The organism is Corynebacterium sp. UMB2355A (assembly GCF_033877495.1).
In the GTDB taxonomy this organism is placed as follows: Bacteria; Actinomycetota; Actinomycetes; order Mycobacteriales; family Mycobacteriaceae; genus Corynebacterium; species Corynebacterium pseudogenitalium.
Genome location: NZ_CP138855.1, coordinates 345271 through 402480, shown reverse-complemented (window position 1 = coordinate 402480; position 57210 = coordinate 345271). Strand labels below are relative to the sequence as shown.

53 protein-coding genes and 1 pseudogene (2 of these 54 cut by a window edge) are annotated in these 57210 nt (G+C 59.7%); 39 read left to right on the top strand and 15 right to left on the bottom strand.

Features of this window, described 5'->3' with window-relative positions; translation table 11 throughout:
• Positions 1–1537, top strand: partial view of a chromosome segregation protein SMC gene (smc, locus tag R0V12_RS01985; RefSeq protein ID WP_320072718.1) — the 3' portion only. It extends 1928 nt beyond the left edge of the window; the window shows 1537 of its 3465 coding nt (coding positions 1929–3465); its start codon lies beyond the left edge, outside the window; its stop codon occupies positions 1535–1537.
• 15 nt (positions 1538–1552) lie between these two features.
• On the opposite strand, the gene R0V12_RS01980 is transcribed toward smc, so the two are convergent.
• Positions 1553–2077, bottom strand: a complete 525-nt coding sequence (locus R0V12_RS01980) for an META domain-containing protein (RefSeq protein ID WP_070362267.1) — start codon at positions 2075–2077, stop codon at positions 1553–1555.
• A gap of 78 nt (positions 2078–2155) precedes the next feature.
• Here R0V12_RS01980 and ftsY point away from each other — a divergent pair, with 78 nt between their 5' ends.
• Both ftsY and ffh read left to right on the top strand, forming a co-directional pair.
• The gene (ftsY, locus tag R0V12_RS01975) at positions 2156–3739 is read left to right on the top strand and encodes a signal recognition particle-docking protein FtsY (RefSeq protein WP_320072717.1); all 1584 of its coding nucleotides are present in this window, start codon (positions 2156–2158) and stop codon (positions 3737–3739) included.
• A gap of 95 nt (positions 3740–3834) precedes the next feature.
• Positions 3835–5436: a signal recognition particle protein gene (gene ffh, locus R0V12_RS01970; RefSeq protein ID WP_256059558.1), complete on the top strand. Its 1602-nt coding sequence runs from the start codon at positions 3835–3837 to the stop codon at positions 5434–5436.
• A 64-nt stretch (positions 5437–5500) separates the two neighbouring features.
• Here the strand turns inward: ffh and R0V12_RS01965 are convergent, their stop codons facing one another.
• The gene (locus tag R0V12_RS01965; protein ID WP_256041678.1) at positions 5501–7666 is read right to left on the bottom strand and encodes an acyltransferase family protein; all 2166 of its coding nucleotides are present in this window, start codon (positions 7664–7666) and stop codon (positions 5501–5503) included.
• A 358-nt stretch (positions 7667–8024) separates the two neighbouring features.
• On the opposite strand from R0V12_RS01965, the gene rpsP reads away from it, so the two are divergent.
• The 12 genes from rpsP (at position 8025) to R0V12_RS01905 (ending at position 19036) form a co-directional block, all read left to right on the top strand.
• A complete protein-coding gene (gene rpsP / locus R0V12_RS01960) occupies positions 8025–8519 on the top strand; it encodes a 30S ribosomal protein S16 (protein WP_070362270.1) in 495 nt (164 codons plus the stop codon).
• Positions 8520–8609: 90 nt separating this feature from the next.
• Positions 8610–9122, top strand: coding sequence for a ribosome maturation factor RimM (gene rimM / locus R0V12_RS01955; protein ID WP_320072716.1), 513 nt, complete (start codon positions 8610–8612; stop codon positions 9120–9122).
• The gene (trmD, locus tag R0V12_RS01950; protein ID WP_320072715.1) at positions 9115–10302 is read left to right on the top strand and encodes a tRNA (guanosine(37)-N1)-methyltransferase TrmD; all 1188 of its coding nucleotides are present in this window, start codon (positions 9115–9117) and stop codon (positions 10300–10302) included. The genes rimM and trmD overlap by 8 nt, the downstream gene beginning before the upstream one ends.
• 17 nt (positions 10303–10319) lie before the next feature.
• Positions 10320–12620 carry a Tex family protein gene (locus R0V12_RS01945; protein ID WP_070976646.1) on the top strand — a complete coding sequence of 767 codons (2301 nt, stop codon included), beginning with the start codon at positions 10320–10322 and terminating at the stop codon, positions 12618–12620.
• Between the two features lie 114 nt (positions 12621–12734).
• A complete protein-coding gene (rplS, locus tag R0V12_RS01940) occupies positions 12735–13082 on the top strand; it encodes a 50S ribosomal protein L19 (protein WP_070362274.1) in 348 nt (115 codons plus the stop codon).
• 119 nt (positions 13083–13201) lie between these two features.
• The gene (gene lepB / locus R0V12_RS01935) at positions 13202–13891 is read left to right on the top strand and encodes a signal peptidase I (RefSeq protein WP_256000340.1); all 690 of its coding nucleotides are present in this window, start codon (positions 13202–13204) and stop codon (positions 13889–13891) included.
• 25 nt (positions 13892–13916) lie between these two features.
• The gene (locus R0V12_RS01930; RefSeq protein ID WP_070363483.1) at positions 13917–14561 is read left to right on the top strand and encodes a ribonuclease HII; all 645 of its coding nucleotides are present in this window, start codon (positions 13917–13919) and stop codon (positions 14559–14561) included.
• The gene (locus R0V12_RS01925; RefSeq protein ID WP_070362276.1) at positions 14558–14866 is read left to right on the top strand and encodes a DUF2469 domain-containing protein; all 309 of its coding nucleotides are present in this window, start codon (positions 14558–14560) and stop codon (positions 14864–14866) included. The genes R0V12_RS01930 and R0V12_RS01925 overlap by 4 nt, the downstream gene beginning before the upstream one ends.
• 144 nt (positions 14867–15010) lie before the next feature.
• A complete protein-coding gene (locus R0V12_RS01920) occupies positions 15011–15385 on the top strand; it encodes a YraN family protein (RefSeq protein ID WP_083329535.1) in 375 nt (124 codons plus the stop codon).
• Positions 15372–16928 carry a YifB family Mg chelatase-like AAA ATPase gene (locus R0V12_RS01915; protein WP_320072714.1) on the top strand — a complete coding sequence of 519 codons (1557 nt, stop codon included), beginning with the start codon at positions 15372–15374 and terminating at the stop codon, positions 16926–16928. Before R0V12_RS01920 ends, R0V12_RS01915 begins: the two co-directional genes overlap by 14 nt.
• Positions 16925–18109, top strand: a complete 1185-nt coding sequence (locus tag R0V12_RS01910; protein WP_320072713.1) for a DNA-processing protein DprA — start codon at positions 16925–16927, stop codon at positions 18107–18109. The genes R0V12_RS01915 and R0V12_RS01910 overlap by 4 nt, the downstream gene beginning before the upstream one ends.
• 21 nt (positions 18110–18130) lie before the next feature.
• Positions 18131–19036, top strand: coding sequence for a tyrosine recombinase XerC (locus tag R0V12_RS01905; protein WP_256059551.1), 906 nt, complete (start codon positions 18131–18133; stop codon positions 19034–19036).
• Positions 19037–19040: 4 nt separating this feature from the next.
• Here the strand turns inward: R0V12_RS01905 and R0V12_RS01900 are convergent, their stop codons facing one another.
• Positions 19041–19532, bottom strand: a complete 492-nt coding sequence (locus R0V12_RS01900) for a M23 family metallopeptidase (protein WP_256059550.1) — start codon at positions 19530–19532, stop codon at positions 19041–19043.
• 308 nt (positions 19533–19840) lie between these two features.
• On the opposite strand from R0V12_RS01900, the gene rpsB reads away from it, so the two are divergent.
• From rpsB to pyrH, 3 genes are all read left to right on the top strand, one after another.
• The gene (rpsB, locus tag R0V12_RS01895) at positions 19841–20755 is read left to right on the top strand and encodes a 30S ribosomal protein S2 (RefSeq protein ID WP_256059549.1); all 915 of its coding nucleotides are present in this window, start codon (positions 19841–19843) and stop codon (positions 20753–20755) included.
• Between the two features lie 167 nt (positions 20756–20922).
• Positions 20923–21741: a translation elongation factor Ts gene (gene tsf, locus R0V12_RS01890; RefSeq protein ID WP_070976661.1), complete on the top strand. Its 819-nt coding sequence runs from the start codon at positions 20923–20925 to the stop codon at positions 21739–21741.
• A gap of 200 nt (positions 21742–21941) precedes the next feature.
• Positions 21942–22625: a UMP kinase gene (gene pyrH / locus R0V12_RS01885; RefSeq protein ID WP_070362283.1), complete on the top strand. Its 684-nt coding sequence runs from the start codon at positions 21942–21944 to the stop codon at positions 22623–22625.
• Positions 22626–22628: 3 nt separating this feature from the next.
• Here the strand turns inward: pyrH and R0V12_RS01880 are convergent, their stop codons facing one another.
• Complete coding sequence (locus R0V12_RS01880) at positions 22629–23720, bottom strand: amidase family protein (protein ID WP_252930797.1); 1092 nt, start codon at positions 23718–23720, stop codon at positions 22629–22631.
• A 137-nt stretch (positions 23721–23857) separates the two neighbouring features.
• Between R0V12_RS01880 and frr the strand changes: the two genes are divergently transcribed.
• From frr to rlmN, 3 genes are read left to right on the top strand one after another with little or no spacing between them, the layout of a single operon-like run.
• The gene (frr, locus tag R0V12_RS01875) at positions 23858–24415 is read left to right on the top strand and encodes a ribosome recycling factor (protein ID WP_070362284.1); all 558 of its coding nucleotides are present in this window, start codon (positions 23858–23860) and stop codon (positions 24413–24415) included.
• Between the two features lie 12 nt (positions 24416–24427).
• Positions 24428–25357, top strand: a complete 930-nt coding sequence (locus tag R0V12_RS01870) for a phosphatidate cytidylyltransferase (protein WP_083433144.1) — start codon at positions 24428–24430, stop codon at positions 25355–25357.
• A 20-nt stretch (positions 25358–25377) separates the two neighbouring features.
• On the top strand, positions 25378–26475 hold the full coding sequence (gene rlmN, locus R0V12_RS01865; protein ID WP_070478868.1) for a dual-specificity RNA methyltransferase RlmN: 1098 nt from the start codon (positions 25378–25380) through the stop codon (positions 26473–26475).
• Positions 26476–26568: 93 nt separating this feature from the next.
• On the opposite strand, the gene R0V12_RS01860 is transcribed toward rlmN, so the two are convergent.
• Entirely contained in the window at positions 26569–27009 is a 441-nt protein-coding gene (locus tag R0V12_RS01860; protein WP_070362286.1) for a DUF2631 domain-containing protein, read from the bottom strand.
• 327 nt (positions 27010–27336) lie between these two features.
• Between R0V12_RS01860 and dxr the strand changes: the two genes are divergently transcribed.
• From dxr to map, 5 genes and pseudogenes are all read left to right on the top strand, one after another.
• On the top strand, positions 27337–28500 hold the full coding sequence (dxr, locus tag R0V12_RS01855; RefSeq protein ID WP_320072712.1) for a 1-deoxy-D-xylulose-5-phosphate reductoisomerase: 1164 nt from the start codon (positions 27337–27339) through the stop codon (positions 28498–28500).
• Between the two features lie 27 nt (positions 28501–28527).
• Positions 28528–29736 (top strand): M50 family metallopeptidase, encoded by a 1209-nt coding sequence (locus tag R0V12_RS01850; protein WP_320072711.1) that lies wholly within the window; start codon positions 28528–28530, stop codon positions 29734–29736.
• A 20-nt stretch (positions 29737–29756) separates the two neighbouring features.
• Positions 29757–30920, top strand: coding sequence for a flavodoxin-dependent (E)-4-hydroxy-3-methylbut-2-enyl-diphosphate synthase (gene ispG / locus R0V12_RS01845; protein ID WP_320072710.1), 1164 nt, complete (start codon positions 29757–29759; stop codon positions 30918–30920).
• Positions 30921–30983: 63 nt separating this feature from the next.
• Positions 30984–32806 (top strand): annotated as a pseudogene (locus R0V12_RS01840) (penicillin-binding transpeptidase domain-containing protein).
• A 35-nt stretch (positions 32807–32841) separates the two neighbouring features.
• Complete coding sequence (map, locus tag R0V12_RS01835; protein ID WP_256059544.1) at positions 32842–33741, top strand: type I methionyl aminopeptidase; 900 nt, start codon at positions 32842–32844, stop codon at positions 33739–33741.
• 130 nt (positions 33742–33871) lie between these two features.
• Here map and R0V12_RS01830 read toward each other — a convergent pair whose 3' ends face one another.
• The 4 genes from R0V12_RS01830 to R0V12_RS01815 form a co-directional block, all read right to left on the bottom strand.
• A complete protein-coding gene (locus tag R0V12_RS01830) occupies positions 33872–34318 on the bottom strand; it encodes a hypothetical protein (RefSeq protein ID WP_256005112.1) in 447 nt (148 codons plus the stop codon).
• A 53-nt stretch (positions 34319–34371) separates the two neighbouring features.
• Positions 34372–34761, bottom strand: a complete 390-nt coding sequence (locus R0V12_RS01825) for a hypothetical protein (RefSeq protein WP_320072709.1) — start codon at positions 34759–34761, stop codon at positions 34372–34374.
• Between the two features lie 344 nt (positions 34762–35105).
• Positions 35106–36518 (bottom strand): mycothione reductase, encoded by a 1413-nt coding sequence (gene mtr, locus R0V12_RS01820; RefSeq protein WP_320072708.1) that lies wholly within the window; start codon positions 36516–36518, stop codon positions 35106–35108.
• Between the two features lie 3 nt (positions 36519–36521).
• On the bottom strand, positions 36522–37346 hold the full coding sequence (locus R0V12_RS01815; RefSeq protein ID WP_413774861.1) for an alpha/beta hydrolase: 825 nt from the start codon (positions 37344–37346) through the stop codon (positions 36522–36524).
• A 440-nt stretch (positions 37347–37786) separates the two neighbouring features.
• On the opposite strand from R0V12_RS01815, the gene mqo reads away from it, so the two are divergent.
• A complete protein-coding gene (gene mqo / locus R0V12_RS01810) occupies positions 37787–39283 on the top strand; it encodes a malate dehydrogenase (quinone) (RefSeq protein ID WP_320072706.1) in 1497 nt (498 codons plus the stop codon).
• Positions 39284–39340: 57 nt separating this feature from the next.
• Here mqo and R0V12_RS01805 read toward each other — a convergent pair whose 3' ends face one another.
• Positions 39341–40549 (bottom strand): protein adenylyltransferase SelO family protein, encoded by a 1209-nt coding sequence (locus R0V12_RS01805; protein ID WP_320072705.1) that lies wholly within the window; start codon positions 40547–40549, stop codon positions 39341–39343.
• Positions 40550–40636: 87 nt separating this feature from the next.
• Here R0V12_RS01805 and R0V12_RS01800 point away from each other — a divergent pair, with 87 nt between their 5' ends.
• A complete protein-coding gene (locus R0V12_RS01800; RefSeq protein WP_284804549.1) occupies positions 40637–41605 on the top strand; it encodes a class I SAM-dependent methyltransferase in 969 nt (322 codons plus the stop codon).
• Here the strand turns inward: R0V12_RS01800 and R0V12_RS01795 are convergent.
• Genes R0V12_RS01795 through yaaA form a run of 3 tightly spaced genes read right to left on the bottom strand, consistent with a single transcriptional unit; the run spans position 41580 to position 43714 of the window.
• Positions 41580–42269 (bottom strand): thermonuclease family protein, encoded by a 690-nt coding sequence (locus R0V12_RS01795; protein WP_320072704.1) that lies wholly within the window; start codon positions 42267–42269, stop codon positions 41580–41582. The genes R0V12_RS01800 and R0V12_RS01795 overlap by 26 nt on opposite strands.
• On the bottom strand, positions 42266–42991 hold the full coding sequence (locus R0V12_RS01790) for a DUF1648 domain-containing protein (protein WP_256008098.1): 726 nt from the start codon (positions 42989–42991) through the stop codon (positions 42266–42268). The genes R0V12_RS01795 and R0V12_RS01790 overlap by 4 nt, the downstream gene beginning before the upstream one ends.
• Entirely contained in the window at positions 42992–43714 is a 723-nt protein-coding gene (gene yaaA / locus R0V12_RS01785) for a peroxide stress protein YaaA (RefSeq protein WP_320072703.1), read from the bottom strand.
• A 30-nt stretch (positions 43715–43744) separates the two neighbouring features.
• Here yaaA and R0V12_RS01780 point away from each other — a divergent pair, with 30 nt between their 5' ends.
• The gene (locus R0V12_RS01780; protein ID WP_256008100.1) at positions 43745–45526 is read left to right on the top strand and encodes a proline--tRNA ligase; all 1782 of its coding nucleotides are present in this window, start codon (positions 43745–43747) and stop codon (positions 45524–45526) included.
• A 20-nt stretch (positions 45527–45546) separates the two neighbouring features.
• Here R0V12_RS01780 and R0V12_RS01775 read toward each other — a convergent pair whose 3' ends face one another.
• Positions 45547–46362 carry a DUF4439 domain-containing protein gene (locus R0V12_RS01775; RefSeq protein ID WP_256008101.1) on the bottom strand — a complete coding sequence of 272 codons (816 nt, stop codon included), beginning with the start codon at positions 46360–46362 and terminating at the stop codon, positions 45547–45549.
• A 42-nt stretch (positions 46363–46404) separates the two neighbouring features.
• On the opposite strand from R0V12_RS01775, the gene rimP reads away from it, so the two are divergent.
• The 9 genes from rimP (at position 46405) to R0V12_RS01730 (ending at position 55669) form a co-directional block, all read left to right on the top strand.
• A complete protein-coding gene (gene rimP / locus R0V12_RS01770) occupies positions 46405–46956 on the top strand; it encodes a ribosome maturation factor RimP (protein WP_070362302.1) in 552 nt (183 codons plus the stop codon).
• 19 nt (positions 46957–46975) lie between these two features.
• Positions 46976–47980: a transcription termination factor NusA gene (gene nusA, locus R0V12_RS01765; protein WP_070478894.1), complete on the top strand. Its 1005-nt coding sequence runs from the start codon at positions 46976–46978 to the stop codon at positions 47978–47980.
• 155 nt (positions 47981–48135) lie between these two features.
• The gene (locus R0V12_RS01760; protein WP_320072702.1) at positions 48136–48450 is read left to right on the top strand and encodes a YlxR family protein; all 315 of its coding nucleotides are present in this window, start codon (positions 48136–48138) and stop codon (positions 48448–48450) included.
• A gap of 106 nt (positions 48451–48556) precedes the next feature.
• Entirely contained in the window at positions 48557–51316 is a 2760-nt protein-coding gene (infB, locus tag R0V12_RS01755) for a translation initiation factor IF-2 (protein ID WP_320072701.1), read from the top strand.
• A 136-nt stretch (positions 51317–51452) separates the two neighbouring features.
• A complete protein-coding gene (rbfA, locus tag R0V12_RS01750) occupies positions 51453–51887 on the top strand; it encodes a 30S ribosome-binding factor RbfA (protein WP_070362305.1) in 435 nt (144 codons plus the stop codon).
• A gap of 5 nt (positions 51888–51892) precedes the next feature.
• Positions 51893–52879, top strand: a complete 987-nt coding sequence (locus tag R0V12_RS01745; protein ID WP_070976709.1) for a DHH family phosphoesterase — start codon at positions 51893–51895, stop codon at positions 52877–52879.
• Positions 52880–52891: 12 nt separating this feature from the next.
• On the top strand, positions 52892–54205 hold the full coding sequence (locus R0V12_RS01740) for an MATE family efflux transporter (RefSeq protein ID WP_070976712.1): 1314 nt from the start codon (positions 52892–52894) through the stop codon (positions 54203–54205).
• 7 nt (positions 54206–54212) lie between these two features.
• Positions 54213–55016, top strand: a complete 804-nt coding sequence (locus R0V12_RS01735; protein WP_070478902.1) for a metallophosphoesterase family protein — start codon at positions 54213–54215, stop codon at positions 55014–55016.
• Positions 55016–55669, top strand: a complete 654-nt coding sequence (locus R0V12_RS01730) for a 4'-phosphopantetheinyl transferase family protein (protein ID WP_070362309.1) — start codon at positions 55016–55018, stop codon at positions 55667–55669. The genes R0V12_RS01735 and R0V12_RS01730 overlap by 1 nt, the downstream gene beginning before the upstream one ends.
• A gap of 31 nt (positions 55670–55700) precedes the next feature.
• Here the strand turns inward: R0V12_RS01730 and truB are convergent, their stop codons facing one another.
• On the bottom strand, positions 55701–56594 hold the full coding sequence (gene truB / locus R0V12_RS01725; protein ID WP_320072700.1) for a tRNA pseudouridine(55) synthase TruB: 894 nt from the start codon (positions 56592–56594) through the stop codon (positions 55701–55703).
• 30 nt (positions 56595–56624) lie between these two features.
• Between truB and R0V12_RS01720 the strand changes: the two genes are divergently transcribed.
• Positions 56625–57210, top strand: partial view of a bifunctional riboflavin kinase/FAD synthetase gene (locus R0V12_RS01720; RefSeq protein WP_252930810.1) — the 5' portion only. It continues 407 nt past the right edge of the window; only the first 586 of its 993 coding nucleotides appear in the window; it begins with the start codon at positions 56625–56627; the stop codon falls past the right edge of the window.

The window sequence follows — 57210 nt, the reverse complement described above, 5'->3', positions numbered from 1 at the left end:
GGTTGAAGCCGCACAGCGAGATCTACACACCGCAGAGCACGCGTTGGCGGAGCTCTCGGGCACGTTTGAGGGAGCGCAGCTCGCAGCCGAGGACGCGCGGGTGAATGTTGCGGCGGCGAAGGCAGCGCTGCGCGAGCACGACACCGAGGTTGCGTCGTGGCAGCGTGAGCATCAGCGCTTGGCTGCGCAATCGGACACGGCCGAGCAAGAGCGCGTCCGTGCCGCGCAGCAGCTTGAGGAGGCAGAGCAGCGGCTCGCTCAGCGCCGTGAGCAACTGCTGGAAACCCAGGAGCGTCTTTCTCGCATCGACGACGCTCCTGCTGCGGAAGGCCCTTCGCCCGAGGCACGCGATGCTGCATCCCAGCAACTGACGCAGGCGAAGGCGCTCGAACTGGAAGCGGTTCTCGCTGCTCGTGAGACGCAACAGCGCGCTCAGGCGATTGCGGGGAAGGGCGATGCGTTGCGTCGCCAGGCGGAAAACGAGCGCCAGGCAAAAGCGCGTCATGACGCAGCCGTTGCACGACGGCGGTCCCAAGCCCTGCTCGCCGGAGCCGTGAAGGAACACACGGAGGTACTGATCTCGCGAGTCCAGGATGCATTACAGCGAGCCACCGCGCAGCGCGATGAGCTGCAGCGCACGCTTGCTGCGCTGCAGGGCAGGATTCAACAAGAGCGATCGCAGGTCAGCGCTGCTCGTCAGCAGCTGAATCGGTTGAGTGACCGCGCGCACGCCGCAGACATTGCAAGGTCGCAGGCGAAGGTACGTCTTGAGGAAGCTCAGCAGAAGATCGTCGAGTCGCTCGGTATTTCGGTCGATGACTTGCTCGCGAACTTCGCGCCGGGAGAAGACTTTGACGAGTCCACTGAGACCCAGCGACTGCGCCAGGCCGAAAAAGACTTGCGCTCTTTGGGGAAGGTGAACCCGCTGGCTCTCGAAGAGTTTAAGGCGCTTGAGGAACGCTATACGTTCCTCTCTACCCAGCTTGCCGATGTGATTCAGGCTCGAAAGGACTTGCTCGACGTCATCGAGGATGTCGACGCCCACATTCTGCAGCTCTTCACGGATGCCTGGCACGACGTGGAGGAGGAGTTTCCACGTGTGTTCCATACGCTGTTTCCCGGTGGGGAAGCCCGCCTGATACTCACGGAACCAGATGACATGCTGCTTACCGGTATCGAGATCGAGGCGCGCCCACCGGGCAAGCGCGTCAAGCGGCTGTCACTGCTTTCAGGTGGGGAGAAGTCGCTGACTGCTCTGGCGTTTCTGGTGGCGATTTTCCGAGCGCGCCCGAGCCCGTTCTACGTGCTGGACGAGGTGGAGGCAGCGCTCGATGACGTGAATCTGCGCCGATTGATCGCGCTGCTCGAGGAGCTGCGGCAGGACTCGCAGCTCATTGTGATCACGCACCAGAAGCCGACCATGAATGTGGCGAACGTGCTCTACGGTGTCACCATGCGCGGTGATGGTGTAACGAGGGTGCTCTCACAAAGAATGCGCCCGGCGGGGTCAGCTCCTGACTCCGATCCGGACGCATAAATAGGGGTGCGGGGGTTAGTTCTTTACAACAAGCTCCAGTGTTCCCTCAGGACCAACTGCGAAGAGTTTATCCTGGCCGAGCACCTTCAGGCTCGTGGTCTGCTTCAGCAAGTCGCTGGTGGTGTTTTCCCAGATGGTGTCCTCAGACGGGCATGCCTTCCTCGTCGTCGGCGTCTTGAACGTGGAGACCGCACCAGTTGCTTCGTCAATGGTGAAGCCGACGCCGTAGCCGTTGCATGGACCGCCTACAAGCACGTAGCCCTTATCTTCCTTGACAAATTGGACAGTAGCGCCGTCATACAACGGCAGTGGTGCCCAGGTGGTGTTCAGTGCGGTGGTGAGCGCCTCACCAGTCGCTGGCACTGCCTCCTTCGGCGCGTCGGTGCCAACGCTCGGCACGTCTACCTTTGAGCTGCCAAGCTGGCCACTTGAGGCAATGATGCCAAGTCCGACGGCCAGCGAAATCAGTGTTGTGAGGACTGGCAGGATCCATTGGGCAACGTCTTGTGGCAGATTCTTCAAAAATGGGGGAGTATTCATAAACCTTATTCAACCACGTTGTTGGCATAAATGGGGTATTCCACACAGTTTTTGGGCGCCTTTGGCACTATGGAAGTCATGACTACGTACTCGTTATGGATTGCAATCGCAGCTGTGGTGCTCGTGATTCTCATTGTGGGCATCATCATTGTTGGCAATAAACGGAAATCGGCAAAGTCTGTTTCCTTTGAAAAGACCGAGGAGCCGAAAGAACTTACCCAGCAGGAGAAGTCTGGAAACTACCAGGCAAAGGGGGGTTTTAATTTCGCTCAAGCAGGAGTGAAGGAAAAGGAACCTATCCCGCGTGTCGACGCCCCCTCCGATCCGAAGCCCGCTCAGGCTGTGCCAATGCCGGAGCCTGAGCCGCTTGTAGACGAGGGGTCGACGTCTGAGCCTGCGCCTGAGCCGGAGCCAGTTGAGGAAACTCAGTCCGAAAAGCCTGAGCCGGTGGCTGTACCGGAACCGCAGGCCGACTCTGAACCTGCAGTAGAACCGAAACCTGAGGTTGAGAAGGAGCCGGAACCGACACTGGTCGCGGAAGAGCCAAAGGCGCCCGCGCCTGCAGAACCCGCCTCCGACGAAGCAGACGTCGAACACCAAGACATCGAAGAAGCACAAGAGGCAGCGGACGCAGCCGCAGCAACGGTTGACGGGGCGGAACGTGCCCTGGAAGACGGCGCCGAACCGACCGAGGACGCAATTGTCAGCGAACCAGTCTCCTCCGAGCCTGTCGAGGCAATCGCGCCAGCCGCAGGCCGGATGGGCAAGCTGCGCGGGCGCCTGTCGCGCTCGCAGAACGCGATTGGCCAAGGGCTGCTTGGCATTCTTACCGCGGGCGACCTCGACGAGGACGCGTGGGAAGAGATCGAAGACACCCTCATCATGGCGGATATCGGTGCGGATCTGACCATGCGCATTACCGATGCACTGCGTCAGAAGATTGCCGAGCGAGGCGTGACATCTGAGGCTGAAGCACGCGCAATGCTGCGAGAAACCCTGATCGAAGCCGCGAAGCCAGAGCTCGATCGTTCGATTCACGCAATGCCGAACGAAGGCAAGCCCGCTGTGATCCTGGTAGTCGGTGTCAACGGCACGGGTAAGACCACCACGACGGGCAAGCTTGCACGCGTACTCGTAGCGATGGGCCACTCGGTGGTACTTGGCGCTGCGGATACATTCCGCGCTGCTGCGGCAGACCAACTGGAGACGTGGGGGCGTCGGGTAGGCGCCTCTACGGTCCGCGGAGCAGAAGGCGCGGACCCTGCCTCTGTCGCGTTCGACGCCGTGGCGACCGGCGTGCAAGAGGGTGCGGATGTCGTGCTTGTCGACACAGCGGGCCGTCTGCACACCTCGACTGGCTTGATGGATCAGCTGGGTAAGGTGAAACGGGTCGTCGAAAAGAAATCCACCGTTGATGAGGTGCTCCTGGTACTGGATGCAACGGTTGGACAAAACGGCATTGCGCAGGCGCGAGTGTTCCGTGACGTCGTCGATATCACCGGCGTGGTGCTGACGAAGCTGGACGGTACCGCGAAGGGCGGCATTGTGTTCCAGGTGCAAGAGGAACTAGGCGTGCCGGTCAAACTTGTGGGTCTTGGCGAAGGCGCCGATGACCTCGCGCCGTTTGAAGTAGAGAGCTTTGTGGATGCTCTGCTGGGATAGCCTGGCGTGATGTGAACAGTTGGGCGGAAAGGCGCTAGGCTAGGTGCGTTCTGTCTCATTACCGAAGAATGAATTAGTTAAGGGAGCAACGCACTGTGTTCGAGTCACTGTCTGACCGCTTACAATCAGCGCTTGGAGGCTTGCGCGGCAAAGGCAAGCTCACCGAGGCTGACATTAACGCCACAGCACGTGAGATTCGGATCGCGCTGCTGGAGGCTGACGTCTCGCTGACTGTCGTACGCGCCTTCATTAAGCGCGTGAAAGAGCGCGCTTTGGGCTCCGACGTTTCAGAGGCGCTGAACCCGGCACAGCAAGTGGTCAAGATTGTTGACCAGGAGCTGACCGCCATTTTGGGCGGAGAGACTCGACGCCTCAACTTTGCAAAGACACCGCCGACCGTCATCATGCTGGCAGGTCTACAGGGTGCTGGTAAGACCACCCTGGCAGGTAAGCTGTCCCGCCACCTGGCAAAACAAGGACACACACCGCTGCTGGTGGCCTGTGACCTCCAGCGCCCGGGCGCGGTGCAGCAGCTCCAGATTGTGGGTGAGCGCGCCGAGGTTGCAACGTTCGCTCCGGATCCTGGCACGTCCATCGACTCGTTTGAGCACGAGATGGGCACTTCCCACGGCGACCCTGTCGCGGTGGCGCAGGCTGGTATTGAGCACGCGAAGCAAAACAAGCACGACGTGGTGATCATCGATACCGCGGGCCGTTTGGGTATTGACGAAACGCTGATGACGCAGGCCCGTAACATCCGTGATGCAGTCCAGCCTGATGAAGTCCTGTTTGTGATCGATGCGATGATCGGTCAGGACGCGGTCACGACTGCGCAGGCCTTCGCAGACGGCGTGGACTTTACCGGCGTTGTGCTGACGAAGCTCGACGGTGACGCCCGCGGTGGTGCAGCCCTGTCCATCCGTGAAGTCACCGGCAAGCCGATCCTATTCGCGTCCACAGGTGAGAAGCTCGATGACTTTGATGTCTTCCACCCGGAGCGCATGTCGAGTCGCATCCTCGGTATGGGCGACCTGCTCTCACTCATTGAGCACGCGGAGACCGTCTTCGACCAGAAGGAAGCTGAGGAGGCCGCGAGCCGACTCGGCACTGGGGAGCTCACGCTTGAAGACTTCCTGAACCAGATGCTGATGATCCGCCGCATGGGCCCGATCGGCAATCTGCTCAAGATGATGCCTGGCGGCAAGCAGATGAACCAGATGGCGGACATGGTTGATGAGAAGCAGCTGGACCGCATCCAGGCAATCATCCGCGGTATGACGCCTGAGGAACGCGCGAACCCGAAGATCCTCAATGCGTCGCGCAGGAAGCGCATCGCTGTTGGTTCCGGCGTGAAAGTCTCTGACGTCAACCAGCTCGTTGAACGCTTTTTCGAGGCGAAGAAGATGATGGGCGCGATGGCCAACCAGTTCGGCCTACCAGGAATGCCGGGCATGGGTGGCGGACGCTCCGCGACGAAGAAGAAGCCCAAGGGACGCAGGGGCAAGAACGGGAAGCGCAAGCCCGCGAAGCGCCGTGGTGGAGGCCCGAAGATGCCGGGCATGCCACAGATGCCGGGAATGCCTGGCATGGAGGATCTGCAGAAGATGCAGGAACAACTTCCTCCAGGTATGGAGGGGCTTGACCTCAACAATCTTGACTTCGGCGCAGCGATGAAGCGCATGGGCAAGAAGAAGTAGTCAGCAAAACGCTGAAGGGCCGGTACGGGCATCCGTACCGGCCCTTTGCTATCGTGCTCGCACGCTACTGCGTAGCGGGTGCGTCCATTTCCAAGCTCGGTGTGGGATCCGTGGCGGGCCCCGGGAGCAGGCCTAGCTCTTCGAAGATCGGCATCAGCTCAGCCCACAGAAGCGGAGCGAGCGTTGCTGCGTAGGCGTTCGAGATGTGGTTCTGGTCGCGGTAGATGTACACGTTGCCACGCTGTGGCGGGCAAAACTTGTCGTCGCAGAACCAGTCAGCGGTATCGATAGACCACTGGTGATTCTCGGGCAAGAGGTACGAGGTTGCTGGGTCCTCGGGCCCGTAGATTGTGCTGCGCAGTGCTGAGCAGTCGCGTTCGGAGGCACCAGCAACGATGCAGAGGTTCGGGTCCATAGGATCGCCTTCTGGGGTGAACATCCATGGGTTATCGCGCAAACCAACGAACGGGATGCCGTAGTAGGCGAAGTTCTGCCACAGGTTCGCGTAGGCGTCGGGGACCTTGTCCGTGGAAAACGCTGCACCGCCTGCGTGGCCCTCGGGGCGTGTGGAGTTTGAAATCACCAGGTCCGGGTTCATCTCGACGATGTTCTGGAACGCAAGCTCCGACCATTGAGCGCATACATCGCTGACGAACTCGTCTCTGTCGGCACCGCCGATGACAATCGGGCACTCCTGCCGTACGTACGGAATGACCCGGAAGTGGTGCTCTTTCCCGAGCTTGTCGAGGGGCACGACGTACGGCTCGATGTGGGACCCGCCGGTCATCACTACAGTGACGTCGGACTCGAGGTCGCCGTACTGGCAGTCGGGACGAGGCATGTCCGTTGCCGGTTGGGGGATCATGATCATGCACTCGTCTACGCCGATAGGTGGGTAGATGCCCGCAATCAGGGCCGGATCGGGCTGTGGCTTGACGTCTGGGACTTCAGCACCAGCAATGGCGAGGGCGCCCGGGTAAAGGTCCTCCGGAAGATCGCGGTCTGCGTCCTCGATGCGCTGATTCCAAAGCGGTTGGATTGCAAAAATAGTGGCAACGAGCACGGAAACCAGCACGCCGCCGCCTGCGCGGCCAATGCCGGTGCGGGTGCGCAGCGTCGAGCGGGCGTCGATAACCGGTGTATCGGTCGATTGCGGGCGCTTGCGGTGTTGACGCAGCGGGTCTTCTACCAGCAGGTGTGTGACGTGTGCGAGTCCGAGCGAAACCGCGATGACGAGGGTGCCAACCCACCACGGAGGAGTCCCGAACCCTCCAGCAAGAGTGACAATGATGAGCAACGGCCAGTGCCAAAGATAGAGGGAATAGGCGATGCTGCCTAGCCACGTCATCGGCTTCGACGCCAGAATGTTTGAGACCGAGTTCTGGTTGCCACTCATGACAATCAGCGCGGCGCCAGTGAGTGGCAGCAGCGTGACAGGGCCGGGGAACGCGAGTGAAGTGGTGACGACGATGCCGGTAATCGAAATCATCACAACGCCAAGGCCCGCAGTCCACGCGGCTGTGCGCTGTGGCAGGAAACGGCTGGTTGGCACGAAGGCAAGCAACCCACCGAGCGCGAGCTCCCACGCACGGGAGAAGGTGGAGTAGTAGTTCTGGCCCGTACCGACGAAGCCGAAGCGCGCAGCGTATGCGAACGAAGCAACGGTGATAATGGCGAGCAGCGTGATCGCGCCTCGCTTGGCAATGACAGCCGGAACTTTGCACTTCCAGATCAAGAAGGCCAGCAGCGTCCCCAACAAAATGGCGAAAACGTAGAACTGGCCCTGCACACTCATTGACCACAGGTGTTGCAGCGGCGAGGTGTCCTGGCTTGCCGCCGCATAATCCGCATCTTGGGCGATCAGCTCCCAGTTTTGGTAGTACAGCATGGAGGCGGTGAACTGCTTGGAGAGTTCCACGCCCATGAGTTCGGGGGCGAGCAGCATCACGCCAAGCATGGTTGCCAGGACAGTGAGCGCAAGTGCTGGAACGAGGCGTCGAATAGTGCGCCACAGTGGCCACCAGGGGTTGAGGCTTGGGTTTGGGCGCATTGCGTAGCGGATCTGGCCGCCGAGGAAGAAGTATCCAGACAGCAGCAAGAAGACGTCGACGCCGCCTGAGACTCGGCCGACGTAGACGTGGAACAAGACGACTAGTGCGATAGCAAAGCCTCGAAGCCCGTCAAGGTCGACGCGGTATGCGGTTGAGCGTTTCGTGCTCGGTGCAGGCATGCTGAAAAACCTCGTGTACTCTCAGATTGTTTCGCGCCCTCATTACGCTTCATGCTATTTTTCGGCGGGCAACTGAAAAGACGATACCCGCAACAGGCAGGCAAATGGTAACTATCTGCCTAGATAACAAGTCCTGTTTGGGAATTGGTTCGCTATGGGGTAACCTCTTTCAGGTTGATTATCTGTGTATGCAGGTTTTGAACAGGACCAAACTGCGTTCGCGTTGGACCCGTCACGTGCAGAGATGCGCGATGTCGCCCAACCAGTCACGCGCAGGGTAAAGAAGAAGGGTTGAACCGGCCCGCCTATCGTGTTGGCGGGTGTCTGTACTGCCCGGTGACCGTAAAGGAAGATTTTCATGGCTGTAAAGATTAAGCTGCAGCGCGTCGGTAAGATCCGTAACGCGCAGTACCGTGTTGTTATCGCTGACGCGAAGGCTCGTCGTGATGGCAAGGTTGTCGAGAACATCGGTATCTACCACCCGAAGCAGGAGCCTTCCCTCATCAAGATCGACTCCGAGCGTGCTCAGTACTGGCTCGGCGTTGGTGCGCAGCCGACCGAGCCTGTGCTCGCTCTGCTGAAGATTACCGGCGACTGGCAGAAGCACAAGGGCCTCGACGGTGCTGAGGGCACCCTCAAGGTTGCTGAGGAGAAGCCATCCAAGCTTGACCTGTTCAACAAGGCTCTCGAGGAGGCCAACAACGGCCCGACCGCTGAGGCGATCACCGAGAAGCGCAAGAAGGCAAAAGAAGAGGCTGAGGCCAAGGCTGCCGCAGAGGCTGAGGCAGCTGCAGCTGCTGAGGCTGCGGAGTCCGCTGAAGAGGAGTCCCCAGCTGAGGAGTCCGAGGACTAATCCGAACCTAGCAACGGCACGTTCCCGATCCGTGTGGTCGGAGGGCGTGCCGTTTTTTGTTTGCGAAGTGGGCGTCGAAAAGTAGGGTAATTGAGCATGGAGCTACTGATTGGTCGGGTCGTGAAGACTCACGGTATTAAGGGCGAAGTCGCGGTGGAAGTGCACACGGACCAGCCCGAGGTTCGCTTCGCGGTGGGCAGCAAGCTGCGCGGTACGCAAACGGGGAAGGAAGTTGAACTCACCGTTGCGACGGCCCGCCCGCACAAAGGACGCCTGTTGCTCAGCTTCGAAGAGGTGCCGGACCGTACCGCCGCTGAGGGGCTGCGAGGGCTGAAGTTCTTCGCGGCGCCGCTTGAACGCGGGGAGGACGCGGACCCGGATGAGTTCTACGATCACGAATTGATTGGACTGAACGTGCGTCTTGATGGGGAGGCGATCGGGCAGGTCACAGGTGTGATGCATACGCCGGGGCGCCAGATTCTGGAGGTTGAGTACGACGGCCGTGAGGTCCTCGTGCCGTTCGTGAGCGATATTGTGCCCGAAGTAGATCTGGAGAAGGGCTTCCTGTCCATCACCCCGCCAGAGGGTTTACTCGATGTCTAGGCACACCTTGAGGCTCGACATTGTCACCATTTTCCCCGAATACCTTGAGCCGCTGCGCCACGCGTTGTTGGGCAAGGCGATTGAGCAGGGGATTGTGAGCGTCCGCGTGCATGATCTTCGACAGTGGGGGCTTGGTGTACATAAGTCTGTCGACGCCCCTCCGCTCGGCGGCGGGCCTGGTATGGTGATGCGCCCGGATGTGTGGGGTGAGGCGCTTGATGCCGTGGCAGCTGGCAACGAAGGCGAAGGGTTGCGTTCCGCCGCACCGCACCGCAATGACAAGGCCCGCCACGATGAGGTCCACGCCGTCGCGCCACGGCCGTATGAAGTTAGTGATGTCCGCGAAGGCGAGTCTGCTGAGCAACCACTGCTGATTGTGCCTACTCCGGCGGGATCTCCGTTTACGCAGCAGGATGCGCAGGCGTGGTCGCGCGAGTCCCACATCGTGTTTGCTTGTGGCCGCTACGAGGGTATTGACCAGCGAGTCTTTGTTGACGCCCAGCAGCGGTACCGGGTGCGCGAGGTCTCTGTCGGCGATTACGTGCTCATCGGCGGGGAGGTGGCTACGTTGGTGATCGCGGAGGCCGTCACCCGCCTGATCCCCGGGGTGCTGGGCAATACGCAAAGCCACGAGGACGATAGTTTTTCCGATGGGTTGCTTGAGGGGCCGAGCTACACAAAGCCACGAACGTGGCGCGGGATCGACGCCCCGGACGTGCTCTTTTCGGGTGATCACGCCAAGGTGGGGCGCTACCGGCGCGATGCATCGCTGCTGCGCACCCAGCAAGTCCGCCCGGAGCTATTGGACGCCGCCGAGCTCGATGAGGATGACGAGTTTGCGCTGTACGGCCGCGACGTCGTGACGGCAATGCAGGTGCTCGTCGACGAGAAGCGCTGGCCGAAGGCGCGCAAGTCTTTGGCCCGTGCGTTGCGCAAGGCTGGTTATCGCGAGCCCAAAATCTCACTGGAGCCGATCGGACCGCACTGCGAGGATGAGTCGATTCTTGAGACCGATTACCTGTTGAAGGAGGGGCATCCGCCTCTTGAGTCTTTGTGCAGGCTCGAGGTGCGCGGCCGCACCGCGCTCGAGCTGGACGCTGCGACGCAAGCGGTGGTCGCAGGCCTGCCCAGAGGCACCTACTGGTACGGATTGACCCGCCTCGTGGATGGGAACGCATAAGCATTAGAATGTCCGGAATGACGTTCATTGCTGAGACCATTGCATCGGAACTCCAGGTAGCGCCACGCCACGTTGAGGCTGCGCTGCAACTGTTGGCAGAGGGGAATACGGTCCCATTCATTTCTCGCTACCGGAAGGAAGCTACAGGTGGCTTGGATGACACACAGCTGCGCCACATTGAGCAGCGCAATGCGTATTTGATCGAGCTTGAGGAGCGCAAGGCTTCGGTCATTGAGGCGATCGAGGAGCAGGGCAAACTCACTGATGAGCTCAAGGCGCTCATCATGGGTGCGGATACGAAGGCGCGCGTCGAGGATCTCTACCTGCCGTATAAGAAGCGCAGGAAGACCAAGGCGGATATCGCGCGTGAGGCCGGTCTCGAGCCGCTCGTTGACTCGCTTATTGACGCCCCTTCGGCCGACGCCGAGACCGAGGCAGCAAGCTATGTCTGTGAGGGGTTCGCCGACACGAAAGCGGTGCTGGACGGTGCCCGCGCGATCTTGGTTGACAGGATCGCCACCGATGCGGATCTCGTCGGCGAGGTCCGCGACAAGGTGTACGAGTCCGGAACGATGCGTTCGAGCGTCGTCGAAGGCAAGGAGAACGAGGGTGCGAAGTTCCGCGACTATTTCGACTTCAGCGAGCCATTCACCTCGTTGCCGTCGCACCGCATTTTAGCGCTGCTGCGCGGAGAGCAGGAAGGCGTGCTTTCGCTGGATTTGGACGCCGGAGATGATGCGGCGTACGAGGGGATGATCGCGAACCGTTTCGACCTTAACTGTGAAAAGAGCCCGTGGCTGGCGAAGGCCGTGCGGTGGGCATGGAAGACAAAGCTGCAGGTCTCTTCTAATTTGGATACGCGGATGCGTCTTAAGGAGCGTGCCGATGAGGCGGCTCTGGACGTCTTCAGCACGAATCTTCGCGATGTGCTGCTGGCCGCTCCTGCCGGTCAACGCGCGACCCTGGCGCTGGATCCGGGTTACAGGAACGGTGTAAAAACAGCGACCGTAGATGGCACGGGGAAGGTGCTCGCAACCGCGATCGTCTACCCACACCAACCGCAGAACCAATGGCAGCAGGCGGTGCAGGTGCTCGCGAACACCGTGGCGGAACACGGCGTGGAGCTCATCGCGATTGGTAACGGCACGGCGTCGCGGGAGACGGAGAAGCTTGCACGAGAGGTCGCGGACATGATCGCAGCAGCGGGCGGGCGCAGGCCTGTTCCGGTGGTGGTGTCGGAATCGGGTGCGTCGGTGTACTCGGCTTCTGAGATCGCGGCTCAGGAGTTTCCGGACATGGATGTGTCACTGCGTTCCGCGGTCTCGATTGGGCGGCGCCTCCAGGACCCGCTTGCGGAGCTGGTCAAGGTCGACCCGAAGTCAATTGGCGTGGGGCAGTACCAGCACGATGTGAATCAGGCGGCGCTCGCGCAGTCGTTGGACGCCGTGGTGGAGGACGCGGTGAACTCAGTCGGGGTGGACGTCAATACGGCGTCGGTACCGCTGCTGGAACGAGTCGCTGGCGTGACGCCGACGATCGCAAAGAACATCGTTGCCTACCGCGATGAACATGGTGTGTTTGCTTCGCGCAAGGAGCTGAAGAAGGTGCCGCGACTTGGGCCGAAGGCCTTCGAGCAGTCGGCCGGCTTCCTACGCATCCAAGGCGGAGAGAATCCGCTTGATGGCTCCGCTGTGCACCCGGAGGCCTACCCCGTTGTGGAGCGCATCGCTCAGCAATCTGGGGTGGACACTGCGGCACTCGTTGGTAACAGCAGAGTGCTGTCGGGTCTACGTCCGCAGGACTTTGCCGACGACACCTTCGGCGTCCCAACCATCACGGATATCTTTGCCGAGTTGGAAAAACCAGGACGGGATCCGCGTCCGGAGTTTAAGACGGCCACTTTTAAAGAAGGCGTACACAAGGTGTCTGACCTCCAGCCGGGCATGATTCTGGAAGGGACGGTCACCAACGTCGCCGCGTTCGGCGCGTTTGTGGACGTCGGCGTGCACCAGGATGGCCTCGTGCACGTGTCTGCGATGAGCCATTCTTTTGTGAAGGACCCGCACGAGGTCGTGCGCTCGGGTGAAGTGGTGAAGGTGAAGGTCCTCGAGGTGGACGTGCAGCGCCAGCGAATTAGCCTCACGCTGCGCCTGGATGATGAGCCGGGGAGCGAACAGAAGCGTGAGTCTTCACGCGGGAAGAAGCCGCAGCAGAAGCCGAGCCGTCAGGGTGGGAAGCGCCAGCGAGGTCGCGCTGGAGGTGCGCCGCAGGGCGGTTCGATGGCGGATGCACTCAAGCGTGCCGGATTTGGGAAGTGACGTGCTCGCATGTAAAATCGTGCGGGTTATTGTAAGCGACATGAACCAGCCGAGCGTCCACCTGTGGAAAAAGCCGCTAGGGTCCTCTGTCCAGAAACGTAAAGGATTGCTTCAATGAGCAACGGCATTATTGATCTTGTAGACGCAGGCCAGCTGCGCGACGATATCCCTGACTTCCGTCCGGGCGATACCCTCGACGTACACGTCAAGGTTATCGAGGGTTCGGTCACCCGTACCCAGGTCTTCACTGGCTTCGTCGTTCGTCGTCAGGGTGACGGCATCCGTGAGACGTTCACGGTCCGCAAGGTTTCCTTCGGTATCGGTGTTGAGCGTACCTTCCCGGTACATTCCCCGAACCTGGAGAAGATTGAGGTCGTCCGCAAGGGTGACGTACGTCGCGCAAAGCTGTACTACATGCGCGACCTGCGCGGCAAGGCTGCCCGCATCAAGGAGCGTCGCTAAGCGCATACCCGCTTCTTGCGCAGCACCCCGCACACTTACGCTTCGTAAGGTGCGGGGTGTTTTGTTGCGCTGCTAGAGTGTTGCGGGTGAACGAAAAGAGCGCATCTGAAGAAAAATCCATGCCGTGGTACATCGAAATCCCGATGGTCGTTGTACTCACCTTGGTGTTCATCTTCATTATTCAGACATTCATTGGCCGCCTCTATGTGATTCCTTCTGCGTCGATGGAGCCGACGTTGCATGGGCAGGACGGCAAGGGTGATCGCATCTTCGTGGAGAAGGTGTCCTACTACTTCTCTGATCCGGAGCCGGGTGACGTCGTCGTGTTTAAGGGGACTGACTCGTGGAATACCGGCTTCGTCACTAACCGCTCCGACAACCCGGCCATTGCTGGTCTGCAGGAGGTGTCCTCCTGGGTGGGGCTGGTGCCGAAGGATGAGAACACGTTGGTCAAGCGCATCATCGCGAAGGGTGGCCAGACGGTGTCCTGCCAGGAGGGGGATCCGGCGGTGATGGTGGATGGAAAGCCGATCGACCAGTCGTACACGCTGCAGCCGAACTACTACCCGGTGGATCCTCAGACTGGGTCCGACGCTTGCGGTGGTAATTATTTCGGCCCGGTAACTGTCCCTGATGGGAACTACTTCATGATGGGTGATAACCGCACGAATTCCGCTGATTCGCGCTACCACCTTGGTGATGAGTACCAGGGCACGATCCCGGAGGAGAACCTTCGCGGAAAAGTTCTTGCGATTGTGTTCCCACTCCAGCGTTTTGGTGGCGTCGACGACCCAGCGATCCAGCAGTAGCCCTACGCTTGGTGTGTGAGCTGTGGTGCGTCGTTTGAAGCAGCTTCGGACGTACGAGGTGGCGCTCGAAAAAGCAGGGCTCGGACCAGTCGTCGGGGTTGACGAGGCCGGCCGGGGCGCCTGCTTCGGGCCACTGACAGTCGCCGCGTGCGTGCTACCACCGCAGCCGATACGGCAACTTGAGGGGTTGACGGATTCCAAGCAGTTGACGGCGAAGCGTCGAGAAGCACTCTTTGACATCATCTGCCAGCACGCGCTCGCGTACTCGATCGTGCACGTGCCCGCCAGCGAGATTGATCACCGCGGGGTGCAGCATGCCAACATTGACGGGGCCCGGCGCGCAGTTGCGCAGCTAGAGACGGAGGCGCGGTACGCGCTTGTCGACGCCTTCCATATCGCGGGTTTGCCCGTACCACAACTGCCGATTATCGGCGGTGACGCGAGTGCCCGGTGCATCGCCGCCGCCAGTGTGCTAGCCAAAGTGAGCCGCGACCATCTCCTCGATGGCTACGCGGAGCAGTACCCGGGGTATGGCTTGGAGCGCCACAAGGGGTATGGCACGAAGGCGCACATGGATGCGGTGCGCCGCCACGGGGCGACGCCGCAACATCGTTATAGTTATGCCAATGTGAGAACTGCCGTTGAGATTTACGAAGGGGGCACCGCATGAGTGCTGAGGATCTGGACAATTACGAGGCCGACGTCGAGCTGTCGCTGTATCGCGAGTATCGAGACGTCGCGAGCCAGTTCTCGTTTGTTGTGGAGACGGAGCGTCGTTTCTACCTTGCGAATGCTGTCGAGTTGATCCCGCACAAAGACGGCAACGATGTGTACTACGAGGTCCGTATGTCGGATTGTTGGGTGTGGGACATGTACCGTGCGGTGCGTTTTGTGCGCTACGTCCGCGTAATTACGTACAAGGATGTCAATATCGAGGAGCTAGACAAGCCGGACATCACGTTCCCTAATTCGTAGTCTGCGTTTCGACGTCCCCTCCGCCCCTCCCGCGTGTTGCCTGTAAGGAACCGCGGGAGGGGTTTTTGCGTCTAAACACTTACGCCTCTGGTGCGCCTGGAGGTGTGTGCAAACGAACAAGGATGTGAAGAAGGGAACGAAGTTATGCAGAAACCGTGCATGGACCAGTACCAGCTTGGCCGTCTAGGGGAAGATGCCGTACTGGAGGAGTATTTAGCGTTGGGCTACACGTGCCTTGGCAGGCGGGTGCGATTACGGCATGGCGAAATTGACCTGATTATGCAGGACTCTTACGGCACCGTGGTGTTCGTAGAGGTGAAAACTCGTCGTTTACCGGGGTTTGGTTCGGTTGAGGCGGTGCACGCGAAGAAGATGATGGCAATGCGTAACGCGGCTGCTGAGTGGTTGCGCAGCACTGAGGGGTTCTACGAAGTCCGGTTCGACGTCGTGGAGGCGATGTATCACGAGGACGGCTTCGAGTTTGAGTTCATCATGGGGGTCGAAGATGCCGCTTGCTAGTACGTTGAGTGCCACGGTTGAGGGTATTCGGGCGCGCATCGTACGCGTGGAGGCCAACGTCGGGCCAGGGTTACCAGGAATGCATATTGTTGGGCTCGCCGATGCTGCCGTGAAAGAATCCCGCGAGCGAATCCGTACCGCCTGCCGTAATAGTTCACTGCCGTGGCCGAAGACGAAGGCGATGGTGTCGCTGTCGCCGGCGCACCTGCCGAAGGCTGGTTCGCAGTTTGACTTGCCGATTGCGTTGGCGGTGATGGGGAGCCTAGATCCACGCGCTCAACAGGCACTATCGCGAACATTTTTTGTAGGAGAGTTGGCGCTGGATGGCAGCTTGCGGCCTGTACCGGAAGTGCTTCCGATGCTGCTGGCGGCCCAGGAGCTGCTTGTTCAGGAGGGTGGAATTGACCGCATTGTGGTTCCGCGCGCGAACGAGCACCAGGCACAGCTCGTGTCACGCGGAGACATCGTGCTGGCGGACTCGCTGGCGCAGGTGTGGGCGTGGCTGGTCGGGGAAGAGGTGCTTGAAGTAGCTTCTGTGGGTGCGCCAAGCATTGAGCAAGGACGACAGCCGGACTTCGCAGACATCGCAGGGCAAGGCCCCGAGCGAAGGATTATGGAAGTCGCCGCGGCCGGTGCGCATCACATGCTAATGATCGGACCACCCGGCTCAGGCAAGTCCATGCTTGCAGAGCGTCTCCCATCCATCCTCCCCGCAATGGACGTCGAAGAAATGGTCACGTCCACAGCGATTCACGCAGCTGCCGGGATCGCCGGGGGAGAGCTGATTGCGCACCGCCCGTTCATCGCGCCGGACCCGTCGCTTTCCAAGGCGCAACTCATCGGGGGAGGCAGCGGGATTCCTCGCCCCGGCGCGGTCAGTCAAGCCCATAACGGTGTGCTGTTTCTCGACGAAGCCTCTGAGATCGCGTCCGCTACCCTCGATGCGTTGCGCATTCCCCTGGAGAAAGGCGAGGTGCGCCTGCGACGCAGCAACCGCGACGTCGTCTTTCCAGCCGACTTCCAGCTCATCCTCGCGATGAATCCATGCCCGTGTGGAAAACCAGCGAACCGCTGTCGGTGCTCCGGGGCGCAGCGTGCGCGGTATGCGCGAAGTATTTCGGGTCCGCTGCGGGACCGGCTGGATATTGTCTGCAGGACTTCGCTGGATAACGCCGTGCTAAACCCAAACGGGGCAGAGTCTTCCACGGCCATCGCCCAGCGTGTGTCAGAGGCACGGGACCGTGCGGCACATCGGTGGCGGACGTGCGAGGAACACACGAACGGGGCGTTGACGAATGCGCGCGTGCCGGGGCCGTGGCTGCGTCGATACTTCCCGGCGGAAGATTCCGCGATGATGTTCCTCTCCTCGATGCTTGCGCGCGGGGAGGTCAGCCAGCGCGGTATCGACCGCATCCTGAAATTGTCGTGGACCTTGGCGGATCTCACTGGCGCACAGTGCCCACACCTCGGGCACGTCGCTGAGGCCGTCGATCTTCGAGACGACCAGACCTTGCTTTCAGCACGTCAGGAGGCATCGGCATGAGCGCGCTTGAATCATGGGCCTACCTCAACCGTGTCATCGAGGGGCCGTCGACGGCGCTATGGGCACTGCGAAACGAAGGCTATACCGCTGACGAAATCGCCGAAGGCGTGCGCACACGAGCGCCCTGGCTCGGTGACCTCGCCGCCGACACCGATGCGAGGTACACCTGGGACCAGCCAGCAGAAGACCTAGCCACTGCAGCGGAGCATGGGTACACACTCATCACACCGGAATCGCCCGAGTGGCCTCGCGAACGGATCTATGACTCCTTCAATCTCGGTGCAAAGATGAGTCGGGATGGCGAAGGTGCTCCGATACGTGCAGACGGGGTTCCGCCACACGCCCTCTGGGTTCGAGGAAATACCAACCTGCCGGAGCTATTGGAAAACTCGATCGCGATCGTCGGCACACGAGCGCTGAGCGCATATGGACATTCAGCCACCCGTGACATCGTGCACGGACTGAAGCGCTGGGGATACACCATCGTCTCCGGCGGCGCGCTCGGTATTGATGCGGCAGCCCACGATGCGGCCCTCGAGGCGGGACTGCCAACTGTGGTGTTCGCCGCATGCGGGCCGGGTATCACCTACCCGAGGCGCCACAAACAGCTATTTGATCGCATCGTGGCGGCAGGGGGAGCGATCATCACCGAATACAGCCCTGGCATGGCCCCTGAGCGACACCGCTTCCTCACCCGAAACCGACTCGTCGCTGGGTTCACCCAGGCCACGCTAGTGATAGAAGCCGCCTACCGCTCCGGGGCGCTCAGCACGTTGCGCTGGGCGCAGTACTACCAACGCGGGACGCTTGCGGTACCTGGGCCGATAACCACCGCCGGATCTGTCGGCACCAATCTCGCCATCTATAAGGGGGAGGCCACGATGGTGCTCAACGCGACCTACGTCCACGAGGCGATCCGCCTCGAGAACGGACTGGATGCAGAACAAGAACTTGCGGACAACAATGTAGCTTCGCCCCTCCAGCTCCTGACCCGCACCGAGATGCGCATCTACGATGCCACGCCAAAGCATCATCGCGACGGGCTTGTAGCGGAGGAGATTGCAGGTGCCGCCGCGCTATCCCTCCAAGTCACCATCAACACGCTCATTGAGCTGCAAGGTAAGGGACTGATCCAGCGGGAAGGCCAGCTGTGGCGACGAAGCGACACAGCCAAACCCTAAGGTACCGATACAATACGGGACATGAGTAGCAGCCACGATCAGTCGTCCACCCAGTTTCTCACCGCGGTGGACGACTTCATCGATTACTGCCAACACGTCAAAAACCGCGCCGCGGCGACCTGCAAGAGCTACAAATCGGATCTCACCACACTCGCGCCGTACACACCAGATCTCAACGCATTCACCATCGACGCTCTACGCCACTGGCTCGCCGACGCAGTCCAAGCCGGCAAAGCCCGCTCCACCATCTCGCGCCGCACCGCATCCGCGCGCGCCTTCTCCACCTGGGCTTACCAACACGGCTACATCGCAAAGGACGAAGCAGCCCGCCTGCGCACCCCGAAAGAACAGCGCAAACTACCCACCGTGCTCAGCGCCCCCGCTACCGAGGAACTCATCCGCCCCCACGGCGACACACCAGAAGACATCCGCGACACCGCCATCCTCGAACTGCTCTACGCCAGCGCAATCCGCGTCGGCGAACTCGTCGCCCTCAACATCGACGACCTCGACTTCCATACCAACACCGCAAAAGTCACTGGCAAAGGCAACAAACAACGCATCGTTCCCTTCGGAAACAACGCACACGAGGCACTCACCACATGGCTTCACGACGCCCGGCCAGCCCTCACCAATAGTGCTAACGCGGGGGCCGAACCGCTGTTCGTTGGCACCCAGGGAAAGCGCATCGACCAACGCCAAGTTCGCCGAATCGTCGAGCGCGCCGGGCTGCAAGCGGGGCAGGCGAGTATCACGCCACACTCGTTGCGGCACACAGCGGCCACGCAAATGCTTGAAGGCGGCGCCGACCTACGAATGGTGCAAGAAATGCTCGGGCACTCTAGCCTGCAAACCACGCAGATATACACGCACGTCTCCTCACAGCGGCTCACGCAGATTTACAACCAGGCGCACCCCAGGGCATGATTCTCTAGCTGGTTGGCTTCAACCGAATGGTGGGCGTCGATAAGAGGGAAAGCGGATTGATGTAAGTGTCTTTCGCGATGAGTGCGCCCCAGTGCAGCCCGTCCTGGAGATGTGCTTGCGGCCCCGTCGGCCGTGCCAGCGTCCCAATCGTATCGCCGAGTTTTACTTCGTCGCCTTGCCGCACACGCGCGTGTACAGGCTGGTACGTCGTACGGATGCCATCTGGGTGATCAATACTGATAATGGGCGTGCCTGCTACCTTGCCTACGAAAGCGACTGTCCCGTTGTCTGCTGCTAGAACAGTGGCTCCGACGCGTAGCGCAAGATCAACCCCGCGGTGCCCCGGCATCCAGTTCTTCTCCGGGATCTCTGCGGGCCGTGTAATCCGGGTCGCGTAGGGCAGCCCCGTGGTGGGGTCGACGTACGCAAGAACCTGAGGCGCCAAGCACCACGTGCAAAGTAGGGGAGCAATGGCCGCGAGTAAGCGTGTGAACATGTGCATGCTGCCATTGAGCCCTGAAACCGCGGTAGTGGACAAGGCTGTGGGCATGCAGCCTGTGGAGAAAAACTGGCCTGTGGATAAAGCTCAGGGTTTGTGCAGGTCAAATTAGGTAATCGAGGGATAGTCGACTATGCTTGGCAAGGCAACTTTTCGAAGTTGACTACGCGCGCCGAATAACGCCAGCTCAGCGTTGGTCCCACAGTATGAGGGTGTTGAGCGGGTGCGGTGCTAGGGCGAGGGATAAAAACCCTTGCAGTACATGAACATTAACCGAACGAGATTACTCCAAAGGAGAAATTCCCATGGCAGTTGTAACCATGCGCGAACTCCTCGACGCAGGTGTCCACTTTGGCCACCAGACGCGTCGTTGGAACCCGAAGATGCGTCGCTTCATCTTCACCGACCGCAACGGCATTTACATCATCGACTTGCAGCAGACGCTGACCTACATTGACGAGGCTTTCGAGTTCGTCAAGGAGACCGTTGCACACGGCGGCACGATCCTGTTTGTTGGTACGAAGAAGCAGGCGCAGGAGCCTATTCAGGAAGAGGCTCAGCGCGTTGGTATGCCATACGTAACGCACCGCTGGCTCGGTGGCATGCTCACCAACTTCCAGACCGTTTCCAAGCGTATCGCCCGTATGAAGGAGCTCCAGGCTATGGACGCTGCTGAGAACGGCTACGCAGGTCGCGGCAAGAAGGAAGTTCTGATGCTGACCCGCGAGCGCCAGAAGCTCGAGCGTGTCCTCGGTGGCATCGCTGACATGACCAAGGCACCTTCTGCTCTGTGGGTTGTTGACACGAACAAGGAGCACATCGCGGTCAACGAGGCAGAGAAGCTGCGTATCCCGGTTGTTGCTGTTCTTGACACCAACTGCGATCCGGACGACGTCAACTTCCCAATCCCGGGTAACGACGACGCCATCGGCGCGGTCAAGATCCTGACCCACATCATCGGCGAGGCAGTCATCGCTGGTAAGCGGCAGCGCGAAGAGCGTCAGCTGGCTTCCGCACGTGAGGCTGCAGGCGACACCGACGCTAAGCACCAGGCAGAGGTTGCAGAGGCCGCTGCTCAGGCAGCCGCATCCGCTGAGGTTTCCGCTGCAGACGCTGCGAAGGCAGCCGCTGAGGCTGAAGCTGCTGCGCCACAGGAGGTTGCACCAGTCGAGCAGCCACACGCTGTTCGCGCTGCAGAGCAAGCTCAGCAGGCTAAGTAACTCCGCTCGCAGGACGCGCGAAACGTGTATCCTGCATAAGCGAGTGTGACACCCCGCGTCCTGTTCACGTCCTGGATTATGGGCGCGAATTGGGCGTGGGGTGTTTTGCTTGAAGCATAATTTTACGACGTATTTATCCACTACTGTACGAGGAGGATCGCCCGAATATGGCGAACTACACTGCTGCTGACGTAAAGAAGCTGCGCGAAACCACCGGCTCCGGCATGCTCGACTGCAAGAAGGCGCTGGAGGAGACCAGCGGCGACTTCGAGAAGGCTGTTGAGCTGCTCCGCATCAAGGGTGCAAAGGACGTGGGCAAGCGCGCAGAGCGCAATGCTCTCGAGGGCCTCGTCGCTGTCTCCGGCAACACTATCGTCGAGATCAACTCGGAGACGGACTTCGTTGCTAAGAACGACGAGTTCAAGACCATCGCTGGCAAGATTGCTGACGCTGCTGCAGCAGCGAAGGCAAACAGCCAGGAGGAGCTGGCAAACGCTGATGTCGACGGCGAGACCGCCCACGACGTTCTTGAGCGCCTCTCCGCAAAGATTGGCGAGAAGCTGGAGCTGCGCCGCGCTGCCACCATCGAGGGTGAGCAGCTGGCGAAGTATCTGCACCAGCGTTCCGCTGACCTGCCACCAGCTGTTGGCGTTTTGGTTGCTTACAAGGGCGACAACGCTGAGGCTGCACACCAGGTTGCGCTGCAGATCGCTGCGATGAAGGCTCGCTACCTCAAGGAAGAGGACATTCCGGCCGAGGTCGTCGAGAAGGAGCGCGCTGTTCAGGAAGAGATCACCCGCAACGAGGGTAAGCCTGAGGCAGCTATCGAGAAGATCGTCCAGGGCCGCATGGGCGGCTTCTTCAAGGACGTTGTTCTTCTGGACCAGCCGTCACTTGCTGACTCCAAGAAGACCGTGAAGCAGTTCACGGAGGAGAGCGGCATTGAGGTCACCGACTTCGTTCGCTTCGAGGTTGGCCAGGCATAAGCCTGATGCTTTTTACCGTCGGCGTTGAGGGGTTACCCTCCGCCGGCGGTTTCTTTATGCCCGGTTGCTACAAACCGGACTGAGATCGCTAAGATCGGTCGAGAACAGAATTGTCCTCTACGGCTCGAATTGGCCAACTCTCAAGGAGTGTCCTCACAGTGTCAGAACTTGCGTCTACCCGCACAGGATTCAAACGCGTCATGCTCAAGCTGGGCGGTGAAATGTTCGGCGGTGGAAAGGTTGGTATCGATCCGGACGTCGTCGAAAGCGTTGCTGCACAGATTGCCGAAGTCGCCCAGTCCGGAACCGAAGTAGCGGTAGTGATTGGCGGCGGCAACTTCTTCCGCGGTGCAGAGCTGCAAAAGCGTGGCCTTGACCGTGCACGCTCCGACTACATGGGCATGCTCGGCACGGTGATGAACTGCCTGGCGCTCCAGGACTTCCTGCAGCAGAAGGGCGTCGACTGCCGCGTTCAGACTTCCATCAATATGGCGCAGATCGCTGAGCCCTATTTGCCGCTTCGTGCAGTGCGTCACCTGGAGAAGGGGCGCGTCGTCATCTTCGGTGCTGGCATGGGAATGCCGTACTTCTCTACGGATACCACCGCCGCGCAACGCGCCCTGGAAATTGGTTGCGAGGTGCTCCTGATGGCGAAGGGGGTTGACGGAGTCTACGACGACGACCCTCGAACCAACCCAGACGCACAGCTCTACAGCGAGGTTTCTCCCCGCGAGGTGCTCGAAAAGGAACTCAAGGTTGCCGATGCCACCGCGTTTTCGCTGTGCATGGACAACAACATGCCGATCCTCGTGTTCAACCTGCTCAAGGAAGGCAACATTGCCCGCGCGGTATCCGGCGAGCAGATCGGTACCCTTGTTTCCTAAGAATTAATCGGGCAGCCCAAAATGTTCGACGGTGCGCGCTACCGAAAGTAGCGCGCGTCCGCCAACTGTGACTGACCCAAGGTGGAGCGCCCCGACTGCGACAGCGGGGCTGCCCATCACATTGAACAGCGTGCACCAGGGCGTCCACACTGTTTGTTGGTAAAAGCTCTCATCCGGGGCGAGGGAAGAGAAGTAGCCAATTGGTGGGGGATCAAACGCAATCGTGGGGGTGAGCACGATATCCACGTCCCACTCGTGCTGTACGTGTCTAAGTAGGTGCGCGAAGTGGTCATTCGCTGAAAATAGTTCTTCTGGAGTTACTGCGCAACCTTGTGCGTGCATCCATGCGAGGTAGTGATTGTCGAGTGGCTCTACGTTGCGGAAGCTGCTCGTGATGCGGTGTCTGAAGTGCTCAAACGTTGATTGTGCATCCGCATAGGGGCGAAGAGACACTACATCATGGTGTTTCCCGAGCTCACGTGCAGCGGCCTCTAGGGCATCACCGCGGCTCGTTGAAACAGTGGTGTTGGCGAAGAGGCCGTCGATAAGTACTCCGATGCGCAGTTTGCGTACCGCGGTGGGGTGATGTCCGTACAACTCAAACTGGTCTGCGACGCTGCGCGTGATAAAACCATTCGCGACTGCCCCGCGTGTTCCAGGCTTGTAACCAACGGCACCGCAGGCTGCAGCCGGGACTCGCAAGGACCCTCCAGCGTCCGTGCCGTGTGCAGCACGGTACAGCCCACTGCCCACGAGCACTCCGGCGCCTGCTGAAGAACCACCGGGCGTGCACCCAGGGAACATGGGGGACTCTAAAAGTGGTGAGTGGACTTCTTCGGCGTAGCACGTCGCCCCTAGCTCGGCTGTCAGTGACTTTCCAGGGATGGCTGCCCCAGACTCAAGCAGTGCTGCGACGATTGGGCTGTGCTCTTCCGCGATGACGCTGCGTGACGGGTTGCCGTGCGTGGTGGGCATTCCAGCGACATCCGTTCCGTCTTTGATGGGGATTTGCCACGATGAAAGTCGGCCCTCAGCAGTGCGCAATGGAGTCGGGTGTGTATAGACCATCGCGGCACTGGCGGGGGAGTAAAGCATGGGGACAGTCTAGGCGTAACTTGCCTTGAATTCTGCCGTTCCCCGTCAAGCCACGACACGGCTGGGAGTGAAACGCTGGTAGATTGGTGTGCGACTTATTTGTCCCGAACGCTTTGTACAGAAGAAGTGGAGTAAAAATGATTGATGACGTGTTGCTTGATGCCGAAGAGCGTATGAGCGCTTCTGTCGATTTCACCCGCGATGACCTCGTAACGATTCGGACTGGTCGCGCTAACCCTGCCATGTTTAATGGCGTCATGGCTGATTTTTACGGTGCACCAACCCCGATCAACCAGATGGCGACGATCTCTGTTCCGGAGCCACGCATGCTGCTGATCAAGCCGTACGACATGTCAACGCTCAAGGAAATTGAGACTGCCATCCGCAACTCTGATCTCGGCGTCAACCCGACCGATGACGGGCAAGTCATTCGCGTCACGATCCCACAGCTGACGGAAGATCGTCGCCGTGACCTGGTCAAGCAGGCCAAGCAGAAAGGTGAGGACGGCAAGATCGCTATCCGTAACGTCCGCCGTCACGGTATGGAAGCACTGAAGAAGATCCAGAAGGACGGCGACGCCGGCGAGGACGAAGTGCAGACCGCAGAAAAGGCACTGGACAAGACCACCCAGGGCTACGTGGCACAGATCGATGAGCTAGTTCAGCGCAAGGAAGCCGAGCTGATGGAGGTCTAAGCAGACCTTTCGATGAATAGAAAGCACCGCTACGTGAAACACTCGACAGATCAGTCAGGACCATCGGGCTGGCCCCGCATCGCGCCGCCCAAGCCGAAAAATGATGCGGGTCGCGACCTGCCAGCCGCCATCACGACCGGGGTCATCCTCGGCGCTGTGGTGATCGCTGCTGTGTGGGTTGGCCCTATGGCCTGGTATCCGCTTGTCGCCATCGCTGTAGCAGGTGGGATGTGGGAGGTGCTTACCCGTCTGCGGGAAGCGGGCTACCAGCAGCCGCGCACACTGCTGATCATCCTCGGTCAGATCATGGTGTGGTCCTCCGCTGCCTACAAAACCGCTGGCGTAGTTGGCGCTTTCGCGTTCACAGTGCTGTTCCTGATGTTTTGGCGGCTGTTCGACCACGGCAGGCACCAAACGCCGACCAACTATCTCCGCGACACCGCCGTGGGAGTGTTCGTCCTGGCGTGGATTCCACTGTTTGGAAGCTTCGCTGCGATGGTTTCACTTATCGACGAAGGCTCCGTCAGTGGTTCAGCGTTTATTGTCGCGTTCATGTGCTGCGTGGTGGCGTCTGACGTTGGGGGGTACGCTGCAGGCGTGATGTTTGGTGCGCACCCGATGGCGCCGGCTGTAAGCCCGAAGAAGTCCTGGGAAGGATTTGCGGGCTCGATGATATTCGGGATCATTGCAGGCGTCGCGGTGGTCACGCTACTGATCAAGGGCCCGTGGTGGATGGGGATCCTTTTGGGTGCCGCACTGGTTATGTGCGCCACTATGGGTGATCTCGTCGAAAGCCAATTCAAGCGTGAACTCGGTATCAAGGATATGTCCCAGATACTGCCTGGACACGGCGGAATCATGGATCGCTTAGACGGTATGTTGCCAGCAGCGTGCGCAACGTACATTCTGCTCAGCGCTTCCGCATTGATGAATCCGTTCTAACGTGCAAAGATGGGGCAATTATGACTGAGACCCCAACACTGCCACTTCTGACCCCAAAGTTTGGTATGCCGCCGAAGCACTTCGCTGATTTGTCGAGCGAAGAGCGCATCGAGGCCCTGAAGTCCCTTGGTCTGCCGAAGTTCCGTGCGGACCAGATTGCGCGCCACTACTACGGCAAGTTTGAAGCAGATCCCCTCACGATGACGGATCTGCCTGCCGCACAGCGCGAGAAGGTAAAAGAGGCTCTTTTTCCGACGTTGCTGACTCCAGTACGTCGGGTAGAGACCGATGAGGGGGACACCACCAAGACGTTGTGGCGGCTGCATGACGGCATTCTCCTGGAGTCTGTGCTGATGCGGTACAAGGACCGTGCGACTCTGTGTATCTCCTCACAGGCGGGTTGCGGAATGGCTTGTCCGTTCTGTGCGACCGGTCAGGGCGGTCTCGATAGAAACCTGTCAACTGCGGAGATCGTCGATCAGGTGCGAGCTGCAGCAGCCATGATGCAGGAGGAAGGCTCCCGTCTTTCCAACATCGTCTTTATGGGGATGGGAGAGCCGCTGGCGAACTACAAGCGCGTGGTCAGCGCAGTACGCCAGATCACGAGTCCAGCGCCGCAGGGATTCGGGATTTCTCAACGCAACGTCACTGTGTCAACGGTTGGTCTCGCGCCGCAGATTCGAATGCTTGCCGACGAAGGCCTCTCCTGCACGCTCGCGGTTTCCTTGCACACCCCTGATGACGAGCTGCGCGACACACTGGTGCCGATGAACAACAGGTTCTCCGTGCAGGATGTGCTGGACGCAGCCCGCTACTACGCGGATACAACAGGGCGCCGCGTATCGATTGAGTACGCGTTGATTCGTGACATCAACGATCACGATTTCCGCGCCGACATGCTCGGCAGGAAGCTGCATCAGGCGCTAGGGCCGCTGGTACACGTCAACCTTATTCCACTGAACCCAACTCCGGGCTCGAAGTGGGACGCGTCCCCGAAGGCACGCCAGGATGAGTTTGTTCGTCGTGTGATTGCGCAGGGTGTGACGTGCACTGTCCGTGACACGAAGGGTCAGGAGATCGCTGCGGCCTGCGGCCAGCTCGCGGCGGAAGGCGAGTGACGTTGCGCCGAGTTTAGGTGCGCGAAAACGGCGCCACCCTCAACCTGTGAGTGGGGTGGCGCCGTTTATTGCTATTCGGTGTAAAGCGCGAAACTAGTGAATGCTCTGCTGCTGTGCACCGCGCAGTGAATTGAGACGCGCCGGATCGATGTTGAGGGCGCGCAGCTCGCGCTCATCGAGCTCGGCGTATGGGCCGGTCATCGTCTGCTGCGCGTAAATCCAGTCCGGCTCCTTGTGGCCAGCAGGCTTGTTGTGCGAGGTGACCGTGCGCACCTGGCTGAGCTTCGGCTGCAGTCCGTGGAAAATTAGTGCAACTGCAATCAAAACTGCAAATGCGAGCAGCCAAATCGTTTCTACGTGGCCGTGGTGGTTACCGAAGTTGTACGCGAGCAAGAAGATCACCGAGATCCACCCTGCGAGTTGAATCGTGCGCGGCTTGAACGCGCTCCACCCGAAGCGGGCGGAAGGGACGTCAGCTTCAGAAACGCCGTTATATACCTGTGGAGCTTTGTCCTGAGGGTGAGCCACTGCCATTCTCCTTGAGCTGTAGTCGTCCGCATCGGTTCGCATTACTGTGTATGCGCCCGGGGGCGGACATGCTAAATCTGTGTGTACTGTGCATTATCTTTTCATATTGCAGGGCGCGATGGCACTGTGTAGCCCCCAATGAGTTCAAACTTTCGCATCATGTACGTGAGGGCCAGCGGGGGAGGTGCGCTCGTGGGTGCGATGTGTGGTGGTGGGAATGACAGAGTATCCCCACGGTCGTATGTGCACATCTTGTGTATGCACCACGACGAGCGGTGGTCAAAAATACTTTAAGGAGAAACTAAGTATCTATTTTTGTCGTGACGTGCCACAATGGAGGTTGTGAAAAAGGTTCTGATTCTTGGATCGACAGGCTCTATCGGCACACAGGCTCTCAATATCATTCGGAAGCACCCTGAAGACTTTGAGGTTGTCGGCATCGCGGCAGCAGGGCACAACCCTGAGCTTGTTATCCAGCAGGCACAGGAGTTCAATCTGCGCCCAGAACAAATTGCAGTGCAGCAGCTCGACCCTGCGAAAGATGTTTCTCGCGCTGTAGGTGATGTCATTATCACAGGTGAGGACGCCGCTGCGGTTCTCGTTGAGATGCAAGACGCAGACATCGTGTTGAATGCACTTGTCGGTGCGGCAGGTCTTGAGTCGACGCTTGCGACGCTTCGCAAGGATGGCGTGCTAGCTCTGGCGAACAAGGAATCACTGGTTGCTGGCGGTCAATTCGTCATGGAGAAGGTGAAGCCTGGACAGCTCGTGCCGGTCGATTCTGAGCACTCTGCGATGGCCCAGTGCCTGCGCGCAGGGAGCCGTGCTGACGTTTCACGGTTCGTCCTTACTGCTTCGGGAGGCCCGTTCCGGGGGTGGACCCGCGAGCAGATGATGGAGGCAACTCCGCAGCAGGCCGGGCAGCACCCGACGTGGTCGATGGGCACTATGAACACCTTGAACTCCGCCACGATGGTGAACAAGGGACTGGAGCTGATCGAGGCGACGCTGCTGTTTGGTATTGCGCCCGACATTATTGATGTCGTGGTGCACCCGCAGTCGATTGTGCACTCTGCTATCACGTTTGCCGATGGTGCGACGATTGCGCAGGCTTCGCCGCCGTCGATGATGTTGCCGATCTCCCACGCCCTTGCTTGGCCGGAGCGTATCCCGGGTGCACAGCCAGCGCTGGACTTTTCGCAGGCGAGTGAGTGGACGTTTGAGCCGCTCGACGACGAAGCTTTCCCCGCGGTGCGTCTCGCTCGGGAAGCTTCAGCGATGGGGGACCCATACCCAGCGGTGTACAACGCTGCGAATGAGGTGGCGGTGGAAGCATTCCTTGCAGGCAAGATTCGTTTCCCGCACATCGTTGACGTGATTGGATATGTCCTTGACGCGGCAGGGGCGTTTGCTTTTGCGCCGACATCTATCGAAGATATTCTTCACGTGGATGCTGGTGCACGCCGGGCGGCAAAGGAAGTAATCGCCCAGCTGTAAACCAGCCTGAAAGGCAAGGAGCAGCGAGTGGGCGTTGTAGGAATCATACTTTTTGCCCTGGGTATTACAGTCTCTATCGCGCTCCATGAGGCCGGACACATGTTTACCGCACGCGCGTTTGGGATGCGCGTGCGGAGATATTTTGTGGGCTTTGGGCCGAAAGTGTGGTCCGTCAAGAAGGGGGAGACGGAGTACGGCATTGCGGCACTGCCTCTCGGCGGATTTTGCAATATCGCAGGGATGACCGCGCAGGATCCTGTCACTGAGGAGGAAGCTCCCGTTGCGATGTACCGCAAGCCGTGGTGGCAGCGCATTGCCGTGCTGAGCGGTGGCATCGCGATGAACCTGCTGATCGGGGTTGTGGTGCTGTACTTCGTCGCTGTATTTGCTGCAATCCCGAACCCGTACGCTGACCGGACCCCAACCGTAGGTGAGCTGCAGTGCGCTCCCGACCAGATTGATGAGACTCATCTGGCAGAATGCACCGGTAATGGGCCTGGCTATGATGCAGGTTTGCGTGAAGGGGATAAGCTACTCGCCGTTGATGGGGAGGAGCTCACCACGTTTCCAGCGTTGAGGGATTATGTGATGCAGCGTCCGGGGGAAACAGTCACGCTTACTGTGATGCGTAACGAGCAAGAGCTTGATATTGCAGTTCCACTCGCGACCATGTCCAGGATCGATCCAGCGACCGGTGCGTCCTTTGAAGCGGGGGCGATCGGTGTCACTAGCGCGCCAGTGGAAGACGCGATGCGCCAGTTCGGTCCGCTCGAGGCTGTGCCAGCTACGGCTGCGTTTACGGGCCAGATGCTGAATGCGACTGTCCATGGCCTTATCGCGTTCCCGTCGAAGATTCCTGGTGTTGTGGCTTCAATTTTTGGTGCTGAGCGAGAGCTTGACGGTCCAGTTAGTGTCATCGGCGCTTCTCGCGCAGGCGGGGAGTTAGCGCAACAAAGCATGTGGTCGATGTTCTGGATGATGTTGGCGAGTCTCAACTTCTTCCTCGCGCTGTTCAATTTGATTCCCTTGCCGCCCCTGGATGGTGGGCATATAGCAGTAGTCCTGTATGAGAAGATTAGGGATGCGCTTCGCAGGTTGCGGGGGCTCGATCCTGGTGGCCCTGCGGACTACCGCAAGCTGATGCCGGTGACATACGCGATGGCCGCTGCACTGCTGACGATTGGTGTATTTGTGATGCTTGCGGATGTGGTCAACCCAATCAAGCTGTTTGGGTAGCAGTGCTAGAGTAAGCAACTATGAATCTTCCCATCGGTTTAGGTATTCCTGAAGGCCCAGCGCCAACGCTCGCACCTCGTCGAAAGACTCGTCAGCTGATGGTTGGCGGTGTGGGAGTTGGGTCGGATCACCCGATCACGGTCCAGTCCATGACCACGACGAAGACACACGACATTAATGCTACGCTGCAGCAGATCGCGCAGCTGGCTACCGCGGGCTGTGACATTGTGCGCATTGCCTGCCCGAAGACAGTTGACGCAGATGCTCTTCCAGCGATTGCGGCGAAGTCACCTATCCCGGTGATTGCGGACATCCATTTCCAGCCGAAGTACATCTTCGCAGCGATCGATGCCGGGTGTGCTGCAGTGCGGGTGAACCCGGGCAACATTAAAGAGTTTGATGGTCGTGTGAAGGAAGTCGCTAAGGCTGCAGGGGACGCTGGTATCCCGATTCGCATTGGTGTCAATGGTGGCTCGCTCGATAAGCGCCTGCTGGAGAAGTATGGCCGGGCCACCCCTGAGGCGTTGGTTGAATCCGCGATCTATGAGGCTGGCCTGTTCGAGGAGTACGGCTACGGCAATATCGCCATCTCCGTGAAGCACTCTGACCCAGTGCTCATGGTGGAGGCATACCGTCAGCTCGCCGAGAAGACCGACTACCCGCTGCACCTCGGCGTGACTGAGGCCGGCCCGAAATTCATGGGCACTATTAAATCCTCCGTCGCATTTGGTGCGCTGCTCTCGCAGGGCATCGGCGACACGATTCGCGTTTCGCTCTCTGCGGACCCGGTGGAGGAGATCAAGGTCGGCGACCAGATTTTGCAGTCGCTGAACCTGCGCCCGCGAAAGCTTGAGATTGTCTCCTGCCCGTCCTGTGGCCGCGCACAGGTGGATGTGTACAAGCTCGCTGAGGAAGTGACTGCAGGCCTCGAGGGCATGGAGTACCCGCTGCGCGTCGCTGTTATGGGTTGCGTCGTCAATGGTCCTGGCGAGGCCCGCGACGCCGACCTGGGCGTGGCTTCCGGTAACGGCAAGGGGCAGATCTTCGTCAAGGGTGAAGTTGTTGAGACCGTTCCTGAGTCGAAGATCGTCGAGACGCTCATTGCCCATGCGCAGCGAATTGCTGAGGAAGAGGGGCTCGAAGAGGTCGAGGGCGCACGCGCAGAAGTAAAGGTTACGCGCTAGATAGTCTGCTCGCGGGGAGTGGCGCAGGCGACGTTTGCTCAGTGACCTTGGTATTTTAGGTCCATGCAACGTCTCCTCGCTTTGCTCCTGAGCGTAGTTTTTACGGGCGCGCTGGCCACTGCCTGCACACCGCGCCCGAATGATGTTGAGCCCGTCGCTCGTGAGTTTCTTGACGCCCTCGTGAGTCTTGACGGGTCTAATTTTCAAGATCTTGTCGACGTCCCCTCCGACGCCAACGCATCATTCCTAGAAACGGTCGAAGGGCTCCAAGCTGAGGCGCTGGAGGCGACGATCAACGACGTCAATCAAAGTGACAACCTAGCTACCGTCTCGTACCACTTGAGGTGGGGCCTGCCGAAAGAACGTACGGTCGAGTATGACTCGCACATGACGCTGACCCAGATCGGCGAGAAGTGGACCGTTCGTTGGCAGCCCAGCATTTTGCACCCACGTCTTGGTGCGCAGCAACATCTGGAACTGCGCCCTGTGGCCGCATCCAAGGCGAGCGTTGTCTCCTCCGATGGGGTAGAGCTGCTGCGGCCTGGTACTGCATTCCGCATTCTGGTTGAGAAGCATGCCGTGCGTGACATTCCGGACACCGCACGCCGTATTTCGTCCTTCCTCCAAGATGCCCGTGGCAAATCTTCTGCCGTGGCAGACATTCCGGCCGACGAGCTCGAACAGAACCTCGCCCAGGCTCAGGGAACGTATTCGGTTGCGATGGTGCCTGCGGAGTTCGGTGACGCCGCTAAGGCGGCGTTTAGCTCCGTGCCTGGAGTGCGCATCAACGAAGAAGCGGCCATGGTCAACATCGAACCTGATTTTGCGCCGGATATGCTTGCCCGCGTTGGTGAGTTGGTTCGCGAGGACCTTATCGGTGACGACGGCTGGAGCGTGAGCGTGGTCAACGAGCACGGCGCCGTGTTGGAAGACGTTGAGCGACACGCACCTGCACCCGCTCCAGCTATTGAGGTAAGCCTTGACCACAGCGTGCAATTGGCAGCTGAACGAGCGTTGGAGCCCTACGCGGGGCGGCAGGCAATGATTGTTGCTATCCGCCCGTCGGATGGTGCGGTGCTTGCCGTTGCACAGACTCGTGACGCTGACCGTGAAGGCAATCTTGCCACGATGGGCCAGTACCCACCGGGATCGACGTTTAAGATCATTACCGCCGCGGCAGGCCTCGAGCGCCAGGCCCTTACTCCGGGTAGTACCGTGCCCTGCCCGGGTACCATGAACCTCTATGGCAGGACCGTGACGAACTACGCCGGATTCTCTCTCGGCAACGTCTCACTACAGTCGGCATTTGCGCACTCGTGCAACACGACATTCGCCGACATTTCGACGAAGCTCGCCCCGGGTGAGCTTCGAATATCGGCAAGCAGTTCGGGCTTGGACTCGATATGAAGATCCCTGGCCTGGAGACGATCACCGGCTCCATCCCGGTAGGCGAGGAGCCACTCGACCGAACAGAGGCTGGATACGGACAGGGCCATGACCTTGCGAGCCCGTTCGGGATGGCGCTCGTGGCTGCGTCTGCCGCGAATGGCTCAATGCCGACTCCATACCTGATTAAGGGAGCAGAAACTGAGCTGAGCGAGTCGGCGCCTCGTATGCCGGATGAGGCATGGCACCAGCTGCAGGAAATGATGGCGGCGGTGACCGCTCCGGGGGGTACCGCGGCGGGGATGACCGCCGGTGGTGATATTCGCGGCAAGACCGGTGAAGCCGAAATCAACCAGGGCTCACATTCTTGGTTCACCGGCTACCGTGTCGACGATGACATAGCATTCGCTGCCTTGGTCGTGCTTGGCGGCGGCTCGGAGGCTGCAGTCGCGTTGACGAATTCGATGCTGGTGAATCTCGACCAGTCGCGCGGGGGTTAGTTCGACCTCAGTAGGCAGGTACTACTATGGGGCGCATGAGCAAACGAGGAAAACTAAAGCAAGAAGCGTCCACCCCAATCCGGAAGGTTCCGAAGGACATTGAGCGTCCCGAGTACGCCTGGAAGGGCGACGTACAGGAAAACATCGGCGAGCCGTACGTGCAGGACGCCGAGACGATCGAGAAGATGCGCGAGAGCTCGAAGATCGCAGCGAATGCACTGGCGGTTGCGGGCGCAGCAGTGAAGCCTGGCGTGACGACGGATGAGATCGACCGCGTGGCCCACGAGTACATGCTTGACCACGGAGCGTACCCGTCCACGCTCGGCTACCGTGGCTTCCCGAAGTCCTGCTGCGTGTCTTTGAACGAGATTGTGTGCCACGGCATCCCGGATAGCACTGTGATTGAGGACGGCGACATCGTCAACATTGACGTCACCGCGTATAAGAACGGCGTCCACGGTGATACAAATGCGACGTTCCTCGCTGGCGATGTCACTCAGGAGCATAAGGATCTGGTCCAGCGCACGTATGAGGCGATGATGCGGGGCATCAAGGTGGCGAAGCCCGGCCGTGAGATCAACGTGATCGGCAGGGTTATCGAGTCCTATGCGAAGCGCTTCGGCTACAACGTGGTGACCGACTTCACTGGTCATGGTGTTGGTCCTACGTTCCACAACGGACTCGTGGTGCTCCACTACGACTCGGATGCATACCGGGACATCTTGGAGCCAGGCATGACGCTGACGATCGAACCGATGATCAATCTCGGCGCACTGCCGTACGATATTTGGGATAACGGCTGGACTGTGCAGAACCGCGACGGCAAGTTCACAGCTCAGTTTGAGCACACCTTGGTGATTACGGAGGACGGCAACGAGATCCTCACCATTCCGGACAAGGATGTTGCGGAGGGGCAGCTGATGTTGGGAGTGTAACCAACTCTCAGATATAGCTGATTCGCTGTTGGTGTCGTTGTAAGGCACCAACAGCGATTCTTTTTACCCAAAAGAAAACTGCCCTGTCGCGTGTTGCGACAGGGCAGTGGCGTTTCCTAAGAGGCAGATCTTAGAGCTTGATCAGGCCGTTGTAGGAAGCGAAGTTGAAGCCAGCGATGATCAGGCCAACCAGTGCGCCGATAGAAGCGATGACAGTGCCGTCGATCCAAGCGCGTGCCCACTGAGGGACAGCCGCAGCGTCAGTCTCTTTACCGAACGCATCGGTGACGTAGAAAGGCTTGTCGGTGTCATCGTAGTAGTGGGAAGAACCCTTGCCGGAGAACAGGCCCTTGGTGCCCTCGGAGATGACCTTGCCGGCTTCCTTGTCGCCTTCCTGCTTGCCCGTGAAGATTACCTGGCGGTCAGCCTTAGGCTTAGGCGTCTCGGTGGCGGTTGGGACGGTCTCTGGCTTTGCAGGAGTATCGGTCTTCTCTGCTGCGGAAGCGGTGGCAATGCCGCCAAGAGCGACAGTCAGTGCGGTTGCGGAAGCAACAGCTGCGGTGCGGAAGTTACGCATTGAGTTTCCTTCTTTCGAAATTTATTGATTCAGGTGCGGAAATCCGCGATTACTTACTTGGCTGCTGGCAGACCGTGAACAACGAAGTTGTAAGCAGGGCCAACGATCAGGCCGACTGCTGCAGCAACGGAGGTGAACACGGTGATGAAGTAGCCGAACTTTGCCCATTTTGGCTGACCTTCAAGGTCCTTGGAGGAGCCGAAGATCTTGCGACCGTCAGCAGGGTTTGCCTGGACCTTGCCGTCCTTTTTCTCCCAGGCTTCAAGGCTGTGGCCGATCTTGGTGGAGGAGCCGCCCAGACCCTTGGAATCTTCAATCACCTTCGGGGCGTGGGTGGTGGTCGGAGCTGGTGTGCTCTCTTCAGCAATAGCGACGGTTGCGGAGCCGAATGCTACAGCGACAGCGGTAGCGCCTGCGAGGGCTGCCTTACGGAAATTACGCATGAAACGAAATCCTTCTCTGATAGATACTTACAAGACGTCCGGGTGGAAGTTCGGAGAAATCCAGAACCTGTGAAGGCCCTAGGACCGATAGCAAGCCCCATGTGGACTCTGCCCGGTGTCGGTGACCTACTTTAGACCAACGCGGGCAAGATTGCACAAGTTATCCCAAAAAATCCGTGAGAGAACTGTCAGTAAGCCCACGTATGGCCTGCTGCACCAACAGGGGAATCGTCGCGCGTGTCACGTGCGTTACACGTGGTGAAGTCACCTGGGAAAATGCCTGTAGCTATTAGGGGTGCCTTGCCTAAGCCTAGAGTCACCCCGTTTTGGGGTGGCGGCAAGTTTTACTCGCCGATAAATGCAAGGTCAAGACCAAGAATCGCGTTTTCGATGACCTCTGGCAGGGCGGGGTGGATCCAGTATTGCTTGCGCACAACCTCTCGAAGGTCCATGTCGAACGCCATGATGGTGATCAGCTGCTGGATGAGCGTGGAGGCTTGTGGACCAATAAGATGGGCACCCAGGAGTCTCCCAGTTTTCTTGTCGGCGACAAGCTTTACAATGCCCGAGGTGTCCTCGAGTGCCCAGCCGTAGGCAACGTCGCCGTAGTTCTGTTGCTTCACGGTGACGTCGTAGCCTGCGTCTTGCGCCTCTTTTTCCGTGAGGCCAACTGTGGTGATCTGTGGCTCGGTGAAAACGGCGAAGGGGACATGCTCGTGCGGCATGACGCGGTACTCGGATACTGGGGCGCCATTCATCGCCGCCAGTAGGTTGTGGCGCACCGCGCGCATCTCCGCGTTGGCCACATGCTTGAGCTGATACGGGGAGGACACGTCACCGAGAGCCCACACGCCAGGGCAGGAGGTGCGCCCGTAACTATCGACGGCCACGCGACCGTCATCTTCCATATCGATGCCCGATGCCTCGAGCGACATCTGGTCGCCGTTCGGGATACGGCCCATGCCAATCAGGAGGTGCTCGCTGGTGATGGTGGTGCCGTCGTCGAGCGTGAGGGTTACACCGTCGTCGTTGTGTTGAGCGTCGCGGACGTTGCCGAAGTGGACGTCGAAACGCTCTTGGGCGAGCTCATTGAAGCGCTGCGTGATGTCCTTATCTAAGGTGCGGAGGAATGGTGAGCGGTTCACCACAGTGACTTTGGTGCCTAGGGCATCGAAGACGTGGGCGAACTCCATCGCGATGAAACCGCCGCCAACGATCGTCAGGGACTTGGGGAGCTCCGGAAGGCGCATGATGTCTTCGTTGGTGTGGAAGGGCACGTTCTTTGCCCACTCGGGGATGAATGGGCGGGAGCCCGCCGCGATCACGATCTGATCCGCGGAGATCGTGCGCGCTTTGTTGCCGATGCCAGTGGAGATAGTCTTTGGGGCGACGAACCGCGCGTGCTGGTCGAAAACGGTGACGTTGGGGCACTCGTCGCCGCGGCGGTAGGCTTCGCCGCCCTCAGCGATCTTGTCGATGCGCTCGGTGAAGACACGATCGACGATGGAGGGCCAATCGACGCCTCGATATTCGAGGTCAACACCGAGCTTCTTGGAAGTGCGGGCCTGGTAGGCGGCGTCGGCGGCGAGGACGTACATCTTTGTAGGAATGCAGCCGACGTTCAGACACGTGCCGCCGAAAGTACCTTCCTCGACGATGGCTACCTTCTTATCGTCGAACTCTGGCGTAAGGATCGAGTTACCGGAACCGGTGCCAATAATAATGAGGTCAAAGTGTTCGTCTACGTGAATGCTCATTGGTTACTCCTTAGGTGTTGTGAGGGTCTGCAGCCACTGGATGGAGGCGCGATAGGCGGCTGTGCGTGAGTACGGCTCAGAGAGGAACACGTCGTGGCGGGCGCCATCGATGGCGACGGTGGTGGTGTCGTCCGCAACGTGGGGTGCCCAGTAGCTGATCTGGTCGACGTCCAAGATGGTGTCCGCGGTATCGGCCGCCGGGGTGTATTCGTTTTTCAAAAAAGAATGCGAGGAATGCAGGACCAGCGTTGGAACACCCGCGTTGACCGTTCCCGAGTGAATCTTTGCCTGCGCCTGGATTACAGCGCGCATCCAGCCGAAATATTTCCGATGCCCAGAGATCGGCTTCCACTGCTTGTTGAAGGACCATGAACCATGATCCTCGTAGTGGAGAGATTTACCGTAGGCCGTAAGACTTCCGCCGGGGAGCGGGAGCAGTGGGACCACTCGCCCCAAAACATTAATGACTGGTTTGAATGCCGTCGTCAGCGCTTTCGGAAACTGCAGGTCAAGCCAGGGGCTGTTCAGAATGATGCCCGCTATTGGATCGTGGACTTCGGGGTTGTTACGGCGCATCTCATCGGCCCAGAGAGGCGCGATAAGACCACCCGTAGAGTGTGCGAGGAGTACCACCTGGCCGTGTTCCTGGGCTACGTACTGCACCGCCTTTGTGATTTCCGGGAAATAGTGGGACATGTCCCGGGTGTAGTGCCAGCGCTCACCTCGCTGCCGTGAGCGCCCGCAGCGACGAAGGTCGAGTGCATAAAATGGATAACCCTGTTCGTGGAAGTGTTCGGCGACATGATCCTGGAAAAAGTAATCGGACATGCCATGAATCCAGAGCAAGGCTGGTTGTCCCGGTTTGGGCGGCGGTGGCGAGGTCATTCGTACGAGTGTCGCTACGACCGGCTGGTGGGTATCAGGGTCTTCCCCGAGGGGGAGCGTAAGTTGTTCGAATCCGTCCCCCAATATGTCTGGTTGCCAGTGGTTGCTCCTAATTTTGGCCATGTAGCAATGGTAACGGACTGGCTAGGAACTTGCTTGGGCTGCGCAAGGAGCCATGTTTACCATTTGGTCTAGGGGGGGTGGGGGTGGGTGTAGGAGGTGGGGTGGCTGCAAGTATGAAGCAAACACAAAATGTGGGCATAAGGGGTAACGTAAGGTGGAAACTGTTCAGCCAACAAGCGTATGGTTAGAGAGGTTACGCACCTGCTTGAGGTGTGCGTTGCACTCGTACAACGATATGGATCGAAGAGGGAATATTACTAATGTCTGAGACGGGCAACATCCAGTACGTTGATGAGGTCGACGTACTGCATATCGGCGCCGGAATTATGAGTGCCACGCTGGGAGCAATGATCCGGGAGCTTGAGCCGGAGTGGACTCAAGCAGTGTATGAGCGTCTTGAAGGGCCAGCGCAAGAGTCCTCGTACCCGCTGAACAATGCGGGTACCGGGCACTCTGCGCTGTGTGAGTTGAACTACACGCCTGAAAAGAACGGCAAGATTGAGATCACGAAGGCGCTCGCGATTAATGAGAAGTTCCAGACTGCACGCCAGTTCTGGTCCCATCAAATTGAGAACGGCAAGCTTGGGGATCCGAGCGAGTTCATTCACCCAGTCCCGCACGTTTCGTTCGCGCAGGGGCAGGACCAGATAGACTACCTGCGTCGCCGTTACGAGGCCTTGTCTGCGAACCACATGTTCCCGGGTATGCAGTTCTCGGCGGATGAAGACAAGTTTGCTGAGAAGCTTCCTCTGATGGCGAAGGGCCGCGACTTTGGTGCTGAGCCAGTCGCGATTTCATGGATGGATGCTGGCACTGACATTAACTATGGGGCGCTAACCCGTCAGTTCTTCGACGCCTCCGAGAAGGCTGGTACCCAGATCCACTATGGGCACGAAGTAGTGAATCTTAAGCGCGAGGGCAAGCTATGGAATGTCACCGTCCGCAATGTCCACACAGGCGACAAGCATGTCGCGCGTGCGCGTTTCGTGTTCGTGGGTGCGGGTGGCTACGCGCTCGACTTGTTGCGTAAGGCAGGCGTGCCGGAGGTGCATGGTTACGCCGGGTTCCCGATTTCCGGCATGTGGCTGCGTACCAACAACCAGGAGCTGGTTGCGCAGCACCAAGCGAAGGTGTACGGCAAGGCAAAGGTGGGCGCGCCCCCAATGTCCGTTCCTCACCTTGACCTCCGCGTTGTTGACGGTGAGCAGTCACTACTGTTTGGCCCGTACGGTGGTTGGAGCCCGAAGTTCTTGAAGAAGGGCTCATACTTGGACCTGTTTAAGTCGATTCGTCCGGATAACATTCCGTCCTACCTTGGTGTCGCTGCGTCAAACATCGGCTTGGTGAAGTACCTGGTGGAGGAAGTTTTCCGCGATTTTGACGGCAAGATCGACGTGCTGCGTCAGTACTACCCGGAGGTAAACCCTGCCGACTGGGATGTGGCTGTCGCAGGCCAGCGTGTCCAAGTGATTAAGCCGGCACGTGCACCGAAGTTTGGTTCGCTCGAGTTCGGTACCGCACTGGTCAACGACCAGGATGGCACGATCGCAGGCATCCTGGGTGCATCGCCGGGTGCGTCGATTACCCCGGCAGCGATGATTGAGCTGCTGGAGCGTTGCTTCGGCGAGCGCATGGTCTCTTGGGGCGACAAGTTGCGTGAGATGTTCCCGACCTATGGTGTATCGCTGCGCGAGGATAAGGCAGCGTACGAGAAGCAGTGGGAGTGGACGCAAAAGACGCTTGGTCTGCAGGCGTAGTAGCCGCTTGAAAGTATTGGCCACACAGCTTCCGGTTGTACCGGCGCCGTGTGGCTTTTACGTTCCGCAAAACGTCGTGAATGCGCCGTCAGGTTCCTTCTCGAGCATCCACGGCTCCCCGGCGTCCGGGTCGTATGGGTGGGTGACTGCCTGGAGCAAAGCGGTGAACGGACTGTAGTCGCCAACGTGCTCGACCGCGTCGAGTGCGTCTTGTAGCGCGAAGTTTTTTGGCACATACAACGGACCTGGGCGTCCGTTCACACCGGGTTTACGGTTGTAGTCAGCGAGGTCGTCGACACCTACTACTGCATCGAGGCCTTCCGGCCCGAACCAGCGCCCGACTGCGCCCTCCCAGCGCTCAGGGATAGTGGTAAGGATCTCGTTGGCCCGCGATTCCGACATCAGTGGCAAGAGCCCCTCCGCGAGTCGCACTAGATTCCATGCGATCACGTTTGGCTGGGCTCCGAAGCAGTAGCGTCCATGCCGATCAATGGATGAGAAGCATGAGTGCGGGTCAAACCCTTGGGTGAAGGCGCAGGGTCCGTAGTCGATGGTTTCGCCGCTGAGCGCGGTGTTGTCCGTGTTCATGACGCCGTGCACGAACCCGTAGCGCATCCACTGCGCTACCAGTTCAAGTTGCTTGTCGACGACCCCTTCCAGCAGCCTTTCCGCAGCATCGAAACCCGCGGCGTGCACGACGGCTTCCAAGAGTTCATGGGACTGAGTTGCTGCGTACTGCACCGAGCCAACGCGTAGGTGGGAGCGCGCGACGCGGACCACAATGCCCGCTGGAACGGGGCCACTGTTGCGCATGATCGTCTCCCCGGTACTGATAACGGCCAGTGCGCGTGTGGTTGGAACACCGATCGCGTGCATATGCTCCGAGACCAGGTACTCGCGCAGCATTGCGGTCAGTGGGCCCTTCCCGTCGGAGCCCGGGCGGGAGAAAGGGGTGCGCCCGCTTCCCTTGAGCTGGATCTCGTACCCGTTGCGGTCGCCGAGGAGGGTTGCGCGGCCGTCGCCAAGCAGGGGCACGAACGCGCCGAATTGGTGGCCTGCGTAGGCGGTTGCAACGCCGCCCGTCGCACCTGTCATCCAGGCGATGCCCTCATCGCTTCGGAGCCACTCCGTGTCGAGGTCGAGCTCGGACGCGACTGACTCGTTGAGGTAGCTCACCTGGGCGTTGGGGAAGTGCGTGGGCGCCACCGTGCCGACCATGCCTGGGAGTGTTTCCGCAAAGTGTTGGTGGAGCTCGGGGTAATGCATGCCAACAGCCTAAACTGTCTGGGCAAGGAGCAAAAGGAGAGAACATGCAGCAGTACCTGGTGTTGACGCAGTGGGAGGTAAGTGGCCGTGCGCGCGCTTGACCGGCTGATCTGGGGGCAGGTGAGGGAACTCGAGGGGTTCGGATCAGCCGACATCCTCATCGTGTGCAACGACCCGACCGGGGCGCTTGTGCATGCCGGTGTGGAAAGCGGGAAGCGCGTCATCGTCGCGGACACGGACTACTCCCGCTGCCAGCAAGCAGCAGCGTTGGGCGCAGAGGTCGTTGGTGATCAGCGCCTCGACGAGTACCTGGCGGGGTTGTCCGGTTCGTGCGTTGCGTTGGGAGAGATACCGAAGTCGCTCGCGCGCCTTGACTACCTCGCGCGCAGTATCGCGGGCGCAGGGTTTACGCAGGCGGACGTAGTGTTGGGGGCGAACAACAAGCACCTGAGCCGCACCATGAATGGTGTGCTGGCGCAGTCCTTCGCGCAGGTGCACGCCACGCGGGGCAAAGGCAAGTTCCGCTGCTTGGCCGCATACGGGCCGCAGCAAGTGTCCTACACGCCGGTAGAAGCAAACGGGTTCGTCGCTATCGGTGGTGTTTTCGCAGGTGCGTGGGCGGACTACGGCGGGCAGCTGCTGCGGTCGTGCCTTCCGGACGCCCCCGGCGCGCTGCTGGATTTGGGCTGCGGCAATGGGGCTGTTTCGAAGGGGCTTGAGGGGGAGGTGTATGCCACGGATGCTGATGCGGACGCGGTGCTTTCCGCCCGCGCGATCGGTATTGACGCGACCTGGGATGATGCCGGAAGCAAGTTTGCCGACGCCTCCTTCGATACCGTGGCGCTCAACCCGCCCTTTCACGCGGGCACGACCGTGGACACGACGCTGGTGGAGCATCTGCTGGACGCATCGCATCGCCTATTGAAACCGGGCGGTCAGCTCTTCATAGTGTTCAACTCGCACCTGCCATACCGTGCCCAGGTCACGAAGCGTTTTGCACAGGTGGAGCAGGTGGCGAGGAACTCGAAGTTTACGGTTTTGACAGCTCGTCGATAAGGCGTTGCTGTTCGTCGAGGTACTCCATGGCGGGCTCGCGGAACGTGAAGTTTCGCGTGCGCTTCACGCTGTCGCGCAGTGCGTCGACGTAGTGCTGGCAGCGGCCGGCAAGCCCGCGGTCGCCGGGGGAGCGCTCGAGCTCCTCGATGCCGGTGGTGAGCATCTCGAAGGTGACCTGTTGCGTGGGTTCGGTAAACCAGCACTCAGGCCCAAGACCGTAGATGCCGAGGGAATCGCGCACCGCAGGTGCGGCCTCTGCCTCGAGGCGCTGCGTGAACTTCGTGTTCGGCGCGTACTCGACGACGCGGGCAAGCCCCTCGGACACCATCACGGCGTTGACGAATTGGCCGTCGCGAAACACTCCGGCAAGTGTGCGCCCGTAGCGGTCGGTGCGCTCCTGGTCGTATTCGAGGCGTACGCCCGTGCCTTCGGGGAGGAGCTCCTCGAGACGCCGGGTTGCATCGTCAGCTAAGCACTCGCCACGCTCCGGAGTGTCAATCCCGAGCAGGCGAACGCGCTCTTGCCCACCGGGGCCATCCACAACGATTGTGTCGCCATCGACGACGCTCGCTACGCGTACTTCCGGGGCATCGACTTGCTGCCAGACCCAGCTGCCGACAGCGAGCAGCACAATCGCAGCGAGGAGCCCAAACACCTTTTTCATAGCATGGCCACCAGCACGGTGAAGAGCGTGTACACCACGATCGAGACCACCATCCGCATTAAATACTGCTTGCCCAGCCGCTGCCCACGGTTGATGATGATGCGAGTCGGGCGAGACGAAATCGATACTGCGGCCATCGGATCGTTCGGGTCGTTGTACATACCCACGAGAAACTCGTCATCAGCGCGGGCCATCTCCTCCGCATCGGGTTCGATCTTCTTCGAGGACGTCAGCCGCACCATCAAGACGAGGCTTCCCGCGACAACCAGGATGGTGAACGCCACCCAAATAGCGGGGGCAAGCCACTGCATGTGGGCAAACGCCGGCAGCCGCGTCGTGACGTCGCTGACCAGAAACGCGACAGCAATCGCCACCGCGAACCACCCCATGAAGCGCCAGGTCATGTGCACAAGCTGTTCCACTCGCTGCGCAATACTCGCCGAATACGGTACGGAGGCAGCCCCATCGACCGGCTGCGGCTGTGCGAGCTCACGTGGGGGAAGGCATGCAAACATCAACAGGGCAGTCGCCACCGAAACCAGCGGCATCATCAGCACGTGCAGCATCGTCTTCGGCTCCCAACTATCCGCCTGGCCCGACGCGTCAAAATGCGTCGCAACAGGGTCAGGAATACTGTCCCAGTACAGCAGCAACAGCGCCACGTGCGCCAGCAGCACAATGACAGCAACACCCCACGGCTTCCAGTTCACCGGCGCACCCATCTACGTTTCCTCCACCACAAGCGTCAGCACCAAACCATGAACCTCGACAGCATAACCCGCGGCCTCGGCAACCTCGGCGACCTCACTTATCGACGCCACCTCCGGCCCACACGCCAGCGCCCTGGCCAGCAACCCCTTGTAATGCTTATTAAAGTGGCTGACCACCTTGCGCGACCCATCCGGGGCAACGGACTCCACCCGGACCGTCACCGCACCATCGACAGGCCCCAGCTTCTCGTACGCGCCAGAGCGCATATCCACCACGAACGGCTCCAGCGAAAGCGCCTCCGAAATCGCTGACCCCCAGCGAGCCCGCATCGTCGGCAGCGACCCATCCGCAGCCGGAACCTTGGACGAGGCAGAGACCCGGTAGCGCGGAATCATGTCATCAGCACGCACAACACCGAACAGTGCCGAGCCAACCGCCAAACGGCGAATCGCAGCATCCGGCAACGTCTCAGGATCAAGCGCGTCATACAACACCCCCGTATAGCGATAAATCGCAGGCATCACCGGACCAGTGCGCAGCGACTGATTCTCCACCGCCTCCTCCCGCTTCGTCTTCGGGATCTTCAGCAACCCCATCATCTCGTCCACGTCCATTGCGGAGAGGTCGTCGATAAGCGAAGCGCGCACCGAATCAAGGGCAGGGAAGGAGACAGACATGGCGTCGCGCTCGCCGCCGGGCGCCTTCGTCTCGGAAGGAGGGAGCAGGATCAACATGCAACTCACCCTAGCGCTAAGATATGCCCCATGATTACACGCCTGTCAGAGCTATTCCTGCGCACACTGCGCGAGGACCCCGCCGATGCCGAAGTCCCCAGCCACAAACTGCTCGTCCGAGCAGGCTACGTCCGTCGCGCCGCGCCGGGCGTCTACAGCTGGCTGCCCCTCGGGCTTCGCACGCTGCGCAAGATCGAGGGCATCGTCCGTGAAGAAATGAACAGCATGGGCGCACAAGAGCTGTTGTTCCCAGCGCTTCTTCCACGCGAACCATACGAGCTGACCAATCGCTGGACCGAATACGGCGACGACCTGTTCCGCCTCAAAGACCGCAAGGGCGCCGACATGCTGCTCGGCCCAACCCACGAAGAGATGTTCACCGCGGCAGTCAAGGACATGTACTCCTCCTACAAGGACTTCCCGGTCACGCTCTACCAAATCCAGACCAAGTACCGCGACGAAGCACGCCCACGCGCCGGGATTCTCCGCGGCCGCGAGTTCGTAATGAAGGACTCCTACTCCTTCGACATGTCGGACGAAGGCCTGGACAACTCGTACGCCAAGCATCGTGAGACCTACCAGCGCATCTTTAACCGCGTTGGCATCCGCTATGAGATCTGCAAGGCAACCTCCGGAGCGATGGGTGGCTCCGCATCCGAGGAGTTCCTTGCGTACTCCGAGAACGGCGAGGACACCTTTGCTGTGTCGACCGCGGGAGATTACGCCGCCAACGTTGAGGCAGTGGCCACGGTTGCGCCTGAACCTCGCCCGACTGAAGGGCTGCCGGAGGCCGTCGAGCACGACACCCCAGCTTCCGAGACCATCGCGGCACTCGTGGAGTGGGCGCAGGAAGCAGGAGTGCTTATCGACGGCCGCCCTGCCGAAGCCTCCGACACCCTGAAGTGCATGATGATCAAGGTCGACGACCCACGCGTGCTCGACGACAACGGTAAGCCGGTTGGCCCGCAACTGGTCGGCATTGTGATCCCGGGCGATCGCGAGCTCGACGAAAAGCGCCTGGAAGCTTCCCTGGAACCAGCCACGTTTGAGCTGGCCAGCGACGAGGACTTCGCAAAGAGTGACTTCCTGGTCAAGGGCTACGTCGGGCCGCGCGCACTGCAAGCCAACGGTGTACGCGTCCTCGCGGACCCGCGCGTAGTGGAAGGATCCGCGTGGATCACCGGTGCAGACGCTCCTCAGAAGCACGTCGTCGGCCTCGTTGCTGGCCGCGACTTCACCGTTGACGGGTTTATCGAAGCCGCCGAGATCAAGGAAGGCGACCCCTCACCGTCCGGCAACGGCACTGTGAAGCTCGCCCGTGGCATCGAACTGGGCCATATCTTCCAGCTTGGTCGCAAGTACACCGAAGCGATGGACGTGCAGATCCTGGACGAAAACGGCAAGCGTGCTGTCCCTACCATGGGTTCCTACGGTATCGGCATCTCCCGCATGATGGCCGTCGTTGCCGAGCAGAAGCACGACGAAAAGGGGCTTGTGTGGCCAGCTGCAGTCGCGCCGTACCAGGTGCACGTCGCCGTTGCGAACAAGGACAAGGCAGCCATGGAAGCCGGCGACGCACTCGTGCAGGAACTCAGCGACAAGGGCATTGAGGTTCTTTACGACGACCGCCCAAAGGTGTCCCCGGGCGTCAAGTTCAAGGATGCCGAATTGCTCGGCATGCCGTTCGTTGTGATCCTCGGTCGCTCGTTCGCCGACGGCATCGTTGAGCTTCGCATCCGCGGCGGCGAGACCCTTGAGGTCCCAGCTGGTGAGGTTGTGGCGAAGCTGCAGCAGCTCATCGCCGAAAGCTAATTCGGCAGTAGCAAGGAGCCTTATGCTTGCTGCGCGTGCGCGGCAAGCATAAGGCTTTGTTGTTTCCACTCGGAAGAGCTGGCTTGGGATACGGTTCCCCTCCAGGTATTGGTGAGCTGGGCGGAGAGGGCGTCGACAAGCGCTTCGGCATCTGCTGCATCATTGAGCGCATCATCGTGGGCGAGTTGATACCCAGCTGCTGCGACTGGAATCGAGTCAGCATCGCGCAGTGCGCTGCGCAGGAACGCGACGCGCACATCGGAGGCGTCCTCCAACGTGGCGATACGCGCGTGCAGCGGCGCATCCGCATATGCCTTTGCCAGCCCCAGCCCATAGAGGAACTCGTACTCTGTTTTGAGCGCCGCACTGGCAAGCTCGATATCGCCCTTGTTTTGCAGTGCGGCGACGTCCTCAGCGTCGAGTTCGGGGCCGATTGCCGCGATGATGTCGACGGCCTGCGCCGCAACTAAGTCTCGCGACTGCGCTGGAACCTTCTCCAAAGAAGCTGTCACGGACTGCTCGACGAACTCTTGCAGAGCTGCATCGTCGCTGACGCCCACGGCTTCACCAGGACCGGTGGAAAACTCGCAGCTGCGCGGCAACTCCGCGTCAATGTTGCCGCAGAGTCGCGCAACCTCTCCAAAAAGCTCATCCGCCTGCTTGCCACGAAGCTCAGCGAGTGCTGGATCCGAAAGACTGCGCGCATCCGCAGTCGCCTGTTGCGCAAGGCCAAGCACTGCTTTGTCGGGGCGGGGCCCAACAACACCGAGAAGGTCGCACGACGAAAGCGTCAGCGACAACGGCACCGCAAGAACAGCAACCAGCAATTTTTTCACGGGGAAAACGCTAGCACGTTTGCGTCGCGCTATGGTGGGCACATGGCTTTTCCAACTCCCCAAGAACTAGAGACACTCATTGAGCCGCTGGCCCAACGCCACAACATGGACATCGAACACGTCAAGGCAGTGAAGGCTGGCAAGAAATCCCAGATTGTCATCGCGCTTGATGCCGATGCGCGTCCAACGCTCGACGAGCTCGAGGTAGTGTCCAACGAAATCGGGGAGTTCCTCGACGAACAGGAAGAAGTCGGAGCGTTCTCATTCGGTGCTGGTTACACGCTGGAAGTGACCACCCCAGGCGTCGACTTACCGCTCACAGCACCGCGCCACTGGCGTCGTAACCGCGGACGGTTGGTGAAGCTCAACGACACCAACGGCCAGAGTTCTATCTGGCGCATTGGCGCGATGAACTCCGAGGAAACGAAGGTCGCGCTGATCGAGGCAGGGAAGAAGACCCCGGCGGTGCAAATCTTGGAAGTTTCCGAAATGCCGAAATCGGTGGTAGAAATTGAGTTCAACACGCCGCCCGCTGCTGAGCGAGAACTCAGCGAGGCGACGTTTGAAGAAGCAGAAGTAGCAGCAACCCTGTAAGGGATCCGGAGGAAGACAAGTGAATATTGACGTCCAAGTCTTGAAGAACATCGAAGCACAGCAAGGAATTGGGTTCGACGAACTACTCGAGACCATCGCCTCGGCGCTGCTCTTCGCGTACACGGACAACCTGGAGCACCCCCAGGATGAACACCACAAGGCGCGCGTCGACATCGACTCCGAAACCGGTGACGTTGCCGTCATGGTTTCTGAGCTCGACGCTGAGGGCGAAATTATCTCGGAGTACGACGCCACCCCGGTCAACTTTTCTCGAATCGGTGCGAGGGCCGTGCGCGACGCCATCAAGGGCAAGCTATTGGCCGTCGAAGCTGGTCGCGTGTACGAGGAGTACTCCGGCGCTGAAGGTACTGTTGTCTCAGGCATCGTGCAGCGGGACGCGCAAGCGGAAGCACGCGGAATCTCCGTGGTGCAGCTTGGAACCGAAGCCGATCCACAGGATGGCCTGCTCATCCCGGCAGAAAAGATCCCTTCCGAAACGCTCAAGCACGGTGACCGCATTAAGGCGTACGTAGTTGGCGTCAATAAGTCTGACCGTCGTGTGCAGGTAAGCCTGTCGCGCACGCACCCTGAGCTCGTGCGCGGGTTGTTCGCGCTTGAGGTCCCGGAAATCGCAGATGGCACCGTTGAGATCGTGGGCATTGCCCGTGAGGCGGGGCACCGCTCCAAGATCGCTGTACGGGCGACGGTGAAGGGTGTCAACGCGAAAGGCGCATGCATCGGCCCGCGCGGCTCGCGTGTCTCAAACGTGATGAAGGAGCTCGGTGGGGAAAAGATCGACATCATCGACTGGGCAGAGGATCCGGCTACGTATGTTGGTAACTCACTGGCGCCATCAAAGGTTGTCAAGGTCGAGGTCGTCGACCCAGTGGCGCAAGTAGCGCGTGTTACCGTGCCCGACTACCAGCTGTCACTTGCGATTGGCAAGGAGGGGCAGAACGCACGTCTGGCTGCTCGCCTTACCGGTTGGAAGATCGACATCCACTCCGACGCAGCCGCAGATTAACGACGCCAGATCCTGGCCTCTGTGTCGGGAATTCACACAACGCTTATAAAAACTTGGCAAAGTGGCGTAGGCTGGTCCGTGGCTAATTTTCCCATCGTGGTGTTGGCCACGCGATAGCCGTTCAGCAATGTCGAGTATGTGGAAGAAGGGTGTGGATGACTTCAGCGAGCGAACGCTCAATCCGTCGTCGCACCTGTATAGCCACAGGCCGGAAACTTCCAGATAGGGAATTGCTCCGGGTTGTTGCTGACGGTACTGTTCCAGGTGTTGTTCTTGCAGATCCCACCCGATCATTACCTGGGCGGGGAGCGTGGATAACCCCTACATGGGATGCATTAAAGCTGGCGGAAGGGCGTAGAGCTTTCTCTCGCGCCCTCCGTCTGTCCGCTCCTGCGGACGTAGGTCATGTACACAAGTACCTCGCTGAAAAGGCGAAAGACCCAACAGAAGTAAGGAAGACCGAACACTGATGAGAACGCAACAATGAAGCAGCATCAGCGATGAAAGTCATAATCAACGTCTAGAGGCCGGTCGCCGTTTCCGGTGCCGCCCTCTAGCCCAACTAAGAGGAGACACGTGCCCGGAAAGCTACGCGTACACGAGCTTGCAAAACGACTCGGCGTAACAAGCAAGGAACTACTCGCCACTCTGAAGGAAGAGGGCGAATTCGTAAAGACAGCTTCCTCCACCATTGAGCCTCCCGTCGTCAAGAAGATGACGGCACTGTACGAGCAAAAGAATGGTGGCGGAGAAGAAGCATCCGCGAAGGATAAGGATGCAGCGAAGCCCGCTGGTAAGGCGTCGAAGCCTGCAGCAGCAAAGCCTGCGGCACCAAAGCCAAGTGCTGCAAAACCTGCGGCACCAAAGCCCGGTGCTGCCACACCAGCCGCTCCAAAGCCCGGCGCTGCTAAGCCAGCTGCCCCGAAGCCTGCAGCAGCAAAGCCAGCAGCACCGAAGCCAAGTGCTGCAAAGCCAGCGGCTCCGAAGCCTGCCGCAGCGAAACCTGCAGCACCGAAGCCGTCGGGTATGCCGCGACCGATGCCGAAGCCGGGTGGCCGCCCACGGGTAGCCAACAACCCATTTTCTTCCAACACCGGTGGAGCACGACCAGCTCCACGTCCAGGTGGTCGCGGTGCACAGGGTGGCCGTGGTGGTCAGCCTGGTCGTGGTGGGCAGGGTGGCCCACGCCCAGGGCAGAACCAGGGCCAGGGTCGCGGGACTGGCGCGCAGCGTCAAGGTAGCCGTCGTCCGTCCCCAGCAGATATGGCAGCGGCACCGTCGCCAACGCAAATGCCACGCAAGGCGGCTGGGTCGGACAACCGTGGTGGTCGTGGGCACGGCCGCGGCCGTGGTGGACACGGCCCGGGCGGCCCACAGGGCGGCGGTTTCCGCGGTCGCGGTGGACGTCGTGGCGGAACCGCTGGTGCATTCGGCCGTCCAGGTGGCGCACCAGGGCGTCGTCGTAAGTCGAAGGGTCAGAAGAGGGCCGAGTACGAAGAGATGCACGCACCAAACGTTATCGGTGGCGTACGTCTTCCCGATGGCGGTGGCAAGACTGTGCGTCTGCGTCAGGGCGCGACCTTGGCTGACTTCGCTGACAAGATCGGTACCGAAGCATCGAACCTGGTGCAGGCGCTGTTCAACCTTGGTGAAATGGTAACGGCAACGCAGTCGGTTCCTGAGGAGACGCTGCAGCTACTCGGTGCCGAAATTAACTACGAGGTTAAGATCGTCTCTCCTGAGGACGAGGACCGCGAACTTCTCGAGTCCTTCGACCTCCAGTTCGGTGAGGATGAAGGCACCGAAGAGGACCTTGAACAGCGCCCACCAGTGGTGTCTGTCATGGGTCACGTGGACCACGGTAAGACCCGCTTGCTGGATACAATTCGTCGCGCCAACGTTGGGCGCGGCGAGGCCGGCGGTATTACCCAGGGCATCGGTGCGTACCAGACCACCGTTGAGCTGGAGGGCGTTGAGCGTAAGATCACCTTCCTCGATACCCCAGGTCACGAGGCGTTCACGGCAATGCGTGCCCGCGGTGCGAAGTCGACCGACCTCGCTATCCTCGTTGTCGCTGCTGACGACGGCGTGATGCCACAGACGGTTGAGGCTATCAACCACGCCAAGGCTGCAGACCTGCCTATCGTGGTTGCAGTGAACAAGGTGGATAAGCCGGAGGCTTCGCCGGAGAAGATCCGTGGTCAGCTGACCGAATACGGACTGGTTCCGGAGGAGTACGGCGGTGACACCATGTTCATCGACATCTCCGCGAAGCAGGGCACCGGCATCGATGAACTGCTCGAGGCAGTCTTGCTGACCGCCGACGCAGCTCTCGAGCTGCAGGCGAACCCGGACATGGATGCACAGGGCGTGGCTATCGAGTCGCACCTCGACCGTGGCCGTGGCCCAGTCTCCACCGTTATCGTGCAGCGCGGTACGTTGCGCGTCGGCGACTCCATCGTTGTGGGCGGCAACTTCGGCCGTGTCCGCCGAATGGTCGACGAGTGGGGCAACGACGTTGAAGAGGCTGGCCCGTCCCGCCCGGTACAGGTACAAGGCCTCAATGGCGTTCCTGGTCCAGGCGACAACCTCCTGGTAGTCGAGGACGACCGTGTTGCCCGCCAGATCGCTGCGCAGCGCGACGCCCGTCATCGCGCTGCTATGCAGGCGCGCAACAAGAAGCGCGTCTCTCTGGAGAACCTGGATCAGGCGCTCAAGGAGACCAGCCAGCTCAACCTCATCCTCAAGGGCGACAACGCCGGTTCGGTGGAAGCTCTGGAGGAGGCGCTGCTCAAGATCGAGGTCGACGACGAAGTCGAGGTAAACATCATCGACCGTGGCGTCGGTGCTGTTACCCAGACCAACGTCGTGCTCGCGGCCGCTTCCGACGCTGTCATCGTGGCATTCAATGTCCGCGCTGAGGGCAAGGCCACGGAAGAAGCCAACAACGAGGGCGTCGAGATTCGTTACTACTCGGTGATCTACAAGGCGATCGAGGAAGTCGAGGCAGCCCTGAAGGGCATGCTGAAGCCGATCTACGAAGAGAAGGACCTGGGCAAGGCCGAGATCCGTCAGATCTTCAAGGCATCTTCTGTCGGCCTCATCGCAGGCTGCATGGTTACCGAAGGCAAGGTCAAGCGTGGAGCGAAGATTCGCCTCGTGCGCGACGGCAACGTTGTTACCTCGGACGCGACCATCGACTCGCTGCGACGCGAGAAGGACGACGCAACAGAGGTTGCAAAGGGCTACGAATGCGGCATGGTGCTGTCCTACCCGGACATCCAGGTCGACGACATCATCGAGACATACGAGATGGTGGAAGTCCCCCGCGACTAGCCGGTAGAGAGATAACGGCCCTGCTCTTTCGCAAATGCGAAGTGAGCAGGGCCGTTTCTTTTCTTGAAGTAGTGGGCTGCGTCGTAGCAGGGTAGACTGTTCGGAGGTTTAGTGCCAATGAAGTAAAGGAGACGAAATGTCAGAGAACCCTCGCGCGCAGCGCCTGGCGAAGCAGATCCAAATGATCGTCGCTTCGGCGATAGAGCGTGAAGTGAAAGACCGTCGCCTCGAATTGGTGACTATTACGGACGTCCGGATGACCGGCGACCTACATGATGCGACTGTCTACTACACGGTCCGCGGAAAGAATATCGACGACGAGCCGGATTACGATCAGGCTGCAGAGGCGCTGCACCGTCACCGAGGACAGATCCGCAAGATCGTTGGCGACCAGTTGAGCGTCCGCTTTACTCCTACGATTGAGTTCAAGCTTGATACGGTGCCGGAGTCCTCGGCGCGGATGGAAGAGCTGCTGGAGAAAGCTCGTCGTCGCGATGAGGAGCTGGCGCGACTGCGAGAGAACGCCCAGCCAGCAGGTGAGGAAAACCCGTATAAGACGATTGAAGAGTAGGCACTATGGCTTTGTTATTTCCCCAAGCAGAGGCTGAATTTAGCAAAGTTGCTGGCGCCATTAAGAGCGCGTCGAATGTTGCGGTGCTGGCCCATATCAAGCCCGATGCTGATGCGATTGGATCGGCGTGCGCTCTTGTTCGAGGATTGCGGCAGATCGGAATTGAAGCCAGTGCTTACATCGGCCAGCCATTCCCGCACGCAAATAACCTGCGCTCTATTCCGGGGGTTGATGAGGTCGTCTATGGGGAAGCGTTACCAGCGGATGGGCTGATCGTCACGGTTGATTGTGCCTCGGTAGACCGAACGGGATGCTACCAATCTGAGCTTATGGCGCAGCAAGAGCGGGTGATCGTGCTTGACCATCACCGTTCGAATGACGGGTTCGGAGCGCGGAACCTCATTATCGATTCTGAATCGACGACGACTATCATCCGGGAGCTGTTCACGTACCTCGGCGTCGAGTTAGATGCTGAACTGGCCTACTGCCTGTATTCCGGGCTTGTCACCGACACAGGTAACTTCCGTTGGGGTTCCCCGAGAATGCATACGCTTGCTGGAGAGTTGTTGGAATTCGGGCTCAATCCAAGGAACATATCCCTGCAGCTTTCGGACGAGATGACGGCCGATGACCTACGTTTGATGGGTAGTGCATTAGCAAGCTTGGAATCACGCCAAGTCGATGATCTCACAGTTTCGTTCATGTGTATTGATGAAGCTGCGATGCAAGCGATGAGCCAAACTGCCGTTGAAGCCGTAATTGATTACGCGCGTGTCCTCGTTGGCAGTGACGTCGGGGTTGTACTCAAGCAGTTCCACCCGGAGCGGTGGGGGATTTCCTTGCGCTCGACAAAGGTAGATGTCTCCGTCGTTGCAAGTGCGCTCGGCGGGGGTGGTCACCGCCCGGCTGCGGGGTACTCAGCGCAAGGAACGAAAGAGCAGGTACAAGATCAGCTTCTGGCTGCATTGCATGACGCATACGTTGCGGAGTAAGGCTGCTCCTGTATGACGAATACGCATGGTGTGCGGGCGCGTGACATTTTTGCCCTGGCGCTACCGGCCCTCGGCGTGCTTGCGGCGAATCCTCTGTATTTGCTGCTGGATACTGCTGTGGTTGGAAGGCTGGGCACGGTTGAGCTTGCGGCGCTCGCTGCTGGTACTGCGGTGCAATCTACGGTGACCACGCAGCTGACGTTTCTTTCCTACGGCACTACCGCGCGTAGCTCGCGTCTTTACGGCGCAGGTCGGCGTGCTGATGCGGTCGCGGAAGGCGTCCAGGCTTCGTGGGTGGCAATACTCGTGGGCCTCGGATTGGCGTCGATTATTTGGCTGTTCGCCGAACCCATCGCGTTTGCGTTGACTCAGAATGCGGAAACGTCTGCTGACGCGGCGCAGTGGATGCATGTCGCGGCGGTCGCTATTCCGCTGACGCTGCTGATTATGGCAGGTAATGGTTGGATGCGAGGAGTGCAAAACACCAGGCTACCGTTTGTGTTGACGCTGTGCGGTCTTGTACCCGGGGCGGTTCTATTGCCTTTGCTTGTTGACCACTTTGGGCTGGTGGGCTCTGCTGTGGCCAACGTAATAGGAATGGGAATTACCGCTTCACTATTCGTTGGGGCGCTTGTAAAGGAACATCGAGGAGAGGGCGCTGTTTGGCGCCCACAGTGCAATGTCATTGCCCATCAGTTGGTGCTTGGACGTGACTTGATTTTGCGCTCCGCCTCCTTTCAGATTTCGTTGCTCGCCGCTACTGCAGTCGCTGGTCGTTTTGGTGTCTTCGCATTGGCCGCGCACCAGGTATTGCTGCAGTTGTGGAACTTCCTGAGCCTCGTGCTGGACTCGCTCGCAATTGCAGCTCAGACGCTTACAGGGGCTGCACTTGGGCAGGGAAACGTGGAGCGCGCAAGAGGGACAGGTGCAGCTGTTACGCGCTACGCTACGGTGTTTGCGGTTGTGCTCGCTGCGGTTTTTCTTGTGTTCGATGGGCCAATCCAGTCGATTTTTACGCATGATCCTGGCATGGCAGACGCGCTGGCTGTCCCTTGGCGGTGGTTGGTGGCGATGATCGTTGTGGGGGGTGCGGTGTTTGCGCTCGACGGGGTGCTGCTTGGAGCGAGTGACGCTGTCTTCCTGCGCAACCTTTCGATTGGCGCAATGCTCGGTGGATTTTTGCCTTTGACGTTGTTGTCCATGTGGCTGGGGTGGGGTCTCGCGGGTGTGTGGGCCGGCTATTTTGTCTCAGTCGTGTTGCGTCTGGTGGGAGTGCTGTGGCGGTTCCGTTCGATGAAGTGGGCGCGCACCGGGGTAGAGGAGTGAGTACGTCATGCTAGGTCCGACACTGTGGGCGGTCAGCGACCTGCATGCTGCAGTGAAGGCGAATCAGGCCAAGATCGACCTCATTCAACCGCGGCATGAGGGGGATTGGCTGATTGTCGCGGGTGATGTTGCAGAGAAATTTGAGCTGATAGTCAACGTGATGGGTGTACTTGCTCAACGGTTTGAGAAAGTCATCTGGGCCCCTGGAAACCACGAGCTGTTCTCTAGCGAGCGATCACGCTACAGAGGCCGTGATAAGTACGTTGCGCTAGTCCAGGCAATGCGAGAACTCGGCGTTGTAACGCCTGAGGACCCGTACCCGGTATTCCACGGCATTACGGTGGCGCCACTGTTTACTCTGTACGACTACTCGTTTCGCCCTCAGCATTTAAGTGTCGACGCCGCGCTGAAGAAAGCTCGCGACAACAACATTCTGATGACGGACGAGTTTGCTATCCGCCCATTTGTAGATACTCGTGCGTGGTGCTGGGAGCGCTTGGCGTACACAACGAAGCGCCTTTCTCGCGTGCACGGGAAGACGATCTTGGTCAACCACTGGCCACTGGTAAAGGAGCCAACGCACCGCCTGTTCTACGGGGACATTGCCATGTGGTGCGGGACCCGGCACACGCGCAGTTGGCCTAAGCGGTTCCAGGCACAGGCCGTAGTCTACGGACACCTTCATATCCCGGGGACCGTACATGTAGACGGCATTCCGCATATTGAAGTGTCGTTGGGGTACCCCAGGGAGTGGCAGCGCTGGCCAGAGGAACATCGTTGGCCGTACCCAGTCTGGGAGGTGAACCGCTAGTGCGCGATCTGTCATTATTCCCTCCCTCTGCGCGGTTCGTCTCTCTTCGAACCGATGACGGCCATAATCTCCGCAATTACGATAATCTCGACGAGCAGGAGAAAGGCGTTGTCCGCGGAGCGGTCGATATCCGGAAAGGGGAGTTCGGCGATGCCCGTTGGTGTGCGCACCGCGCCCTCGACGAACTAGGGGTCGAAGGTCCTCACCGCATCATGCGGGGCGAAGCTGGGATGCCGTTGTGGCCCGACGGCGTGTGCGGCTCCTTGACGCATACGGATGGTTTTCGTGCGGCGGTCGTTGCGCCACTCAACAAGGTGCGCTCTATCGGTATTGATGCTGAGCTGGCGGAGCCGCTTCCGGAAGGCGTATTGCCCCAAATCGCGTGCCCAACCGAGCTTGAGATGTTGGACGCACTTCGGGCAGAGGGCTGCTTCTGGGCTGATCGGCTGCTGTTCTGCGCGAAAGAGGCCACATATAAGTGTTGGTTCCCGTTGGCGCGAAAGATGTTGGAATTCGATCAGGCGGAAATCTATATCCGGCCGAACGGAACATTTGTTTCGTACATTCTCGAGCGGCCGACGCCCGCTCCGTTCTTTGAGGGGCGCTGGGTGCACCGGGCTGGCTACGTCATCACTTCTGCGTTTCTGTTGTAGCGACAAACGCGAAAAACGGCGTTAGCGCTGACTACAGCGTGGATGGGCGCGCGACAAACACCGTGGCAAGACGCTTCTTGGATTCTTTCACAAGGGCGACGACGCGGCCGTCGTCACGTTGTGCAGCGTGTACACCCGAAAGTCCGCGAGGTTCGAGCCATTTGCCCATAGCGAGGGCGTCGTATTCATCGTTGGTGACGGGCAGTACCGGCCAACAGGTAGCGCAGGCTTCGTTGAGGGTGAGGCTGAAGCGCGGGTGAGCCTGGATGTCTTCCAGCTCCAATGCGTGCTCGAGGTTAAAGGGCCCGACTGTGGTTCGGCGAAGCGCAGTCAGGTGCCCGCCGGTGTGTAGGGTCTCACCTAGATCGCGTGCGAGCGCGCGAATGTACGTCCCCGAGGAGCAGTGCACACGGACATCGACGTCAATCCAGGTATCGACGCGAGCGATGCCCAAAATGCTGTACTCATGAATTGTTACTGGTCGGGCTGGGATCTCGACATCGTGTCCTTCGCGGACGAGCTGATGTGCGCGCTTGCCGTCGATTTTGATTGCGGACACGCTTGAGGGGCGCTGCATGATATCGCCGCGGAAGCTGTCGATGGCGTCGATAATGTCGGCGTCAGTGACTGCATCGGTGGGGGAGGTGCTGACGACCTCGCCCTCGGCGTCATCCGTCGTGGTGGTGGCGCCGAGCCGAATGGTTGCCTCGTACGTTTTGGTTTCCGCGACGAGGTGGGCGAGGAGCTTTGTGCCGCGCTCGATACCGACAACCAGTACTCCAGTCGCCATCGGATCCAAGGTGCCGGCATGACCAACTTTGCGGGTCCCGAAAGCACGGCGAAGGCGTGCGACCACGTCGTGGCTTGTGAGACCTTGTGGCTTATCGATGACAACAATTCCAGATGTAGCGAGGGGATCACTCATAGCTCTTTAGTATGCCGTACGCTATTGCACGTGGATATTTTGCACGGTCTTAATGCTGTCCCGGAATCGTTTGGTGCCCTCGACGGCACCGTGCTGACGATAGGGGTCTTTGACGGAGTCCACCGCGGTCACCAGATGCTGATCAAAGCAGCTGTTGATGAGGCGAAGCGTCTCCAGGTGCCATGCGTGGTGATGACATTTGAGCCGCACCCGGTAGCAGTATTTCGTCCGGAAGCCGCACCCACGGCGCTGATGCCACTCGAGGAGCGGGCGCGGCTCATCGCTGAGCTTGGCGTGGACGCGCTGATTGTTATCGATTTCCGCAAAGAGCTTGCGGGGGAGAGTGCACAAGACTATTTCGACAAAGTAGTGATGGGCACCTTGCATGCTCGTCATGTCTTTGTGGGCGAGAATTTTACGTTCGGACGTAACGCTTCCGGCACGTCGCAGACGATGGTGCAGCTCGGTGAGCAGAATGGTGTTGATGTGACGGTAGTCCGCCTGCTGAAAGAGGGTGCGACAAGAATTTGTTCAACGGCGATTCGGGACGAGCTTGCGCAGGGCAACATCAGCGTGGCTAAGGACTACATGGGCAGGCCGTTCTCCGTTGTGGGTC

Bases quoted from the DNA above. Each gene is read 5' to 3' on its own strand.
- map (WP_256059544.1), top strand. From the start codon at position 32,842: ATGAGCAAACGAGGAAAACTAAAGCAAGAAGCGTCCACCCCAATCCGG.
- trmD (WP_320072715.1), top strand. From the start codon at position 9,115: ATGTCTAGGCACACCTTGAGGCTCGACATTGTCACCATTTTCCCCGAA.
- R0V12_RS01740 (WP_070976712.1), top strand. From the start codon at position 52,892: ATGACGAATACGCATGGTGTGCGGGCGCGTGACATTTTTGCCCTGGCG.
- rpsB (WP_256059549.1), top strand. From the start codon at position 19,841: ATGGCAGTTGTAACCATGCGCGAACTCCTCGACGCAGGTGTCCACTTT.
- R0V12_RS01915 (WP_320072714.1), top strand. From the start codon at position 15,372: ATGCCGCTTGCTAGTACGTTGAGTGCCACGGTTGAGGGTATTCGGGCG.
- R0V12_RS01980 (WP_070362267.1), bottom strand. From the start codon at position 2,077: ATGAATACTCCCCCATTTTTGAAGAATCTGCCACAAGACGTTGCCCAA.
- truB (WP_320072700.1), bottom strand. From the start codon at position 56,594: ATGAGTGATCCCCTCGCTACATCTGGAATTGTTGTCATCGATAAGCCA.
- R0V12_RS01745 (WP_070976709.1), top strand. From the start codon at position 51,893: ATGGCTTTGTTATTTCCCCAAGCAGAGGCTGAATTTAGCAAAGTTGCT.
- R0V12_RS01905 (WP_256059551.1), top strand. From the start codon at position 18,131: ATGAGTAGCAGCCACGATCAGTCGTCCACCCAGTTTCTCACCGCGGTG.
- R0V12_RS01900 (WP_256059550.1), bottom strand. From the start codon at position 19,532: ATGTTCACACGCTTACTCGCGGCCATTGCTCCCCTACTTTGCACGTGG.
- R0V12_RS01780 (WP_256008100.1), top strand. From the start codon at position 43,745: ATGATTACACGCCTGTCAGAGCTATTCCTGCGCACACTGCGCGAGGAC.
- R0V12_RS01825 (WP_320072709.1), bottom strand. From the start codon at position 34,761: ATGCGTAATTTCCGTAAGGCAGCCCTCGCAGGCGCTACCGCTGTCGCT.
- lepB (WP_256000340.1), top strand. From the start codon at position 13,202: ATGCCGTGGTACATCGAAATCCCGATGGTCGTTGTACTCACCTTGGTG.
- ispG (WP_320072710.1), top strand. From the start codon at position 29,757: ATGAATCTTCCCATCGGTTTAGGTATTCCTGAAGGCCCAGCGCCAACG.
- rpsP (WP_070362270.1), top strand. From the start codon at position 8,025: ATGGCTGTAAAGATTAAGCTGCAGCGCGTCGGTAAGATCCGTAACGCG.
- R0V12_RS01860 (WP_070362286.1), bottom strand. From the start codon at position 27,009: ATGGCAGTGGCTCACCCTCAGGACAAAGCTCCACAGGTATATAACGGC.
- pyrH (WP_070362283.1), top strand. From the start codon at position 21,942: ATGCTCAAGCTGGGCGGTGAAATGTTCGGCGGTGGAAAGGTTGGTATC.
- R0V12_RS01965 (WP_256041678.1), bottom strand. From the start codon at position 7,666: ATGCCTGCACCGAGCACGAAACGCTCAACCGCATACCGCGTCGACCTT.
- R0V12_RS01830 (WP_256005112.1), bottom strand. From the start codon at position 34,318: ATGCGTAACTTCCGCACCGCAGCTGTTGCTTCCGCAACCGCACTGACT.
- rimP (WP_070362302.1), top strand. From the start codon at position 46,405: ATGGCTTTTCCAACTCCCCAAGAACTAGAGACACTCATTGAGCCGCTG.
- mtr (WP_320072708.1), bottom strand. From the start codon at position 36,518: ATGAGCATTCACGTAGACGAACACTTTGACCTCATTATTATTGGCACC.
- R0V12_RS01790 (WP_256008098.1), bottom strand. From the start codon at position 42,991: ATGGGTGCGCCGGTGAACTGGAAGCCGTGGGGTGTTGCTGTCATTGTG.
- tsf (WP_070976661.1), top strand. From the start codon at position 20,923: ATGGCGAACTACACTGCTGCTGACGTAAAGAAGCTGCGCGAAACCACC.
- R0V12_RS01920 (WP_083329535.1), top strand. From the start codon at position 15,011: ATGCAGAAACCGTGCATGGACCAGTACCAGCTTGGCCGTCTAGGGGAA.
- R0V12_RS01880 (WP_252930797.1), bottom strand. From the start codon at position 23,720: ATGCTTTACTCCCCCGCCAGTGCCGCGATGGTCTATACACACCCGACT.
- frr (WP_070362284.1), top strand. From the start codon at position 23,858: ATGATTGATGACGTGTTGCTTGATGCCGAAGAGCGTATGAGCGCTTCT.
- ftsY (WP_320072717.1), top strand. From the start codon at position 2,156: ATGACTACGTACTCGTTATGGATTGCAATCGCAGCTGTGGTGCTCGTG.
- dxr (WP_320072712.1), top strand. From the start codon at position 27,337: ATGGAGGTTGTGAAAAAGGTTCTGATTCTTGGATCGACAGGCTCTATC.
- R0V12_RS01815 (WP_413774861.1), bottom strand. From the start codon at position 37,346: ATGTCCGATTACTTTTTCCAGGATCATGTCGCCGAACACTTCCACGAA.
- R0V12_RS01870 (WP_083433144.1), top strand. From the start codon at position 24,428: ATGAATAGAAAGCACCGCTACGTGAAACACTCGACAGATCAGTCAGGA.
- R0V12_RS01805 (WP_320072705.1), bottom strand. From the start codon at position 40,549: ATGCATTACCCCGAGCTCCACCAACACTTTGCGGAAACACTCCCAGGC.
- rlmN (WP_070478868.1), top strand. From the start codon at position 25,378: ATGACTGAGACCCCAACACTGCCACTTCTGACCCCAAAGTTTGGTATG.
- R0V12_RS01925 (WP_070362276.1), top strand. From the start codon at position 14,558: ATGAGTGCTGAGGATCTGGACAATTACGAGGCCGACGTCGAGCTGTCG.
- R0V12_RS01735 (WP_070478902.1), top strand. From the start codon at position 54,213: ATGCTAGGTCCGACACTGTGGGCGGTCAGCGACCTGCATGCTGCAGTG.
- yaaA (WP_320072703.1), bottom strand. From the start codon at position 43,714: ATGTTGATCCTGCTCCCTCCTTCCGAGACGAAGGCGCCCGGCGGCGAG.
- R0V12_RS01795 (WP_320072704.1), bottom strand. From the start codon at position 42,269: ATGAAAAAGGTGTTTGGGCTCCTCGCTGCGATTGTGCTGCTCGCTGTC.
- mqo (WP_320072706.1), top strand. From the start codon at position 37,787: ATGTCTGAGACGGGCAACATCCAGTACGTTGATGAGGTCGACGTACTG.
- R0V12_RS01910 (WP_320072713.1), top strand. From the start codon at position 16,925: ATGAGCGCGCTTGAATCATGGGCCTACCTCAACCGTGTCATCGAGGGG.
- R0V12_RS01945 (WP_070976646.1), top strand. From the start codon at position 10,320: ATGACGTTCATTGCTGAGACCATTGCATCGGAACTCCAGGTAGCGCCA.
- rbfA (WP_070362305.1), top strand. From the start codon at position 51,453: ATGTCAGAGAACCCTCGCGCGCAGCGCCTGGCGAAGCAGATCCAAATG.
- rplS (WP_070362274.1), top strand. From the start codon at position 12,735: ATGAGCAACGGCATTATTGATCTTGTAGACGCAGGCCAGCTGCGCGAC.
- R0V12_RS01760 (WP_320072702.1), top strand. From the start codon at position 48,136: ATGACTTCAGCGAGCGAACGCTCAATCCGTCGTCGCACCTGTATAGCC.